The sequence below is a fragment of the Kineococcus sp. G2 genome (assembly GCF_037154035.1).
Taxonomy (GTDB): domain Bacteria; phylum Actinomycetota; class Actinomycetes; order Actinomycetales; family Kineococcaceae; genus Kineococcus.
Map to the genome: position 1 here is coordinate 57672 of NZ_JBBBEM010000093.1, position 42108 is coordinate 99779.

36 protein-coding genes, 5 tRNA genes and 1 other RNA gene (1 of these 42 cut by a window edge) are annotated in these 42108 nt (G+C 77.5%); 17 read left to right on the forward strand and 25 right to left on the reverse strand.

From position 1 onward, the window contains the following. The 7 genes from V9U69_RS13730 to V9U69_RS13760 form a co-directional block, all read left to right on the forward strand. Positions 1-793: the 3' portion of a zinc-dependent alcohol dehydrogenase gene (locus V9U69_RS13730; protein WP_337062389.1), read on the forward strand. It extends 221 nt beyond the left edge of the window; 793 of the gene's 1014 nt are visible here — the last part of the coding sequence; the start codon falls outside the window, past its left edge; its stop codon occupies positions 791-793. A 61-nt stretch (positions 794-854) separates the two neighbouring features. After that, positions 855-2201: a DUF2254 domain-containing protein gene (locus V9U69_RS13735; protein ID WP_337062390.1), complete on the forward strand. Its 1347-nt coding sequence runs from the start codon at positions 855-857 to the stop codon at positions 2199-2201. 185 nt (positions 2202-2386) lie between these two features. Continuing rightward, complete coding sequence (locus V9U69_RS13740; RefSeq protein ID WP_337062392.1) at positions 2387-5086, forward strand: putative bifunctional diguanylate cyclase/phosphodiesterase; 2700 nt, start codon at positions 2387-2389, stop codon at positions 5084-5086. 79 nt (positions 5087-5165) lie between these two features. Beyond that, entirely contained in the window at positions 5166-5606 is a 441-nt protein-coding gene (locus tag V9U69_RS13745) for a PGPGW domain-containing protein (protein WP_337062393.1), read from the forward strand. A gap of 82 nt (positions 5607-5688) precedes the next feature. Continuing rightward, positions 5689-6690 (forward strand): C-terminal binding protein, encoded by a 1002-nt coding sequence (locus V9U69_RS13750; RefSeq protein ID WP_337062394.1) that lies wholly within the window; start codon positions 5689-5691, stop codon positions 6688-6690. Between the two features lie 23 nt (positions 6691-6713). After that, positions 6714-7364 (forward strand): bifunctional 4-hydroxy-2-oxoglutarate aldolase/2-dehydro-3-deoxy-phosphogluconate aldolase, encoded by a 651-nt coding sequence (eda, locus tag V9U69_RS13755; protein WP_337062395.1) that lies wholly within the window; start codon positions 6714-6716, stop codon positions 7362-7364. A gap of 92 nt (positions 7365-7456) precedes the next feature. Next, complete coding sequence (locus tag V9U69_RS13760) at positions 7457-8506, forward strand: sugar kinase (RefSeq protein ID WP_442907774.1); 1050 nt, start codon at positions 7457-7459, stop codon at positions 8504-8506. A gap of 49 nt (positions 8507-8555) precedes the next feature. Here V9U69_RS13760 and V9U69_RS13765 read toward each other — a convergent pair whose 3' ends face one another. The 3 genes from V9U69_RS13765 to V9U69_RS13775 all read right to left on the reverse strand — a co-directional run bounded on the left by V9U69_RS13765 (position 8556) and on the right by V9U69_RS13775 (position 11051). Then, complete coding sequence (locus V9U69_RS13765) at positions 8556-9224, reverse strand: hypothetical protein (RefSeq protein ID WP_337062397.1); 669 nt, start codon at positions 9222-9224, stop codon at positions 8556-8558. A gap of 143 nt (positions 9225-9367) precedes the next feature. Continuing rightward, positions 9368-9441 (reverse strand) — tRNA-Thr (locus V9U69_RS13770). A gap of 29 nt (positions 9442-9470) precedes the next feature. Then, the gene (locus V9U69_RS13775; protein WP_337062398.1) at positions 9471-11051 is read right to left on the reverse strand and encodes an MFS transporter; all 1581 of its coding nucleotides are present in this window, start codon (positions 11049-11051) and stop codon (positions 9471-9473) included. A 23-nt stretch (positions 11052-11074) separates the two neighbouring features. On the opposite strand from V9U69_RS13775, the gene V9U69_RS13780 reads away from it, so the two are divergent. Continuing rightward, the gene (locus V9U69_RS13780) at positions 11075-11623 is read left to right on the forward strand and encodes a TetR/AcrR family transcriptional regulator (RefSeq protein ID WP_337062399.1); all 549 of its coding nucleotides are present in this window, start codon (positions 11075-11077) and stop codon (positions 11621-11623) included. A 25-nt stretch (positions 11624-11648) separates the two neighbouring features. On the opposite strand, the gene V9U69_RS13785 is transcribed toward V9U69_RS13780, so the two are convergent. From V9U69_RS13785 to V9U69_RS13820, 8 genes are all read right to left on the reverse strand, one after another. Then, a complete protein-coding gene (locus V9U69_RS13785; RefSeq protein ID WP_337062431.1) occupies positions 11649-13181 on the reverse strand; it encodes an alpha/beta hydrolase in 1533 nt (510 codons plus the stop codon). Between the two features lie 35 nt (positions 13182-13216). Continuing rightward, positions 13217-14395, reverse strand: coding sequence for a DNA polymerase III subunit delta' (locus V9U69_RS13790; protein WP_337062400.1), 1179 nt, complete (start codon positions 14393-14395; stop codon positions 13217-13219). Further along, a complete protein-coding gene (gene tmk, locus V9U69_RS13795; RefSeq protein ID WP_337062401.1) occupies positions 14392-16545 on the reverse strand; it encodes a dTMP kinase in 2154 nt (717 codons plus the stop codon). Before tmk ends, V9U69_RS13790 begins: the two co-directional genes overlap by 4 nt. A 91-nt stretch (positions 16546-16636) precedes the next feature. Then, positions 16637-19510, reverse strand: coding sequence for a type I DNA topoisomerase (topA, locus tag V9U69_RS13800; protein WP_337062403.1), 2874 nt, complete (start codon positions 19508-19510; stop codon positions 16637-16639). A gap of 178 nt (positions 19511-19688) precedes the next feature. Beyond that, the gene (locus tag V9U69_RS13805; RefSeq protein WP_337062404.1) at positions 19689-21200 is read right to left on the reverse strand and encodes a DUF7059 domain-containing protein; all 1512 of its coding nucleotides are present in this window, start codon (positions 21198-21200) and stop codon (positions 19689-19691) included. A 19-nt stretch (positions 21201-21219) separates the two neighbouring features. Continuing rightward, positions 21220-23556 (reverse strand): sodium-translocating pyrophosphatase, encoded by a 2337-nt coding sequence (locus tag V9U69_RS13810; protein WP_337062405.1) that lies wholly within the window; start codon positions 23554-23556, stop codon positions 21220-21222. A 92-nt stretch (positions 23557-23648) separates the two neighbouring features. Continuing rightward, positions 23649-24071 (reverse strand): ATP-binding protein, encoded by a 423-nt coding sequence (locus tag V9U69_RS13815; RefSeq protein WP_337062406.1) that lies wholly within the window; start codon positions 24069-24071, stop codon positions 23649-23651. A gap of 6 nt (positions 24072-24077) precedes the next feature. Continuing rightward, positions 24078-24446 carry an STAS domain-containing protein gene (locus V9U69_RS13820; RefSeq protein ID WP_242128081.1) on the reverse strand — a complete coding sequence of 123 codons (369 nt, stop codon included), beginning with the start codon at positions 24444-24446 and terminating at the stop codon, positions 24078-24080. A 140-nt stretch (positions 24447-24586) separates the two neighbouring features. On the opposite strand from V9U69_RS13820, the gene V9U69_RS13825 reads away from it, so the two are divergent. Beyond that, a complete protein-coding gene (locus V9U69_RS13825; protein WP_337062408.1) occupies positions 24587-26989 on the forward strand; it encodes a DEAD/DEAH box helicase in 2403 nt (800 codons plus the stop codon). Between the two features lie 32 nt (positions 26990-27021). Here the strand turns inward: V9U69_RS13825 and V9U69_RS13830 are convergent, their stop codons facing one another. From V9U69_RS13830 to V9U69_RS13865, 8 genes are all read right to left on the reverse strand, one after another. Further along, complete coding sequence (locus tag V9U69_RS13830) at positions 27022-27393, reverse strand: Rv3654c family TadE-like protein (protein ID WP_442907772.1); 372 nt, start codon at positions 27391-27393, stop codon at positions 27022-27024. A gap of 122 nt (positions 27394-27515) precedes the next feature. Beyond that, entirely contained in the window at positions 27516-27881 is a 366-nt protein-coding gene (locus tag V9U69_RS13835) for a TadE family type IV pilus minor pilin (protein ID WP_337062410.1), read from the reverse strand. Between the two features lie 35 nt (positions 27882-27916). Continuing rightward, entirely contained in the window at positions 27917-28189 is a 273-nt protein-coding gene (locus V9U69_RS13840) for a DUF4244 domain-containing protein (protein ID WP_337062411.1), read from the reverse strand. Positions 28190-28373: 184 nt separating this feature from the next. Next, positions 28374-29030, reverse strand: coding sequence for a type II secretion system F family protein (locus tag V9U69_RS13845; RefSeq protein ID WP_337062412.1), 657 nt, complete (start codon positions 29028-29030; stop codon positions 28374-28376). Further along, the gene (locus tag V9U69_RS13850; RefSeq protein ID WP_337062414.1) at positions 29027-29680 is read right to left on the reverse strand and encodes a hypothetical protein; all 654 of its coding nucleotides are present in this window, start codon (positions 29678-29680) and stop codon (positions 29027-29029) included. Before V9U69_RS13850 ends, V9U69_RS13845 begins: the two co-directional genes overlap by 4 nt. Next, positions 29677-30864 (reverse strand): TadA family conjugal transfer-associated ATPase, encoded by a 1188-nt coding sequence (locus V9U69_RS13855; RefSeq protein ID WP_337062415.1) that lies wholly within the window; start codon positions 30862-30864, stop codon positions 29677-29679. Before V9U69_RS13855 ends, V9U69_RS13850 begins: the two co-directional genes overlap by 4 nt. Beyond that, on the reverse strand, positions 30858-32009 hold the full coding sequence (gene ssd, locus V9U69_RS13860) for a septum site-determining protein Ssd (protein ID WP_337062416.1): 1152 nt from the start codon (positions 32007-32009) through the stop codon (positions 30858-30860). Before ssd ends, V9U69_RS13855 begins: the two co-directional genes overlap by 7 nt. A 350-nt stretch (positions 32010-32359) precedes the next feature. Further along, complete coding sequence (locus tag V9U69_RS13865) at positions 32360-34339, reverse strand: penicillin-binding transpeptidase domain-containing protein (protein WP_337062417.1); 1980 nt, start codon at positions 34337-34339, stop codon at positions 32360-32362. Positions 34340-34383: 44 nt separating this feature from the next. Between V9U69_RS13865 and V9U69_RS13870 the strand changes: the two genes are divergently transcribed. The 3 genes from V9U69_RS13870 (at position 34384) to V9U69_RS13880 (ending at position 36221) form a co-directional block, all read left to right on the forward strand. After that, a tRNA-Ser gene (locus V9U69_RS13870) sits at positions 34384-34474 on the forward strand. Between the two features lie 237 nt (positions 34475-34711). Continuing rightward, positions 34712-34787 (forward strand) — tRNA-Arg (locus V9U69_RS13875). Positions 34788-35609: 822 nt separating this feature from the next. After that, on the forward strand, positions 35610-36221 hold the full coding sequence (locus tag V9U69_RS13880; RefSeq protein WP_337062418.1) for an Lsr2 family DNA-binding protein: 612 nt from the start codon (positions 35610-35612) through the stop codon (positions 36219-36221). A gap of 82 nt (positions 36222-36303) precedes the next feature. Here V9U69_RS13880 and V9U69_RS13885 read toward each other — a convergent pair whose 3' ends face one another. The 3 genes from V9U69_RS13885 to upp all read right to left on the reverse strand — a co-directional run bounded on the left by V9U69_RS13885 (position 36304) and on the right by upp (position 37911). Further along, positions 36304-36963 carry a PH domain-containing protein gene (locus V9U69_RS13885; protein WP_337062419.1) on the reverse strand — a complete coding sequence of 220 codons (660 nt, stop codon included), beginning with the start codon at positions 36961-36963 and terminating at the stop codon, positions 36304-36306. Positions 36964-36980: 17 nt separating this feature from the next. Further along, positions 36981-37109, reverse strand: coding sequence for a hypothetical protein (locus V9U69_RS13890; RefSeq protein ID WP_337062420.1), 129 nt, complete (start codon positions 37107-37109; stop codon positions 36981-36983). 166 nt (positions 37110-37275) lie between these two features. Then, on the reverse strand, positions 37276-37911 hold the full coding sequence (upp, locus tag V9U69_RS13895) for a uracil phosphoribosyltransferase (protein WP_337062421.1): 636 nt from the start codon (positions 37909-37911) through the stop codon (positions 37276-37278). Positions 37912-37977: 66 nt separating this feature from the next. Between upp and V9U69_RS13900 the strand changes: the two genes are divergently transcribed. The 3 genes from V9U69_RS13900 (at position 37978) to V9U69_RS13910 (ending at position 39117) form a co-directional block, all read left to right on the forward strand. Next, on the forward strand, positions 37978-38502 hold the full coding sequence (locus tag V9U69_RS13900) for a tRNA adenosine deaminase-associated protein (RefSeq protein WP_337062422.1): 525 nt from the start codon (positions 37978-37980) through the stop codon (positions 38500-38502). Between the two features lie 35 nt (positions 38503-38537). After that, on the forward strand, positions 38538-38972 hold the full coding sequence (tadA, locus tag V9U69_RS13905; protein WP_337062424.1) for a tRNA adenosine(34) deaminase TadA: 435 nt from the start codon (positions 38538-38540) through the stop codon (positions 38970-38972). A 58-nt stretch (positions 38973-39030) separates the two neighbouring features. Beyond that, positions 39031-39117 (forward strand) — tRNA-Ser (locus V9U69_RS13910). Between the two features lie 64 nt (positions 39118-39181). On the opposite strand, the gene V9U69_RS13915 is transcribed toward V9U69_RS13910, so the two are convergent. The 3 genes from V9U69_RS13915 to V9U69_RS13925 all read right to left on the reverse strand — a co-directional run bounded on the left by V9U69_RS13915 (position 39182) and on the right by V9U69_RS13925 (position 40372). Then, positions 39182-39826, reverse strand: coding sequence for a LytR C-terminal domain-containing protein (locus V9U69_RS13915; RefSeq protein WP_337062425.1), 645 nt, complete (start codon positions 39824-39826; stop codon positions 39182-39184). Between the two features lie 58 nt (positions 39827-39884). Next, the gene (locus tag V9U69_RS13920) at positions 39885-40184 is read right to left on the reverse strand and encodes a type II toxin-antitoxin system VapB family antitoxin (protein ID WP_337062427.1); all 300 of its coding nucleotides are present in this window, start codon (positions 40182-40184) and stop codon (positions 39885-39887) included. A gap of 103 nt (positions 40185-40287) precedes the next feature. Next, positions 40288-40372 (reverse strand) — tRNA-Ser (locus tag V9U69_RS13925). Positions 40373-40470: 98 nt separating this feature from the next. Between V9U69_RS13925 and ffs the strand changes: the two genes are divergently transcribed. Both ffs and V9U69_RS13935 read left to right on the forward strand, forming a co-directional pair. Continuing rightward, positions 40471-40567: signal recognition particle sRNA small type (ffs, locus tag V9U69_RS13930), an RNA gene on the forward strand. Between the two features lie 41 nt (positions 40568-40608). Then, the coding region (locus V9U69_RS13935) for a DNA polymerase III subunit gamma and tau (protein ID WP_337062428.1) at positions 40609-42108 on the forward strand (1500 nt) is incomplete at its 3' end.

Sequence of the window (42108 nt, forward strand, 5' to 3'; positions counted from 1 at the left end):
CGCCGGCGTCCCCGAGGAGATCGTCGGGCGCGGTGTCGTCGGGCAGGGCATCCGCACCGCCGAGGGCACCCCCGCCTCCGTCGCCGGCGACACCGAGGGCTGGGAGCAGGAGTACGAGGAGACCGGCTTCACCCTGCCCGGCGGCTGGGCGCAGTACCTGACGATCCCCGCCCGCTACCTGCACCTGCTGCCCGAGGGCGCCGACCTGCGCGCCGCCGCCGGCATCGAGCCGGCCGCGTGCGTGGCCGAGGCCGTGCTGCTCGCGGACGTCTCGGCCGGCTCGAAGGTGGCCGTCGTCGGCGCCGGCACCCTGGGCCTGCTCGCCGTGCAGCTGCTGCGCGGCGCCGGCTGCGAGGTCACCGTCGTGCACCGCAACGACAGCCGCGAGGAGCTCTCCCGCCGCTGCGGGGCCGCGCACTACACGACCACCGAGGGCGCCGCGGCGCTGGAGGGCACCTTCGACGCCGTCGTCGAGGCCGCCGGCGCCCCCGGCGTGGCCCGCACCTCCGTGCGCCTGGCCCGCCGCGGCGGACGCGTCGTGCTCACCGGCATCCCCGCCGCCGACGCCGACGACCTCTCCTCCCTGGAGCTGGTCTCGCGCAACGTGCACGTGCTGACCGTCTTCGGCGCCCCCACCCGCGCCTGGGCGTACGCGGTGCGCGCCTTCGCCGCCGGCGTGCTGGACCCGACGGTCCTGATCACCCACGAGTTCGGCATCGAGGACGCCGCGAAGGCGCTGGACGTCCTCGGGGACCGCTCCTCCGGCGCGCTGAAGGTGCTGCTGCACCCCTGACCGGTGCGGCGGTGGCGGCCGCCGGCGAGCGCCGGCGGCCGCGAGCCGACAGGATCGCGCCGTGCGCACGTGGGTGGTGAACCGCTGGGAGGACGCCCGGTCGAGGCTGTGGTTCCTGCCGGGGGTGATCGTCCTGTTCGAGGCGCTGCTCGCCGAGGTGCTGGTGTGGGTCGACAGCACCTACGGCGACACCACCGGCGCCGCCGGCTCATGGCTCTTCAGCGGGTCCGCCGACGCCGCCCGAACTCTGCTGTCGGCCATCGCCGGCTCCCTGCTGACGGTCGTCTCGATCGCCTTCTCGCTGACGATGATCGCGCTGCAGCAGGCGTCCTCGCAGTTCTCCCCGCGCATCCTGCGCGGCTTCACCTCCAGCCTCACCAACCAGCTGGTCATCGGCGCCTACACCGGCACGTTCGTCTACGCGCTGCTGGTGCTGCGCACGGTGCGCAGCGGCGACCAGAGCACGGTGTTCGTGCCGGGCCTGGCCGTGACCACCGCGGTCCTGCTGGCCCTGACCTGCATGGGGCTGCTCGTCTTCTTCATCCACCAGGTGTCCCTCGCGCTGCAGGTCTCGGTGGTGATCTCCCGGCTGCGCGACGACCTGCTGGAGCAGCTCAGCGACGGCCACCCCGGCGAGGTCGGGCGGCCGGCCCCCGCGGCGGACGAGCGCCCGGAGCGGGCCGCGGCGCTGCGCCGGGAGGTGGCCGGGCGCCCGCACACCCTGGTGCGCGCCCAGCACGGCGGGTTCGTGCGCGGCATCGACGCGGACCGGCTGCTGAGCACCGGCGAGCGCGCCCACGCCGACGACCCGACGGTGGTGCACCTGCGTGCCAGGGTGGGCAGCTTCGTGGCCCGCGGGTCGGTGCTGGCGGCGGTGGCCCCGCCCCCGGAGCCGAAGATCGTGGACGACGTCCGCCGCTCCGTGCTGCTCGCCGACGAGCGCACCCCCGCGCACGACCCGCTGTTCGTGGTGCAGCAGCTGGTGGACGTGGGGCTGCGCGCGCTGTCGCCGTCGACGAACGACCCCACCACCGCCGAGCACGTCCTGCTGCACCTGGGGGACGCGCTGGGCACCGTCGCCGACCGGGACCTGGAGCCGCCGGTGCGCACCACCCGCGACGGCCGGCTGCTCCTGCTGGTGGAGCGCCCGGGCTGGGCCGACCACGTCGACGCCGCCTTCAGCCAGCTGCGCCGCGCCGGCGCGTCGCACGTCTCGGTGACCCTGCGCCTGCTGGAGGTGATCGCGTCCCTGGGGGAGCGCGTGCCGGCCGGGCGCGTGGAGCCGCTGCTGGACCAGGTGCGGGAGGTCCTGGAGGTGGTCGAGGACCAGCCGTGGACGGCCGCGGACCGCCGCCAGGTGCGCGAGCGGGCGGAGGCGCTGGCGCAGGAGCTGGCGGCCGCGCGCTGAACGGGCGGCGCGGATCCCCTCGAACCGCTTGACCGCTGGACCACCGTGGCCTTCCCTGGAGGGGTGTCCCCGAGCTCCCCGGCCGGGCCGTCGCGCTGGGCCGAGCGGGTGGCCGTGCGCGGCGTCCGGGTCGTCCCGGCACCGCGCCGCTCAACGGGCGCGGTCCCCGCGCCGACGTGCGCACCGTGATCCCCCCGACGGGTCGCCGCGGGCGCGGCGGCACGCTGCAGCAGCGGCTGCTCGCCCTCGTCCTCGTCCCCGTGCTGGGGGTGGCCCTGCTGGTGGGGGGGCTGGTGCGCGACCGCACCGCGCAGCTGCGCTCGGTGGAGGACGTCGTCGCCCAGGTCCGCGCGGCGGTCGCGCTGGACGCCGCGCGGGTCGCGGTGGTGCAGGAGGCCGTGCCGGCGCTGGTGCTGCGCGCCCACGGCAGCGCGGCCACCCCGCAGGAGCTGGCGGGGCTGGAGGCCGCCGACGTGCAGCGCCAGCTGGCGCTGGCGCGCGCCGGCGTGGACCGGGCGCTGGCCGAGGCCCGCGGCACCCTCGCGGCGCCCGAGGCGCGGCGGACGGCGGAGGCGCTGCGGGTGCTGCGGACGCGCACGGCCGACGACGGCACGGCCGAGGCGCTGTTCAGCGACTACGGCGCGCTGTCGAGCCGGCTGGGCGTGGACGTCGCCGCGCACGTGCGCCGCGCCCGCGCCCAGGGCCTGGACGGTGCGGGCACGGCGGCCGTCGGCGACCTGCTGCGCGTCTCGCACGCCACGACGCTGGCCAGTGCGGAGCTCCCCCTGCTGCTGACCGCGGCGCTGGCCGACGGCGCCCGCGCCGACGCGGCCCGCGGCCGCTTCGTGGAGGTGTGGGGCGGCTACCGGTACGCCGCCGCGGAGGTCGTGGCGAACTCCTCCCCGGACGTGGTGACGGCCTGGGCCGCGGCGGTCGCGGGCCGGGCGCGCGCCGTGGACGCCGCCGCCGCGGCGGCGGCCACGGCCGGTCAGGTGCCGTCGCAGGAGCGCCTGCCGGCGCTGCTGGAGGCCAACGCGCAGCGGGAGGCGGGGCTGCGGGCCACCTTCGACACGGCGGCGGCCCTGGCGGTGGAGGCGGCGACGGCCCAGTCGCGGCGCGTCCGCTCGCAGCTGAGGTCCCTGGTGGCCCTGGCGGCCGGGCTGCTCGCGGTCAGCCTGGTCGGCACGCTCGTGGTGCGCCTGTCCCTGACCCGGCCCCTGGACCGGCTGGCGGCGCAGGCCCGGGCCGTGGGCGCCGGTGAGCTGGTGGACGTGGAGGAGTCGGGCCCGGAGGAGGTGCGCACGGTCGCGCGCGGCCTGGCGGCCGCCGTGGAGGGCCTGCGCCGCCTGCGCGACCAGGCGCAGGCCGTCGCCGGCGGCGACCTGGACTCCGAGGCGGCCCGGCGGCCCCTGGAGGGGCCGCTGGGCGAGGTGGTGCACGCCTCGGTGTCCCAGCTGATCACGGCCATCCAGGAGCGCGAGCGGCTGCGCGCCGACCTGACGCACCAGGCGTCCCACGATGCGCTGACGCAGCTGCCGAACCGGGCGCGGGCGCAGGTGCTGCTGGAGCGGGCCCTGCGCGACGCCGAGCGCGGCGGGCACCGCACGGGCCTGATGTTCGTCGACCTGGACCGGTTCAAGCACGTCAACGACTCCCTCGGGCACGCCGCCGGCGACGAGCTGCTGCGCGTGGTCGCGGCCCGCATGGGCGCGACCGTGCGCGCCGGGGACGTGGTGTGCCGCCTCGGCGGGGACGAGTTCCTCGTCCTGGTGCCGGTCGTGGCGGCCCCGGACGCCGCCGCGGGCCTGGAGGGGCTGCGCGAGCCGGCGCAGCGGCTGGTGGAGGCCGTGAGCGAGCCGCTGCGGCTGCGCGGGCGGGAGGTGCGGGTGGGTGCCAGCGTGGGCGTGGCGCTGAGCGGGCCGGGCACCGGCCCGGAGCAGCTCCTGCACGACGCGGACGCGGCGGCGTACCGGGCCAAGGCCGCGGGCCGCGGTGTCGTGGAGGTCTTCGACGAGCGGATGCGCGCGGAGCTGGACGAGCGCAGCGCCACGGAGGAGGCGCTGCGCACCGCGCTGGTGCGCGGGGAGCTGGTGCTGCACTACCAGCCGGTCCTGGACCTGGCGTCCGGCCGCACCCGCAGCGCGGAGGCGCTGGTGCGCTGGTCGCGCCCCGGGCACGGTCTCGTGCGCCCGGACGCGTTCGTGCCGGTGGCCGAGCGCTCGGACCTGGTGTGCGACCTGGGGCGGTGGGCGCTGCGCGAGGCGACCGCGCAGCTGGGCCGCTGGGACGCCGAGGGCGGTGAGCGCACCGGGCTGGCGGTGGCGGTGAACGTCTCCGGGCGGCACCTGGCCTCGCCGCGGCTGCTGGACGACGTGCTGGAGGCGCTGGCCGCCGCCCGCCTGGACCCGGCCCGGCTCACGGTGGAGATCACCGAGACGGTGCTGGTGGACGAGCCGCTGGCCCTGGAGCACCTGCGGGCGCTGCGCGAGGCGGGGGTGCGCGTCGCCATCGACGACTTCGGCACCGGTTACACGTCGATCGGGCAGCTGTCCCGCCTGCCGGTGGACGTGCTGAAGATCGACCGCAGCCTGGTGGCGTCCATCGACGCCGGGCACGCGGCGCTGGTGCGCCTGGTGGTCAGCGCTGCGCACTCCTTCGGCCTGGGGGTGGTCGCCGAGGGCGTGGAGGAGCCGCACCAGCTGGCGCACCTGGTGGCGACGCGGTGCGACGCGGCGCAGGGTCACCTGTTCGGGCGGGCGGTGCCGCCGCAGGAGCTGGCGACGCCGCGGCTGCCGGCACCGGGTGCCGCCCTCGCGGGTGCCGCCGCCCCGCCGGCACCGCTGGCGGCACCGCTGTCCGCGCCGATGCCGGCACCGCGGGGCTGAGCTCCCGGGTGCGGGGCCCCCGCGCCTGGCCGAGCATCGGGGCGGACGCGAGGAGCCGACGACGCACCGGGAGGGTGCCGTGACGCGACCGGCGCACGCCGTGAAGAAGACCGTCGTCACCGTCGGCGGAGGGGCCCTGACGCTGGCCGGGGTGGCGCTGCTGGCGCTGCCCGGCCCCGGGTTCGTCCTCGTCGCCGCCGGCCTGTCGGTGCTGGCCACGCAGTACGCGTGGGCGCGCCGGCCGCTGCGCCGCGCCCAGCGGGAGGCGTGGCGGGGCGTGGAGGAGGTCGGCCGGCACCGCTCGCGGGCGGTGCTGTCGGTGGTGTGCGCGGTGGCGCTGACCGCGCTGGGGGTGCTGGGCCTGCTGGGGGTGCCGCTGCCGCTGCTGAGCCCGCTGACGGGGGCGTTCCTGGCGCTCAGCGGGGTGTTCCTGGGCGGGGTGGTCGCCTGGGCGCACAGCGGGCGGGGGCGGCGGGAGCGCGCCGGGCACCGGGCGCGCGACCGGCGGCGCCGGCGCTGAGAGGCTGCAGGACGTCGCGCGAGGCCGGTCCACGGTCCGCGGCAGATCTGCCCGCCCGTCACCCCGCGTCCCGGAGGACCCCGTGAGGATCGTCATCACCGAGTGCGACCACGACTCGTTCGAGCCCGAGCAGGAGGTCGCCGCCGCCGCCGGCGCCGACCTCGTCCTCACGCAGTCCCGCTCGCAGGCGGAGGTCGTCGAGAACGCCACCGGCGCCGACGGGATCCTCGTGCAGTACGCGCAGATCACCGCCGACGTCATGGACGCGCTGCCCCGGCTGCGCGCCGTCGGCCGCTACGGCGTGGGCGTGGACTCCGTCGACGTCGAGGCGGCCACCGCCCGCGGCATCGCCGTGTGCACCGTCCCCGACTACGGGGTCGACGCCGTCAGCGACCACGCGATCGCGCTCACCCTCGCCGCGGCGCGCGGGATCGTCCGGATGGACCGCTCGGTGCGGGCCGGGCGGCCGGACCTGGCCGCGGTGCGTCCCGTGCACGCCGTGCGCGGGCGGACGTTCGGCGTGGTCGGCACCGGCCGCATCGGCACCGCCACCGCCCGCAAGGCCGCGGCCCTGGGGTTCGAGGTGATCGGGCACGACCCCGGCGGCACCGCCTCCGACGACCTGCCCCTCGTGGGCCTCGACGAGCTGCTGGAACGCTCGCACGTCGTCTCGCTGCACGCGCCGCTGACCGACGCCACCCGCGGGCTGATCGGCCGCGAGCAGCTGGCCCGAGTGCGCCCCGACGCCGTCCTGGTCAACACCAGCCGCGGCGGGCTCGTCGACACCGCAGCGCTCGTCGAGGCGCTGCGCCGGGGCCGCCTCGCCGGCGCCGGCCTGGACGTCACCGACCCCGAACCGCTGCCGGCCGGGCACCCGCTGCTGGAGATGGACCAGGTGGTGCTCACCCCGCACTTCGCCTGGTACACCGAGGAGTCGTACGCGGAGCTGAAGCGGCGCACCGCCGCCAACGTCGCCGACGTCCTGCTCGGCCGCCGCCCCCGCGACGTGCTGAACCCGCAGGTCCTGGGCGCGCCCGGGCGCAACAGCGCCTTCCCCGCCGACGGCGGCCGGCCCGCCCGCTGACCCCACCCCAGGAGGAGCCCCCCGTGGACACCACCCCCGCCGCGGCCGGCGACCCGATCGCCGCCGCCACCGCCGCCCGCCTGGTGCCCGTCGTCGTCCTCGACGACGCCGCGCACGCCGCCCCGCTCGCCGACGCCCTCGCCGCCGGGGGGCTGCCCGTCGCCGAGGTCACCTTCCGCACCCCCGCCGCGGCCGACGCCGTGCGCGCGATGACCGACCGCGGCGGGGTCCTCGTCGGCGCCGGCACGGTGCTGAGCGCCCGGCAGGTCGACGAGGCCGTCGCGGCCGGCGCCCGCTTCGTCGTCTCCCCCGGCCTCAGCCGCGCCGTCGTCGAGCGCTGCCGCGAGCACGGTGTCGCCGTCCTGCCCGGGGCGGTGACGGCCACCGAGGTCCAGGCCGCCCTGGAGCTGGGGCTGGAGGTGCTGAAGTTCTTCCCCGCGGCCACCTCCGGCGGCCCGGCGGCGATCGCCGCGCTCGCGGCCCCGTTCGGGACGGTGCGCTTCGTGCCCACCGGCGGGATCGGGCCGGACGACCTGGGCCGCTACCTGGCGCTGCCCGCCGTGGCGGCCGTGGGCGGGTCCTGGATGGTGCCGCGCGAGCGGGTCGCCGCCGGCGACTTCGCCGGGATCACCAAGCTGACCGCGGACGCCGTCGCCCTCGCGGGGCGCGCGTGAGCGACGGGCCGGTCGCCGGGCCGGCGAGCGCGGGGCTGCGGCTGCGGGCGGCGGGCGGGTGCCGCTTCGACGCCGTCGCCCTCGGGGAGGTGATGCTGCGCCTGGACCCCGGTGAGGGCCGCATCCGCACCGCGCGCTCCTTCCGGGTGTGGGAGGGCGGCGGGGAGTACAACGTGGTGCGCGGGCTGCGCCGCACCTTCGGGCACCGCACGGCGATCGCGACGGCGCTGGTGGACAACGAGGTGGGCCGGCTCATCGAGGACCTCGTCCTCACCGGCGGGGTGGACACCTCCCTGGTGCGCTGGGTGCCCTTCGACGGCATCGGCCGCGAGGCGCGCAACGGGCTGAACTTCACCGAGCGCGGGTTCGGGCTGCGCGGCGCGGTCGGCGTCTCCGACCGCGGGCACACCGCCGTCTCGCAGCTGCGCCCGGGCGACGCGGACGTCGAGCACCTCTTCGGCGAGCTGGGGGTGCGCTGGCTGCACACCGGCGGCATCTTCGCAGCGCTCAGCGAGTCCGCGCGCGCCACCGCGCTGGAGTTCGTGCGCGCCGCCCGTCGGCACGGCACCGTCGTCAGCTACGACCTGAACTACCGGCCGAGCCTGTGGCGGGCGCTGCGCGAGCGCCCCGCCGAGCTGGAGGCGGCGTGGGCGGCGAACCGGGAGATCGTCCGCGAGGTGGACGTGCTGCTCGGCCACGAGGGGCACCTGGCCGCCGTGCTGGGCTTCGAGGCCGGTCCCGCCGGTGACGGCCCGCACGAGCTGGAGCCGGCGGAGCTGACCGGCAAGTTCGAGCGGTTGGCCGGTGAGTTCCCGCAGCTGGCGGTCGTGGCCACCACGCGCCGCACCGTGCGCAGCGCCACCCGCAACGACTGGGGCGGCGTGGCGTGGTCGCCCGCCACGGGGCTGCTGCGCTCGGTGTTCCGCGAGGACGTCGAGGTGCTCGACCGCATCGGCGGCGGCGACTCCTTCGCCTCCGGCCTCGTGCACGGCCTGCTGCGCGGGGAGGACCTGGCCACGGCGCTGGAGTACGGCGCCGCGCACGGCGCGCTGGCGATGACGACGCCCGGCGACGCGACGATGGCCACCGAGGCGGAGGTGCTGGCGCTGGCCGCCGGGGGACGTTCCGGCGTGGACCGCTGACCCCCCTCCCACCGTGATCATGCACGGTTGAGCGCTCACCCGTGCGAGATCACGGCGGGGGCGGGGGCGGGACCACGCGCGCCGGCGGGGTGAACCCGGTGACGTCGGCGGCCGGGGCGACCGGCACCTCGACGTCGCACCGCTCGGTGCGCTCCAGGCGCAACGTCATCCGTTGCGTCGTCTCCCCGAGCAGCACCAGGTCGACTTCGCGCACGATGCCGGCGCCCCCGTCGCCGACGAGGACGCTGCCGCGCAGACGGTCCACGGGTGGGTCGGCGAGGGCGTCCTCGCGCAGGCTGGCGGCCAGGTCGGGTCCGCTGTTCGCCGCCGCGGTGGCGACGTCGGCCTCCACGTCGTAGCGGCCGGGTTCGCCGGGGCGTTCCGCGGCGGAGGTGGTGCCGCGCAGCCACAGCAGCGGCACGAGGTCGGAGGCGGCCAGGCCGCGCACGGGCACCGGCTCCCACTCCGCACCGGGCAGCCGCATCCACAGGGTGCGGCCGTGCAGCACGAACGGCTGCGAGGTCGACGGCCCGGGCATCTCGCCGGGGTCGAACGTCACCTCCGAGCGCACCACCGGGACGGTGAGGTCGCAGCAGCCGGTGCCGCCGCCGCGGAAGCGCGGCGGACCGAGCACCTCGTACGTGGACTCGAAGGCGAGGACGGCGGCGTCGAGGGTGCGGTCCACGGCGGCACGCACGGCGCTGGGGGCATCGATCACGGGGGCTCCTGGTGGGGTGGTGCGTCGTGCTCCCCAGGCTGGTCCGCTCGCGCGGACGGCGCGTCCCCCGGTGGTCGCAGCGCGGTGCGACGCAGGTGGGACGCGAAGGGCCCCGCAGGTCGATGACCTGTGGGGCCCTGGTGAGCCGCCTCGGGGAATCGAACCCCGGACCTACGCATTACGAGTGCGTCGCTCTGGCCGACTGAGCTAAGGCGGCACGTGCCCGGCTGGGCACGGTCCAAGAGCTTACAGGACGTCACGACCCTGCTCGACCGCGCCGTCCGCTCCCCCGCCGTCGCGGGGCGGGACCGGCCGGCGGGCGACGACGGCCAGCGTCCAGACGACGTCGACGGCCAGCACGACCAGCCACACCCGCCCGGCCCCGTGGACCAGGGCGGCGGGGCCGTCCAGCTCGCGCCGGGCGCCGGTGAGGCGGTCGACCAGCCACGACAGGTCCACCAGCACCAGGACCACCTGCACGGTGACGACGAGCGCGACGTGCTGCGCCAGCTCCCGCAGCCGCTGCGCAGGGGGCTTCGCCGACCGCACCGGCGGCTGCGCCTCGACAGCGGGCGCGGGGCCGGGAGCGGCGAGGGCGGGCACCGGCCCGGGCACCGCGAGGGCGGTCTCCACCGGCACCGGGGCAGGTCGGTCGTCGACGCCGAGGACGCGCACCGCGTACGGCAGGAGCACCGCACCGGCGGCCAGGACCAGGGCCGCCACCAGGCACGCCGCGGCCCACGACGCGCCCTGGTAGAGCACGCCCGCGGCGGCCGCGCCCACCGCGCCGCCGAGCAGCACGGCCGCCTCGTACAGCCCCAGCCCGCGGCCGGTGCCCGCTCCGGAGGCCTCGGCGACGACGGCCTGCTGGACGGGCACGACCGCCGCGCACGCCGCGGCGCTGAGCACCCACAGCACGGCGAGCACCGGTGGCGAGGGGGCCACCGCCAGGCTCGCGGCGAACGCCGCACCGGCCAGCGATCCGCCCACGAGCACGCGGCGACGGCCGTGCCGCAGCACCAGCCGGCCCAGCGGCCCGGGCAGCGCGCCCATCACGACCGCGCCGGGCAGGAAGACCAGGGCCGCCTCGACGATCCCCAGCCCGAACCCGCGCTGCAGGTGCAGCAGCAGGAGCACGGACACGGCCGCCTCGGCGGTGGCGGTGGCGGCGACGGCCGCGAGCACCGGTCGCAGCCGGCGGGCCAGTGCGCGAGCCGCGGGACCGCGCTCCTCCCGCGGTGCACCGGAAGCGCGCCGGGGCGCGGTGAGCAGGACCCCGGCGGCGACGGCGCAGGCCGCGGCGCACCCGGCGAACAGGCCCCGTTCGCCGAGCGCCGGCAGCAGGGACAGGCCGGCGACGAACGCGACCCAGGAGCCGGTCTCCTCCCACGACACCAGCCGCGGGTAGACGCCGGGGTCCTGCTCGAGGCGCTCGGCGACCGCGGCGCGCACCGGCACCCAGAAGAGCGCACCGCCGGCGCCACCGAGGACGGCGGCGGCGAACGCGACGGGCAGCGTCGGCGCGAAGGCGTACCCGGCGCAGGAGAGCGCGTACAGCAGTGCGCCGGTGGCGGCGACGGTGCGACGCTCGCGGGTGTCGGCGAGGAGCCCGGTGACGGGGCGCAGCAGCACCGAGACGGCCAGCTCGAGGGCGACGAGGGCGCCGACGGCGGCGGGGCCGGCCCCGAGGGTGGCCCCGGCCCACAGCGGCAGCACGAAGTCGACCAGCTCGACGGGGCCGTTGAGCAGGGCCGCCGCCCACAGCAGCCGGGCCTCGCGCCGCTGCGCCCGTCCTGTCCCCGCACCGGGAGATACAGTCGTATCCACGCCGGCAAGATACAGTCGTATCCATGCCGGGACCAGGGGGCAGGGCGGACGAGTTCGCGGGCGCCGCGCTGCGGGTCGTCGCCCGCGGCGGCCTGCAGGCGGTCAGCGTGCGCACCGTCGCCGCCGAGGCGGGGTGGTCCGCCGGCGCGCTGCAGAAGGTCTTCCCCACCAAGGAGGACCTGCTGCGCGCCGCCGTCGACCTCATGGACCGGCGCGTGCGGGACCGGACGGGAGGCACCACCCCCACCGGCGACCCCGTCGAGGACCTCGCCGCGCTCGTCGAGGAGACGCTGCCGCTGGACGCGCACCGGCGCGAGGAGTCGCTGGTGTGGACGGCGTTCGCCCTCGAGGGCGCCCGCACCCCGTGGATCGCGGACGTGCTGCGCACGCAGGACGACACCGTCACCGCCGACCTGGCGCCCCTCGTCGGCGAGGACGTGGCACGGGCCGTCACCGCGCTCGCGGACGGCTTCGCCGTGCGCCTGCTCTACGACCCGGGCGCGGCCGACGCGGTGCGGGCGGCGCTGCGCACGGCCTTGACGGCCCTGCTCACCGGCACCACCCCGCCCTGACCGGCCGCCCCGCCCCGGAGACCGGTCAGCAGCGCGCCCCCTCCTCGGGCAGCTCGCCCGCCAGCAGGTACGCGTCCACCGCCTCGTCCACGCAGGCGCTGCCGGTGCGGTAGGCGGTGTGCCCGTCGCCGTCGTACGTCAGCAGCCGGCCGGAGTCGAGCTGCTCCGCCAGGCCCTGCGCCCACGCGTACGGGGTCGCCGGGTCGCGGGTGGTGCCCACCACCAGGATCGGGGCGGCCCCGGCGGCGTCCACGGGCTCGGCCGGGCCCACCGCGGGCACCGGCCACTCCGCGCACGCCAGCCCGCCCCACGCCAGGAACGCGCCGAACGTCGGGGAGGCCGCCTCGAACTCCGGCACCGAGGCGCGCACCTCCTCGGGCGTCTGCTCGTCGGCGCGGTCCAGGCAGTTCACGGCGTGGATGACGGTGCTGGAGTTGTTCGCGTAGCGGCCGTCGGCGCTGCGGGAGGCGTACGCGTCGGCCAGGGCCAGCAGCGCCGTGCCGTCCCCGCCGAACGCCGCCGTCAGCGCCTCCGTCAGCCGCGGCCACAGCGACGGCGCGTACAGCGGGTACGCCAGCGCGTAGTAGGCCAGGCCCTGCGTCAGCTCGCGGCCCGAGGACGTGGGCAGCGGCTCGGCGTCCAGGCTCGACAGCAGCGCGCGCACCTGCCCCAGCGCCGCCTCCACGTCCCCCGACAGCGGGCACTCCTCGCGCTCCAGGCAGTCCCGCACGTAGGAGCGCAGCGCCACCTCGAACCCGGCGGCCTGCCCGGCGTTGACCTCCTCGCTGCTCAGCGACGGGTCGATCGCCCCGTCCAGCACGAAGCGGCCCACCCGCTGCGGGAACTGCTCGGCGTACAGGGCGCCCAGGTACGTGCCGTACGACTTGCCCAGGTAGCTGAGCCTGTCGTCGCCCAGCGCGGCGCGCAGCACGTCCAGGTCCTTCGCGGCGGTGCGGGTGTCGACGTGGGCGGCGAGCTCGCCGGAGGCGACGCACCCCTCGCCCAGCTCGGCCGTCAGCCGCTGCAGGCGGCGCACCTCCGCGGCGTCGTCGGGGGTGGGGTCGGCCGCCAGGAACTCGTCGACCTCCTCGTCCGGCAGGCACCGCAGCGGGTCCGAGCCGCCGACGCCGCGCGGGTCGAAGCCGACGACGTCGAAGTGCTCGCGCACCTCCTCGGTGAGGACGTTCCGCGCCGCGCGCGCGTACTCCACGCCCGAGGCCCCGGGGCCCCCCGGGTTCAGCACGAGGGAACCGAGCCGGTCCTCACCCGTGGCGCTCGTGCGCGAGCGCACCACCGCCAGCGACGCGGTCGCCCCGGTGGGGTCGGCGTAGTCCACCGGCACCGTCAGGCGGGTGCACTCGAAACCGCCGCCGCAGTCGGCCCACTCCAGGTCCTGGTCGTAGAAGGCCGCCAGCGCCGGGTCCGCGGCCGCTTCGGAGACCACCGGTGAGGCGGTGCCGACCGGTTCGGCGTCCGGCTCCCCGCCGGCCACCAGGGAGCACCCGCCCAGCAGCAGCGCGGTCGCGGCGGTCACGAGGACGGGGGCGGGACGTCGCATGGTGCTCACAGCGTGCCACCACCGCGGCCCGGACCTCACCCCGTGGCGTCCGCGCGTCGCGGGCGCAGGTCCAGCGCCAGGGCCTCCACCGCCAGCAGCGGCGCCACGTTCTGCCCCAGGCGCCGGCGCGCCAGCGCCACCGCGTCGGTGCGCCGCAGCGTCTCCTCGGGCGTGGACGCGGCCGCCATCGCCCGCACCTCCGCGGCCAGGTCGGGGTTCACCGGCTCCACCGGCGCGCCCAGCTGCACGACGAGGACGTCGCGCAGCAGGCCCAGCAGGTCCACCAGCGCCCGGTCCAGCACGTCCGTCTGGTGGCGGCGGGCGCGCCGCTTCTGGTCCTCCTCCAGCTGGCGCACCTGCGCCCGCACCGCCGGCGGCAGCGCACCCGCGCTCTCGGCGCCCAGCGCCCGCAGCAGCTCCGCGCGCTCGGCGGCGTCGCGCTGCGCGGTCGAGGCACCGGCCTCCTCCGCGGCGGTCTCGACGAGGTCCCCGGCGGCCAGGACCGCGTCACCGACGCCGGCGATGCGCTGCGGCAGGCGCAGCACCTCCCGCCGGCGGGCGCGGGCGCCCTCGTCGCGGGCCAGGCGGCGGGCCAGGCCGACGTGGCTCTGCGCGGCGCGCGCCGCGAACGCCGCCATCGCCGGGTCGACGCCGTCGCGGCGCACCAGCAGCTCCGCGACCGCGTCGGCGGGCGGCACCCGCAGCGGCACGTGCCGGGTGCGGGAGCGGATCGTGGGCAGCACGTCGTCGACGGCGGGCGCGCACAGCAGCCACACCGTCGCCGGCGGCGGCTCCTCGATCGTCTTCAGCAGCGTGTTGCCGGAGGTGGGGTTCAGGCGGTCGGCGTCCTCGACGACGACCACCCGCCAGCGCGCCACCGACGGGCGGCGCTGCGCGGTCTGGATGAGCGGCTCGACGTCCTCGCGGCGGATCTGCATGTGCTCGGTGGCGAAGACCGTGACGTCGGCGTGCGAGCCGGCGGTGGCGGTGCGGCAGCCGGCGCAGCGCCCGCACCCCACCTCGGCGGGGTCCTCGCAGGCCAGGGCCGCGGCGAAGGCCCGCGCCGCCACCGAGCGGCCCGACCCGGGGGGGCCGGTCAGCAGCCAGGCGTGCGTCATGCCGGCGGCGCCCGGGCCGCCGCGCGCCGCGGCCGCGGCCCGGGCCAGCACCCGCACCGCCGGTCCCTGCCCGACGACCTCGTCCCAGACGCTCACGGTGCCGGCACCTGCGCGCCCGACGGCTCACCGACCCGTCCCCCGGAGGGCTGCCCCGACGGTTCGCCGGCCGGTGCGCGGACCGGTTCGGGCAGCCGCTGCGCCAGCGCCTCGCGCACCCGCTCCTGCAGCGCGTCGGGGACGGCGGTGGCGTCGAGCACGAGGTAGCGGCGCGGGTCCCGCGCGGCCAGCCGCAGGAACTGCTCGCGCACCCGCGCGTGGAACGCCTGCGACTCCGCCTCCACCCGGTCCTCGCCGGCGCGCTGCGGGTCGCGGCCGCGCCGGTGCGCCGCCGTGACCGGGTCGACGTCCAGCACGACGGTCAGGTCCGGCAGCAGCTCGCCGGTGGCCCACGCGGACAGCTGCTCCACCTCCCGCTGCGGCAGCTGCCGCCCGGCGCCCTGGTACGCCAGCGAGGAGTCCACGTAGCGGTCCGTGACGACGACGGCGCCGCGGCGCAACGCCGGCAGCACCACCTCGGCGACGTGCTGGGCGCGGTCCGCGGCGAACAGCAGCGCCTCCGCGCGCGGGTCCAGCGCGGCGCCTTCCCCGCGCGGGGTCAGCAGCACCTCGCGCAGCGCGGCGCCGGTCGAGGTGCCGCCCGGCTCGCGGGTGGTGACGACCTCGTGGCCCCGCTCGCGCAGCCACTGCGCCAGCAGCCGCGACTGGGTGGACTTGCCGGAGCCGTCGCCGCCCTCCAGCGCCACGAACAGCCCCGTCCCGGCCCGGCCGACGCGGGTGGCCACCGGCAGCGAGCTGCCGTCGGCGCCCTCGGCGCGGCGGCGCCACGCCTGCACGACGTCGTGGCGCAGGCTCACGCCGCGGCGGTCGTCCACCAGCCGGTAGGCGACCACGCCGGCGACGGTGGTGATCGCCCCGGCCGCCGCCAGGGCCAGCGCCGAACCGGTGACGGACTTGGACCAGGTGGGCGTGGCGACGATCGTGCGGTCCCCCAGCAGCTGCGCCACCCACGGCGCCACGAGCATCACCAGCACGATGACGACGCGGGTGCTGGCGCCGACGAAGGAGAACGTGCGCCCGCGCACGTCGTCGTCGACCTCCAGGCCCAGCAGCGTGTACGCCGACACGTACGCCAGCCCGGTGAAGAGCCCGAGGGCCACCACGAACAGGACGGCCAGCACGATGTTGCCGCTGAGGGCCACCAGCACCAGCGACACCCCGGCCGCCGTCAGCGCCAGCCCGAAGGTGCGCCGGCGCGACAGGCCGGACAGCCAGCGCGGGCCCTGCCACACGCCCAGGGCGACACCGGCGAAGACCGCCATGACGACCACCCCGAAGCCGGGGTCGCCGGCGCCCAGGCCGATGACGTAGGCGCGGGCCAGGCTGATGACGAACCCGCCGGCGGCGAACGCGACGAGCATCCCGCCGACCAGGCCGCGCAGCAGCGGCGAGCCGGCCACGAACCGCCAGCCGTCCACGACGTCGCGCCACAGCGTCGGCGCCAGGCCGCGGGTGCGCGGGGCCCGCTCGCGCGGCGGGATGTCCAGGCGCCAGATGACGGCCGCGGCCACCAGGAAGGTCAGGGCGTTGACGTACATCGCCAGCGACGACTGGGTGCCGGCCAGGAACGGCAGCACGTTGTCCAGCACGCCCGTCAGGAGGGTCAGCACGATGAACGCCACCCCGGCGACGGGGGCGCTGCCGTAGGTGGCGACCAGGCTCACCTGGTTGGCGGCCTCCAACTGCCGCGGCGGCACCAGGTTGGGCACGGTGGCGTCCTTCGCCGGGCCCCAGAAGAGCGTGACCAGCTCGATGAGCAGCGTCGCCACGTACAGCCACGTCAGGTCGCCCACGATCGGGATGGAGGCGAACAGCGCGAAGCGCAGCACGTCGCCCACGACCATCGTCAGGCGCCGGTCCAGGCGGTCGGCCAGCGCCCCCGCCAGCGGGCCCAGCAGCGCCGCCGGCGCCAGCTGCAGCACCAGCACCGTGGACACGGCCACGCTGGTCTGGGTGGCGGTGCTGCCCGCCATCTGCGACAGGCCCGCGGCCGTGCCCAGCTTGGCGAGCATGCCCAGCCAGTCGCCGAAGCTGGAGAGCATCAGCGACAGCCACATGCGGCGGAAGTCGGCGTTGCCGCGCAGCAGCGCCCGCACGTCGTGGTCGGGGGCCGCCGCGGTGTCGCTCACGCGGTCAGGGTAGATGCCGGTCCGGACGCCCCCCGCCCACCGGCCGGGGGTGTCCCCGGCCGGCCGGACGGGGCGCGGGGGGCGCGCGACGTCACTCGGCGGTGGCCGCCGACGCCTTCGCCGCGGTCTTCTTCGCGGCGGTCCGCTTGGTCGCCGTCTTCTTGGCGGCGGTCTTCTTCGCGGCCGCCTTCTTCTTCGGGGCCGGGCCCTTGGCGCGCTTCTCCGCCAGCAGCTCGGCGCCGCGCTCGGGCGTGATCGTCTCCGGGTCGTCGTCCTTGCGCAGGGTGGCGTTCGTCGTCCCGTCGGTGACGTACGGGCCGAAGCGGCCGTCCTTGACGACCATCGGCTGCCCGGACTCGGGGTCCGCGCCCAGCTCCTTCAGCGGCGGCTTGGCGGTCTGCCCGCGCCGCGTCTTCGGCTGCGCGTAGATCGCCAGCGCCTCCTCCAACGTGATCGTCAGCAGCTGGTCCTCGGACGCCAGCGAGCGCGAGTCGGTGCCCTTCTTCAGGTAGGGCCCGTACCGGCCGTTCTGCGCGGTGATCTCGTCGCCGCTCTCGGGGTCGGTGCCCACCACGCGCGGCAGGGACAGCAGCTCCAGCGCCTGCTCCAGCGTGACCGTCTCCACGGACATGTCCTTGAAGAGGGAGCTGGTGCGCGGCTTGGCCTTGGCGGTCTTCTTCGCGGCGCGCTTCTTCGGCGCGCCCTCCTCGGCCGGGGCGGGCGCGTCGTCCTCGATCAGCTCGGTGACGTAGGGCCCGTACCGGCCGGTGCGGGCCACGACCGTGCGGCCGGTGGCGGGGTCCTGCCCGAGCACGCGGTCGCCGTCGGACTGGGAGGTCAGCAGCTCGCGCGCCTTCTCCACCGTCATCTCGTCCGGGGCGACGTCGTCGGGCACCGACGCCTTGAGCAGCTCGCCGGTCTCGGCGTCCGGGCCCTCCAGGTAGGGGCCGTAGCGGCCCACGCGCAGCACGATGCCCTCGCCGATGGGGACGGTGGAGATCTCCCGGGCGTCGATCTTGCCGAGGTCGTCGGCCAGGCCCTTGATGCCCTCCATCGAGGGCACCGCCGAGCCGTCCGGGCCGGCCTCGCCGGTGGGGCCGGCGGAACCGTCGCCGTCCGGGGTGCCGCCCGCACGGGGAGCGCCCGCGGGGCCGCCGGCGCCGAAGTAGAAGCGCGTCAGCCAGTCCACGCGCTCGGCCTCGCCGCGGCTGATGGCGTCGAGGTCGTTCTCCATGGAGGCGGTGAAGTCGTAGTCGACGAGCTCGGGGAAGTGCTCCTCCAGCAGCCGGGTGACCGCGAACGCCAGCCACGTGGGCACCAGCGCCGAGCCCTTGTAGCGCACGTACCCGCGGTCGACGATCGTGGAGATGATCGAGGCGAACGTCGAGGGGCGCCCGATCCCCTTCTCCTCCAGCGTCTTCACCAGGCTGGCCTCGGTGTAGCGCGGCGGCGGGGACGTCACGTGCGCGTCGGCGGCCAGAGCGGAGGCGGTCAGCGGCTGCCCCGCGGCGACGGGCGGCAGGCGGCGGTCGGTGGCGTCGGCGGACTCCGCCTCGCGGGTCTCGTCGCGGCCCTCCTCGTAGGCGGCGAGGAACCCGCGGAACGTGATGATCGTGCCGGAGGCGGAGAACTCGGCGTCGCGGCCGTCCGCCGCGGTGGCGCCCAGGCGGACGGTGGCGGTGGTGCCGCGCGCGTCGTGCATCTGCGAGGCGACCGTGCGCTTCCAGATGAGGTCGTACAGGCGGTACTCGTCCCCGCGCAGCTCGCCCGCCACCTGCGCGGGGGTGCGGAAGACCTCGCCGGCGGGGCGGATCGCCTCGTGGCCCTCCTGCGCGTTCTTCGACTTCGAGGCGTACGCGCGCGGGGCGTCCGGCACGTACTCCGGCCCGTACAGCTCGCGCGCCTGCGAGCGCGCCGCCGACAGCGCCTGCGCCGAGAGCTGGATGGAGTCGGTGCGCATGTAGGTGATGTAGCCGCGCTCGTACAGGCCCTGCGCCACGCGCATCGCCTGCCGGGCGTTCAGCCGCAGCTTGCGGGAGGCCTCCTGCTGCAGCGTGGAGGTGATGAACGGCGCGGCCGGGCGGCGGCTGTACGGCTTCTCCTCCACCGAGCGCACCGCGAACGACGCGTCCCGCAGGGCGTCCACGAGCTGCTCGGCGGCGGCCACGTCCAGGTGCGCGACGCCGTCGCGCACCGCGGCCGGCTTCAGCTGCCCGGAGTCGTCGAAGTCGCGGCCGACGGCGACGCGGCGGCCGTCCACCGCGACCAGGCGGGCGCCGAACGCGCTCTCGTCGGCGGGGGCGAAGTCGCCGGTGACGTCGGCGTAGCCGGCGGCGCGGAACGCCATGCGCTCGCGCTCGCGCTGCACGCACAGGCGGGTCGCCACCGACTGCACGCGCCCGGCGGACAGCCCGGCGCGCACCTTGCGCCACAGCACCGGGGACAGCTCGTAGCCGTAGAGGCGGTCCAGGATGCGGCGGGTCTCCTGCGCGTCGACGAGCCGGTCGTCGATGTCGCGCAGCTCCTGCGCGGCCTGCTGGATGGCCTCGCGGGTGATCTCGCCGAAGACCATCCGCCGGTACGGCACGCGCGGCTCCAGGGCCTGCACCAGGTGCCAGGCGATGGCCTCGCCCTCGCGGTCGCGGTCGGTGGCGAGGATGAGCTCGTCCGCGTCCTTCAGGGCGCGCTTGAGCTCGCTGACCTTCTTCTTCTTGTCCGCGTCGACGACGTAGTACGGCTCGAAGCCGTGCTCGACGTCGACGGCGAACTTGCCGAAGGGGCCCTTCTTCATCTCGTCGGGCAGCTGCGAGGGCTGCGGGAGGTCGCGGATGTGGCCGACGCTCGCCTCGACCTGGTAGCCGGGCCCGAGGTAGCTGGCGATGTTGGCGACCTTGTTGGGCGACTCGACGATCACCAGACGGCGCAGCCCGTCGCCCGTCCCCGCCGCCTTCGACTTGCCCGCCACTGGTCCTGCCTCTCCACGTCGATCGCGTCGCGGTCGGTGACCGCCCGGGCGCGTCCACCCGGCTCCCGGCCGGTGCGCACCCGCCCCGCACTGTCGCACGCGGGGCGCCTTCAATGTGTCACGGTCGGCGCAGCGGTGTGCAACCGGCGCTGCGTCGCCCCTGTGGACCCCCGGCCGGTCAGGGCAGCAGGAGCAGGCCGTCCTCCACGAGCCGGCGCACCCGCGGCAGCAGGCGGGCGCGCAGCGCGGCGGCGTCCTCCTCCAGCAGCACCGCCAGCCCCGCGGTGATCTGCCCCACCGTCAGCTCCCCGTCGCACGCGCCCACCAGTCCCGCCAGGTCCCCGTCGGCCTGCACCGCGCGGCGCAGTCCGCCGCCCTGCCGCAGCAGCACCACGCGCGGGTCCGGGTCCCCGGGGGCGTGGTACCGCTCGTCGGTGACGTCGGGAGCCACCCGCAGCGCCCGGTCCGCCAGCGCGTCGTCGTCCAGCTCCGCGAGGCGGTCGTGCGCGGCCAGGCCGGCGGCGAGCACCCCGCCCAGCGGGTCGGACAGGGTGGACAGCACCTCCTCGAAGCGGCGCAGCGGCGCCCCCTCGCGGGACGGGCGGCGCAGCGTCACCACGCCGAAGCCCACCCCGGTGACCCCGCGGGCGGCGAAGTCGTCCAGCCACGCCGCGTACAGCTCGTCGAAGACCGGTCCGGGCTTCTGCCCGCCGTCGCGGATCCACGTCTCCGCGTACAGGGCCGGGTCGGCCACCTCCCGCTGCACCACCCACGCGTCCAGGCCGGTGCCGGCCAGCCACCCCTCCAGCCGCTGCGACCAGTGCTCGCCGTCGCGCAGCTCCCAGTTGCCCAGCAGCTGCGCCACCCCGTCCGGCGCCAGGACGGGGCCGACCTCGCGCACCAGCCGCGCCACCAGCGAGTCGCCCGGCATGCCGCCGTCGCGGTACTCGTACTGCGGCACCCCCGGCCGGCGCGGGGTGATGACGAACGGCGGGTTGGAGACCACCAGGTCGAAGCGCTCCCCCTCGGCGACAGGCTCCAGCAGCGAGCCGTGCCGCAGGTCCAGGCGCACGCCGTTCAGGGCCGCGTTCACGGCCGCCAGGTCCAGCGCCCGCTCGGAGGTGTCGGTGGCCACCACCCGGCGCGCGTGCCGGGAGGCGTGCAGGGCCTGGATCCCGCAGCCGGTGCCGACGTCCAGCACCCGCTCCACGGGGGTGCGCACCGTCGCCGACGCCAGCGTCAGCGACGCCCCGCCCACCCCGAGGACGTGGTCGGAGCGCAGCGCCTCGCCGGTGGCGAGCTCCCCCAGGTCGCTGACCAGCCACCACGACGCCGCGCCGGCCGCGTCGTCCACCTCGTACGGGCGCAGGTCCACCAGGGGGCGCACCTCGTCGCCCGGCGCCTGCCCGGCCGCCGCCACCAGGCCCAGGGCCACCGCACCGTCGGTGCCGGTGCGCGGCAGCGCCGCGTCCAGCTCCGCGCGGGTGACGGCGCGCCCCAGCGTGCAGCAGCGCAGCAGCACCGCCGCGGGCTCGCGCGAGCCCTCCGTGGCGCGCAGCGCCGGCAGCGGCTGCTCGCGGTCCAGGGCCGCCGAGGCGACGTCCCCGACGAGCTCGCCCACGCCGTCGACGGTGTAGCCGGCGCCGGCGAGGTCCTCGCGCAGGCCGGACAGCAGTTCGAGGGGGTTCACGCCCCGATCGTGCCAGCGCTCAGGACTTCTCCAGGTCCAGGCCCCGCTCGTCGCGCACGCCCGCGTCGCCGGTGGGGGCGGCGGCGTCGACGCGGCGGTTCCGGCTGGCCACCACCGCCACCACGATGACCACGGTGGCCACCGCGGCGATGCCGTAGCGCAGCCACGGGTTCGCCCCCTCCCCCAGGCTGAGGGAGACCACGGCCGGCGCCACCAGCAGCGCCACCAGGTTCATCACCTTGATGAGCGGGTTGATCGCCGGGCCGGCGGTGTCCTTGAACGGGTCGCCCACGGTGTCGCCGATGACCGTGGCGGCGTGCGCCTCGGACCCCTTGCCGCCGTGCAGGCCGTCCTCGACGAGCTTCTTCGCGTTGTCCCACGAGCCGCCGGAGTTCGACAGGAACACCGCCATCAGCACGCCGGCCGCGATGGCGCCGCCGAGGAAACCGGCCAGCGGCGCCACGCCCAGGCCGAACCCCACGGCGATCGGCGCGAACGCCGCCAGCAGGCCCGGGGTGGCCAGCTCCCGCAGCGCGTCGCGGGTGCACAGGTCCACCACCCGGCCGTGGTCGGGCTCCTCGGTGCCCTCCATGATCCCGGGGTGCTCGGCGAACTGCCGGCGCACCTCCAGCACCACCGCCCCGGCGGAGCGGCCCACCGCGTCCACCGCCAGGCCGGAGAACAGGAACACCACCGCGGCGCCCAGCAGCACCCCCACCAGCGTCGTCGGCGTGGAGACGGAGAAGTCCCCGAGGGTGCGCTGCAGGTACTGCGAGGGCGTGTCGAGACCGGTCACCACCTCCGCCAGCCGCGAGCTGACCGCCTCCTGGTACGAGCCGAACAGGGCGGTCGCCGCCAGCACGGCCGTGGCGATCGCGATGCCCTTGGTGACGGCCTTGGTGGTGTTGCCCACCGCGTCCAGCTCGGTGAGGACCGCGGCACCGGCCTCGTCGACGTCGCCGCTCATCTCCGCGATGCCCTGCGCGTTGTCGCTGACGGGGCCGAAGGTGTCCATCGCGACGATGACGCCGACCGTGGTCAGCAGCCCGCACCCGGCCAGCGCGATGAGGAACATCGCCAGCTGCAGGATGCCGCCGGCCAGCAGGAACGCGAAGTACACCGCCCCGGCGATGACGAGCGTCGTGTACACGGCCGACTGCAGGCCCAGGCCGATGCCGCTGAGCACCACCGTCGCCGGGCCGGTCAGCGCCGAAGCGGCCACGTCGCGGGTGGGCCGGGCGTCGGTGCCGGTGAAGTGGCCGGTGATCCACAGGATGAGCACCGCCAGCAGGATCCCCAGGAACACCGCGCTCAGGGCCACCAGGCGCGGATCGCCCTCCAGCACCGCCACCTGCTCCGCGGCACCGGTGAACCCGGCGAACGAGGACGGCAGGTACGCGAAGCAGGCGATCGCCGTGCCGACCAGCGCCACGGCCGCCGAGAGGTAGAAGCCGTTCTGGATGCTCGTCAGGCCGGGAGTGCCCGCCTTCGCGCGCACCAGCACCACGCCCAGCGCGGCGGTGATCGCCCCGATGGCGGGCACCAGCAGCGGCAGCACCAGCCCCTGCTCGCCGATCGCGGCGCTGCCGAGGATGACGGCGGCCACGATCGTCACCGCGTACGACTCGAACAGGTCCGCCGCCATGCCGGCGCAGTCGCCCACGTTGTCGCCGACGTTGTCGGCGATCGTGGCGGGGTTGCGCGGGTCGTCCTCGGGGATGCCCTGCTCGATCTTGCCGACGAGGTCGGCACCGACGTCGGCGGCCTTGGTGAAGATGCCGCCGCCGACGCGCATGAACATCGCCAGCAGGGCCGCGCCGAAGCCGAAGCCCTCCAGCACCGTGGGGGCGTCCTCGCCGTACAGCAGGACCGCGGCGGAGGCGCCCAGCAGGCCCAGGCCGACGGTCGTCATGCCGACCACGCCGCCCGTGCGGAACGCCAGGCGCATCCCGCGCTCGCGGCCGCCGACGCCGTCGCGGGCCGCCGCCGCCACGCGCACGTTCGCGCGCACCGCCAGGGACATCCCGAGGTAGCCGATCGCGGCGGAGAACACCGCCCCGACGAGGAAGGCGACGCTGCGCGCGGCCCGCAGGTCCCACCCGTCGGCGGGCAGCGCCAGCAGCAGCAGCACCACGGCGACGGCGAACCAGGCCAGGGTGCGGAACTGCCGGCGCAGGTAGGCCCCAGCCCCGGTCTGCACTGCGGCGGCGATCGAGCGCATCCGCTCGGTGCCCTCGCCGGCGGCGAGCACCTGCCTGCGGAAGACCCAGGCGGCGACGAGCGCGGCCACGGAGACGACCGCGACGGCGGCGGCGACGCCCTGCGCTGTGCTGGTCAGACCCTCGGACGTGCCCATGCGTCCTCCTCGACGTGCGGTGATCTGCACGCAGCGTAGGACGGGGAGCACCGGGCGTGCCACGTGATCGCACGGGGGCCGCCCGCCGGGGCTCAGACCTGCTGGTCCACCCCGGCGGCGGCCGTCTCGCGCACCCAGGTCAGGCGGACCCCGCCCGGCGCCGTGGCGGGAGAGCTGCTGCCCGCGGCGCCCGTCATGAGGGCCAGCGACAGCGGGTCCTCCGTGGTCGCCGTCGGCGGTGTCTCCGCCAGCGGCGCACCGTCCTCGTCGCAGCGCAGGACCGTCACGTCGAGGCGGTCCTCGTCGTCGCTCAGGCGCATGTCGACGAGGCCGGCGCGCCCCGTGGCGGCCTCGGTGGCGCTGACCGCGCGGGCGCACGCCTCACCGATGGCGATGCGGATCTCGTCCAGCTGCTCCTCGCCGAACCCCGCCCGCCGGGCCACCGACACCGCCACCAGCCGGGCGGTGCGGACGTGCTCGGGCAGGGGGGTGAAGCGCAGGTCGACGGTGGGCACGACTTGTCAGGACGTCGCGTTGGCCTCGTCGGCCGCGGCCGACGCGGCGATGGCCTCCGCGACGGTGTCGTGGATCGGGAAGACCTTCGTCAGGCCCGTGATGCGGAAGACCTTCAGGATCTTCTCGCGCTGGCAGACCAGGTGCAGGGAGCCGTCGTGCGAGCGGACCCGCTTCAGGCCGCCGACCAGGACACCGAGACCGGTGGAGTCCAGGAACTCCACGCCCTCCATGTCCACCACCAGGTGGTGGTGGCCGGCGCCGACGAGCTCGTTGAGGCGCTCGCGCAGGGTCGGTGCGGTGTAGACGTCGATCTCACCGGACACCTCGACGACGGTCCGGCCGCTCTCCTCACGGCTGGTCACCGACAGGTCCACAGGACCCCTCCTCGCTGCTGCTGGCGTCGAACGTGCCGGGCGACACGCCCTGAAGCATTGAACCATCGCGCTGCGTGAGGAGCGCGCCCAGCGGGTCTCCCGCGGCGTCCGGGGCACCCCGGCGGGGCGACACTGGTGCGGTGCGGGGGGCGGCGGCGCGGGGCGACGAGCAGCGGGCGAGCCCCCGGGAGCAGGCGCCCGCGGCGTGGGCGGAACTGCTGGCGGACGGCGAGCGCACGGGCCGCCTGCGGCACGTGGAGGTGCTGCCGGCGCGGGCGGGCGAGCGGGCGGACTGGCCGGCGTGGGCGGACCCGGAGGTGGTCGCGGCGCTGGAGCGCGGCACCGGGGCGCTGCCGTGGCGGCACCAGGTGCGCACGGCGGAGGCGGTGCGCGCGGGCCGCTCCACGGTCCTCGCGGCGGGGACCGCCTCGGGCAAGTCGCTGGCCTTCCAGCTGCCGCTGCTGACGGAGCTGCGCCGGCCGGCCGACGACGGCTCGCCGCGCGGCGCCACCGCCCTGTACCTGTCGCCGACGAAGGCGCTGGCCGCCGACCAGGAGGCGCGCCTGCGCGCCCTGGGGCTGGACCGCCCCGTCAGCGCCACCTACGACGGCGACACCCCGCCGGAGGTGCGCCGGTGGGTGCGCCGCAACGCCTCCCTGGTGCTGACGAACGTCGACACCCTGCACGCGTCGGTGCTGCCCGGCCACGAGCACTGGGCGCCGTTCCTGCGCCGGCTGCGCTACGTCGTGGTCGACGAGTGCCACACCTACCGGGGGGTGTTCGGCTCGCACGCGGCGGCGGTGCTGCGCCGGCTGCGGCGGCTGGCCGCCCGCTACGGGGCCGAGCCGGTGTTCGTGCTGGCCTCGGCGACCGTCGCCGAACCGGCCACGACGGCGCGGCGCCTGACGGGCGTGGACGTGGAGGCCGTCGTCGAGGACACCTCGGCGCGCCCGGCGGTGTCGGTGGCGCTGTGGGAGCCGCCCCTGCGCGAGGGCGCCGAGCAGGCCGCCGGGGGCGAGCGCCGCGCCGCCACCGCGGAGACCGCCGACCTGCTGGCGGCCCTGGTGGCGCGGGGCGTGCGGACCCTGGCGTTCGTGCGCAGCCGCGCCGGCGCGGAGTCCGTGGCGGCGGGAGCGCGCCGGCGCCTGCTGCAGGACGCCCCGCCGCTGGCGGCGTCGGTGCTGGCGTACCGCGGCGGCTACCTGCCGGAGGAGCGCCGCGAGCTGGAGGAGGGGCTGCGCTCGGGGCGGGTGCTGGGCCTGGCGAGCACCCGCGCGCTGGAGCTGGGCGTGGACGTGGCGGGCCTGGACGCGGTGCTCATCGCCGGCTGGCCCGGCACCCGCGCCTCGTTCCGCCAGCAGCTGGGCCGCGCGGGGCGGCGCGACCGGCCGGCCCTGGGGGTGTTCGTGGCCCGCGACGACCCGCTGGACACCTACCTGGTGCACCACCCGCAGGCCCTGTTCGGCGCGGACGTGGAGGCCACCGTGCTGGACCCCTCCAACGCGTACGTGCTGGCCCCGCACCTGGTGGCCGCGGCGCAGGAGCTGCCGCTGACCGAGGCGGACCTGGAGCTGTTCGGCCCGGCGGCCGGCGGGGTGCTGGAGCTGCTGGTGGCGCGCGGGCTGCTGCGGCGGCGCGCGCGGGGCTGGTTCCCGGCGCGCCCGCACCGCGCGAGCGAGCTGACGGACCTGCGCGGCGCCGGCGGCACCGTGCGGATCGTGGAGGCCGCCACGGGGCGCGTGCTGGGCACGGTCGAGGCGTCGGCGGCGGACTCCTCCGTGCACGGCGGGGCCGTGCACGTGCACCAGGGCCGCACGTACGTCGTCGACGAGCTGGACCTGGACGAACAGGTCGCGCTCGTGCACGCGGCCACCCCCGACCACACCACGCACGCCCGCAGCCGCGGCGACGTGCGGGTGCTGGCGGTGGAGGAGAGCGCCGAGCACGGGCCGCTGGGGACGGCCCGCGGCGTCGTGGAGGTCACCGGCCGGGTCACGGGGTTCCTGCGCCGCCGCGCCGGCACCGGTCAGGTGCTCGGGGAGGAACCGCTGGACCTGCCCGAGCGGCGGCTGCGCACCCGCGCGGTGTGGTGGTCGCTGGACGCGGACGCCGCCGTGGACGCCGTCGGTGCCGCGCAGCGGCTGCCGGGCGCCCTGCACGCCGCCGAGCACGCCGCGATCGGGATGCTGCCGCTGCTGGCGACGTGCGACCGCTGGGACCTGGGCGGGCTGTCCACGGCGCTGCACCCGGACACCGGCCGCCCCACCGTGTTCGTGCACGACGCGGTGCCCGGCGGCGCCGGGTTCAGCGACCGCGGGCACCTGCTGCTGCGGCGCTGGCTGACCGCCACCCGCGACGCCGTGCGCGCCTGCCGCTGCACGGCCGGGTGCCCCGCGTGCGTGCAGTCGCCCAAGTGCGGCAACGGCAACGAGCCGCTGGACAAGGCGGGGGCCGTCGCCCTGCTGGACGTGGTGGTGGCCGCGCTGGACGAGCCCGGCTCCACCGCCGCGGGAGCCGCCACGGGGCCCGCCGCGGTGGGGTGACCGGGCGGCCGACCGGTCCACCGCCGCGCGGCTCACGGCGGACCGCCCACCGCGGCACCCGGTGCGCCGCCGCGGAGGGCGGCGTCCCCGGCGCGGGCCGCGGCCCGCGCCGGGGTGCCGGCCAGCACCCGTGCCAGCGGGCCGGTGACCGGCACGCCGGCGTCGACGCGCACCGAGCCGTCCGCGACCACGGCGCACCCGCCGGCGGCGCCGTGCGCGCGCAGCACGCGCGCCGCCCGTTCGCAGGCGTCCCCCGGTGCGCGGCCGAGGACGACGTCCGCGCCCGCGAGCGCCGCCAGGTCGGCGGCCGACTGCGCCCGGTGCCGGGCCGCGACGGCCGCGCCCAGGCCCGCGACGGCCACCGCGAGCGCCAGGACCACGGCGACGACGCCGAGCAGCAGCACGCCACCGCTTCCGGCGTCCCGCCCACCGTGCCGCCCACCGGCACGCCCACCGGAGCGCCCACCGGCGTGCCCACCGGCGTGCCCACCGGTGTGCTCCCGGCCGCCCCCGACCCGGGGCGGGGTCACCGGGCGTCCGCGGTGCGTGCGACCGCGGAACCCTCGACGGCGGAGTCCTCGACGGCTGCGGTGGCCGTCGAGCGCACCAGCACCTCGCCGCCGAGCGGCCCGGCCAGGCGCTGCACCGAGCGCACCTCGACCGCGACCGTCCCGTCGCCGCCCGCGAGCACCGCGACCGCGGCCCGCGCCGGCGCCGCGGCCGCCGCGGTCGCCCGCACGACGCCCGCGTCCTCGCCGCGGGCGGCTGCGCGCGCCCCCGCCCGGGCGGCGTCCACGCAGGCCACCTGGGCCAGGACCACCCGCGCCGCCCCCAGCACGAGGGCGAGGACGAGGACGACGGCCGGCAGGGCGACGGCGAGCTCGGCGACCACGGCCCCCTCCTCCCGCCGCGCGCGCCGCCCGGGCCTCACCCCAGCGCCAGGGCCTGGCGCACGATCCCGAGCAGCAGGCCACGCACCTCGTCGCTGCGCAGGACGGCGATGAGCAGCCCGGCGAACCCGCACGCCGCGAGCGTCGCCATCGCGTACTCGGCCGTGGCCATCCCGGCGTCACGACCGGGCACGCGACCGGGCACGCGACCGGGGGGCGACTCCTCCCCCGGCGCCCGCGCGCCCGTCCCGCCGCCCGCGGCCCCGTCCCGCACCCGCTCGTCCACCCGCTCGTCCACCCGCTCGTCCACCACGTCCTCCTCCCGCCGGCGCTCCGGCCGGCCGCTGCGGACCGGCTCCCCGCCGGCCCGGGACCACCCTGCGGCGCCGGCTCCCGGTGGCGGTCGGGCCGCCGGGGCGGTTGTGGAGGGGGCCGAGGGGGCGGGGTTGTGGAACGCGCGCAGGTGGCGTGCGGCCCTGCGCCCCCGCGGGGCGTCACCCCGTCAGGACGTCGCGCGCCAGGGTCAGCACGACGGGGACCACGCCCAGCAGCAGGAACGACGGCAGCGTGCACAGCCCCAGCGGCAGCACGAGCTGGGAGCCCAGCCGGGCGGCCGCCTCCGCCGCGGCGCGGCGACGTTCCGCCCGCTGCTGCGCGGCCTCCGACACCAGCAGGGAGGCGGCGGAGGCGCCGGTGCGCGCCGACAGCAGCAGCGGTTCGGCCAGGGGGTCCCACCGCTGGTGCGCGCCCTCCCAGGCGCGTTCCGGGTCGGTGCCCGCGGCGAGCTGGGCGCACACCCGCGCCAGGTCGGCCGGGACGGGCCCGGGGAGGGCCTCCACGGCCTGGTGCAGCGCACGGCCGGGCGGGAGCCCGGCGGTGACTGCGGCAGCGGTCAGCTCGAGCAGCAGGGGCAGGTCGGGGGCGGGTGGGGCCGGCGGCCGCCGGCGCAGGAGCGTCCGGACCCCGCGCGCCGTCGGCACCGCGCGCCCCCGCGGCGCACCCGCCGCTCCAGCTCCCGGCGCTCCCGGGGCTCCCGGCGCTCCCGGACCGCCGCCGCGTCCCGCTCCCCCGCGCGGTGCCGGGACGGTCGCGGCCAGCAGCGCGGCCGCCAGCAGCAGGGCCACGGCGAGGCCCGCGCCCGGCGGGGTCACGGGCCGTCCACCGCCCCCGCGGAGCGCACCAGGCGCGCGCTCCACCACCGGCCGGCCAGCAGCAGGGCGGTGCCGGCGAGCGCGCAGACCCGGCCGGCGGCGGTGCCCAGCAGCGCCTCCCACGGCGGGGCCCCCAGGGCGGCACCCAGCGCCAGCCCGACCAGCGGCAGCAGCGAGACGGTCCGGGCGCTGACCCGCGCCCCCGCGGTGGCGGCGCGCACCGCGGCTCGCGCGTCGGCCTCCGCCCGCATCCCGGCGGCGCACTGCTCCAGGGCCTCGGCGGCCGGGGCACCGGTGCGCTCCACGAGCCGCCACACCGCCCGAACGCCCTCGGGCGCGTCGGGCGCGGGACCCACCCGCCCCCGGTCGCCGTCCACGTCCGCGGTGCTGCCGGGCGCCGCGTGCCGCCACGCCTGCGCGGGCGTCAGGCCGGCGCGCAGCAGGGCCGCGACGCGCTCGGCCAGTCGGGCCCCCTCCAGCAGGTCCGCGTCGGGCGGCGGGCGACGCCGGCCGCGCGGCCTGCCCGGCCACCGGGCCCGCCGGTCCGCGGGCCGTCGCGCCGGGGGCACCCGCGCACGCCCGCCCCGGAGCAGGACGGCACCGCCCAGCAGGGCGGCCACGGCGAGCGCAGGTCCGGTGGCGGAGCTCACGGCGCACCCGCCGGCAGGCCCAGCCGCTCGGCCAGCTCGGGCCACACCGGCCCGCGCCGGGCCGTGCCGTCGTCCTCCACCCGAAGGGCGGGCACCACGACGGCGCGCCCGTCCGGCGCGGACCGCACCAGCGCCACCTCGGACAGCCCCCGCCGCCCGGCGCGGCGGCTGACGTGCAGCACCACGTCCACCCCCGCCAGCAGCTGCGCGTCGACCGCCGCCGGTGCCGCCCCGGCGGCGGACGCCAGGGCGTGCAGGCGGGGCACGACGTCGGCGGCGGTGTTGGCGTGCACGGTCCCGGCACCGCCGGCGTGGCCGGTGTTCAGCGCGGCCAGCAGGTCGCGCACCTCGGCGCCGCGGCACTCGCCGACGACGAGCCGGTCCGGTCGCATCCGCAGCGCCTGCCGCACCAGCACGTCCAGGCCCACGCCGCCGCGCCCCTCGACGTTCTCCCGGCGCGCCTCCAGCCGGACCACGTGCGGGTGGTCGGGGCGCAGCTCGCCGGAGTCCTCCACGAGCACGATCCGCTCGGCGGGGTCGACCTCGGCGAGCAGCGCCTGCAGCAGCGTCGTCTTGCCCGCCCCGGTGCCGCCGCTGACCAGGACGGACAGGCGGGCGGCGACGACGGCGCGCAGCACCTCCAGCCACCCCTCGGGCACCGACCCGACGGCGGAGAGCTGGGCGAGGCGCCACCGGCGCAGGGCGGGCACCCGCAGGCTGATGCAGGTGCCGTCCGGGGCCAGCGGCGGCAGGACCGCGTGCAGGCGCGTGCCGTCGGCCAGGCGTGCGTCGACGAACGGGCTCGCCTCGTCGAGGCGGCGGCCCGCGCCGGCGGCCAGCCGCACCGCCAGGGCGCGCACCCGCTCCTCCCCACCGACCTCGACGGCGGCGGGCCGCAGCCCGCCGCCGTCGTCGACCCACACCGCTCCGCCGCCGTTGACGAGGACGTCGGTGACGCCCTCCAGCGCGAGCAGCGGCTGCAGCGGGCCGGCGCCGGTCACCCGGGCGCGCACGTCGTCGACCAGGCGCAGCAGGGCGGCCGCACCCAGCACGACGCCCTCGGCGCGGGCCGCCCGCGCCACCGCGGCCGGCTCGACCTCGCCGCTCAGGCGGGCGCGCACGCGGTCGGCCAGGTCCGCGCCGGGGGTCACCGCGCCGGGGGTCACCTCGCCGGGGGTCACCACGCCGGGACCGCGGCGCGCGCCCAGCGGGCGGCGAAGACCCGCAGGGGGCTGCGCCTGCTCACCGGCAGGCCCTCCCCGCGCTCCAGGGGTGCCTCGAGGTCCCGCTCGGCGCGCAGGGTCGCGGCCAGCGGCGCGCCGACGACGTCGGCGAGGACGTCCGCGTCGGCACCGGCTCCGACGTCGCGCAGCACCAGGCGCACCTCCGGGTCCGCGCCCGCGGCGAGGCGGCGCACCTCGTCGACGGTGCAGCACGCGGCCGCGGCGGCCCGGGTGGTGGCGGGGGCGACGACGAGCACCTCGGCGCAGGCACCGAGCACGTCGGCTCCCAGCTCCCCCAGCCGGCCGCGCGGCAGGTCCACCACGGTGGTGGCGAAGGCGCCGCGCGCCGCCCGCAGGACCGCGCCGAGCGCCTCCCGGGTGGGACCGGCACCGGTGCGCCGGTCACCGGCGAGGAGGTGGAGGCCGCCGTCGAGGCGGACGGTGGAGCGCAGCACGTCCGGCCGCAGGCGGCCGGAGACGCCCGCGAGGTCCCCCCAGCGCAGCCCCGGCAGCTGGTCGGCCCCCACCAGCAGGTCCAGGCCGCCGGCGGCGGGGTCGGCGTCCAGGAGCAGCACCTCGCCGTCCTCGGCGGCGGCCGCGGCCAGCGCGGCGGCGAGGACGCTGGCGCCTCCCCCGCCGCACCCGCCCACCACCCCGACGACGCGTCCCTGCGGCCGGGGCCCGCCGGCGGCGTCGAGCAGGTGGTCCAGCAGCCACGGCTCGGCCTCGGGCAGCAGCGCGGCGTGGTCGGCGTCGACCTCCGCGGCGTGCCGCCACCACTCGGGCCCGACGGGGGCGGTGCCCACGAGGACCACCTCTCCGGCACCCCGGGCACGGACCTCGGCCACCGCGGCGGCGGGGGTGCCGGCTCCCGCGAGCAGCAGCGGCGGCACGGCGCCGGTGGCGGGCACCTCCCGCAGGACGGCGCACCCCGCGACGTCGGCGAGGCGCAGCACCGCCGCGGTCAGCGCGTCGTCGGCGCTGAGCAGCAGCGCTCCCGGTGCGGAGCCGTCGGGCCCCGGACCGCCGGGGCGGGCGTGCTCGGCGGGCCGCTGCGGGCGGTGGTGCGGGTGCGCACGGTGGTGCGGGCTCTCGTCGGTGGGCACGGGGTCTCCTCGCGGGTCGCGGTGGTCGCCCGTCACCGTCGCGCTCCCGGGCACCGGTCCCCGGCACGGCCGGGGAGCCCTGTGGAGGGACTGGCCACCGCCGATCCTGTGGACGCCGCGCTGCGACCGGAGGAGGGTGGGGAGAAAAGACGACGGCCCCCGCTGGGGGGGAGCGGGGGCCGTCCACGGTCCGGCTCGGGGGGGATGAGCCGGGCCCGCGATGTCGCCCGGAGGCGTACCTCTACATTTGACCCCATCGGAGCCGTGCTGGCAATTCCTCCACGCGGTCCGTTCGACGGAAACCCTCCCGGCCGGCGGGGGGCGTTCCCCGCCGGGTCCGCCGGCGGCCCTCAGCCGCGCACGGCCGCCGCGCGGGTGAGGAAGTCGGCCGCCAGCGGAGCCGCCACCGAACCGCCGCTCGCCCCGTCGGAGACGAAGACGGCGAAGGCGAGCGGGCCCTGGTAGCCGATCGTCCAGGCGTGCGTGGGCAGCGGGTCCCCCGTGCCGTGCTCCGCCGTGCCGGTCTTGGCGTGCACGGGTTCGCCGGGCACACCGCCCAGCACGGTGGCGGTGCCGGAGACGACGACCTCGCGCATGAGGTCGCCCACGGCCTCCAGGACCTGCGGGTCGGCCGCCGAGGTCGGGGCGGCCGGGGCGGCGGGTGCCGGGTCCAGCACCACCGCCGGACGGCGCAGCTCGCGGGCCGCGACGGACGCCGCGGCCACCGCCATCGCGAGCGGGCTGACGAGGGTGCGCCCCTGCCCGAAGCTCGCGGCGGCCAGGTCGACGGCGGAGTCGTTGACGGGCACGTCGCCGGCGAAGGCGTCCACCCCGCTCGCCCACTCGGCCCCCACACCCAGCTGCGCGGCGGTGGTGCGCAGCTCGTCGTCCGCCAGCCGCCCGCTCAGGCTCGCGAAGGCCGTGTTGCACGACTGCGCGAAGTCCGTGCGGAAGGGCACGTCCCCGAACGCCTCGCCCTCGAAGTTGCGGAAGGAGCGCCCGTCCACGGTGAAGGTCGGCGCGCACGCCACCGTCTCGGCCGGGTCCAGGCCCTGTGCCAGCAGCGCGGTGGTGGTGACGACCTTGAACGTGGAGCCGGGCGGGAAGCGCCCCGTCAGCGCGAGGTCACCCCGGTCGGCCGGGGAGCTCGCCACGGCGAGCACCTCCCCCGTGGCCGTGTCCACCGCCACGAGCGCCGACGGCGAGGTGGTCGTGGCCAGCACGTCGTCGGCCTCCTGCTGCAGCGCGGCGTCCAGGCTCGTGCGCACCGGCTCACCGGGCACGGGTTCCACGACGAGCAGGTCCTGCGGCTGCCCTTCGCCGCCGGCGGTGCGCACCGCGACGCCGACGCGGCCGGCGAGGCGCTCGTCGTACCGCTCCTGCAGGCCGGACAGGCCGGCGACGTCCCCGGCGGCGTAGCGGCCGCCGGACTCCTCGACCTTCTCCGCGGTGACCTGCCCGACGGTGCCGAGCAGGGCGCGGGCGAACTCCCGGGTCGGCGCCAGCGGCAGGGTGGCCTCGCGGAAGACCGCGCCGGGAACCGGCTGCAGCGCGTCCCGCTGGGCGTCGTAGTCGTCGCGGCGCAGCGTGATGACGTCGACGAAGGCGTCGGGGTCCGCCTGCCGGACGCGTTCGGCGAGGGCGTCCGCGTCCACGCCGAGGACCTCGCCGAGCGCGGCGGCGGTCGCGGCGGGGTCGGTGGTGCGCGAGGGCTGGACACCGACCCGCACCACGGGCGTCTCGGTGACGACGGCGGTGCCGTCGCGCCCCAGGACGTCGGCGCGCGGCGGCTGGGTGCGCTCCAGGACGAGGGTCGCGGTACCGCCCGCGAGCGCGGGGTGCACCAGGGCGGGCTCCCACACCGCCCACCACTCCTCGTCGTCCCCGCGCCGCATCCGCAGGGCGGTGGTGTAGGCGAACGCGGTGCCCTCGGGCGCTCCGTGCGCCGCGGCGAGGTCGAAGGAGACGTCGAGGCGGGCCTCGGCGCTGCCGTCGCCGGCGGCCTCGGTGTCGACCGACACCACGGTGACGGTGGGCGGGGCGTCCGCCAGCCCACCGGCCAGTCGCGCGTACTCGGCGGCCGGGTCCGCCGGCGGCTGCCCGGCGGCGGTCGTGAACAGTCCGGCGCGCCAGGTGCCGGCGGACCAGTCGCCGGCGACGTCGTCCGCGAGGCGCCGGGCGGCGGCCGCGCCGTCGTCGCGCGAGCGCGCCCAGGCAGCAGCACCGGCGGCGGCCGCGGCGAGCGCGGCGGCTCCGCCGGCGACGACGGCGCGGCGGCGGGGGCGCCGGGTGGTCCCCGGACCGGGGCGGGGCGGCAGGTCGGTGCTCATCGCTTTCGATGCTCGCACGCGCGACTGCTAACCTCTTGGTCGTTGGAGGTGTCGCCTAGTCCGGTCTATGGCGCCCGCCTGCTAAGCGGGTTGGGGGCTACAACCCCCTCGCGGGTTCAAATCCCGCCACCTCCGCCGGGTCGAAGGCCCCGTCCGCACCGCGGACGGGGCCTTCGTCGTCCCGCTCGCCCTCGCTCGCACCGGGCGACCCCCGCCGGGTGGCCGCCCGGTGGCCCCACCCCGGGACCACCGACGGGCCGGATCGGGTCGGCGACGACAGGGGCTGCCAGAACCGTTGCGCTGCAGCCGATTGGGCATCTGGCGTCGAGACCGCTAGACTCGTCCACGGCTGCTGCGGGAACGCGGCGACCGGCGCCCGTAGCTCAACGGATAGAGCATCTGACTACGGATCAGAAGGTTAGGGGTTCGAGTCCCTTCGGGCGCACCACGGCCGGCAGGTCGTACGGGGCGGGTCCTCCACGGAGGACCCGCCTTTCGTCGTCCCACCCACGGAGGACCCGCCTTTCGTCGTCCCACCCACGGCGACCGCCCGGCGGGTGACGGGGGCCACACCTCCGCCGGGCGCACGACCCGAGCGCGCGACCGGCAGAGGTCGCCTCCCCTCCCCCTCGCGCCCACCCCCGCTCCACCACCGCCCCGCCCCCGCCACCGCCACCGCCACCGCGGTCACGCCCTCCACCCCTCGCCTGACCACGACCACCCGCGGCAGCTCACCCGCGACGGCCGGCACCGGGCGGCGGCCGAGGCGCCCGGTGCACCACCCGCGGCCGGGCACCTCACGGCACCCGGGGGCCACCCCGCTGCGCACCCGGTACCGGAACCGGAACCGGAACCGCGGTGAACCACCGCCGAGTCGCCGCCGAACCCCGGGAACCCGATTCCCGCGCCCTTTCCGGCCCGGGCGGACGACCCCGGCGGAACGCTTCACGGAACAGCACCGCACGGACCCCGGAACTCGTGCCGGGGACGTTCACCGGCAGGCCGCCCCACCGGCGGCGGGACCGGTGGATCGACCAGCGGATCGACCGGTGGATCGACCGGCGGGGCCGGCGGATCAGGGGGTCCGTGCGGCATTCCCGTTCACAGCTCCGGCAGTTCGCCGGCACACCGGAGGAACAGTCGGGTGGAACCACCCGAGAACCCCACCCGTTCGGCGAAGGAATGGTCCTCTCGATGCGCGAACCCCGAGAGAACTGTGGTTTCATGGTGTTCAGCATCAATCAACCCCCTTCGTTCCCGGGAGCCCAGCATGGCAAGCCACGACGTCGCACTGAAGGTGGCCACCGAACTGCCGGTCGGTGCCGTCGACCTCGAGATCCCCGTCAAGCGGAACGGCCGCAAGATCGGCACGTTCACCGTGAACGCGAACGGCGTCTCCTGGAACCCCTCGACCTCCAAGGCCCCGACCTCGGTGTCGTGGGAGGAGCTGCCGGCGGCGCTGTCGAGCACCGCCACCGCCGCTGACGCCGCCCCGGCGAAGAAGTCCGCTCCCGCCGCGAAGAAGACGACGGCGAAGAAGAGCACCGCCAAGAAGGCGGCGGCCGCCCCGGCGCCCGCCGAGGCCGTCGAGGAGCCGCAGGCACCGGCCGAAACCGCTCCCGAGGCCGTCGAGGCGCCGGCGCCCGCCAAGCGGGCCTCGGGCCGCAAGTCGGCCGAGAAGTCCGCCCCGGCGTCGAAGAAGTCCGCTCCCGCCGCGAAGAAGTCCGCGCCGGCTGCGAAGAAGTCCGCGCCGGCCTCCTCCTCCGCCGCGGTGGACGCGCGCGCGGTGCGCCAGTGGGCCGCGGAGAACGGCATCACGGTCGCCCCGCGCGGCCCGATCTCCTCGAGCATCATCGACCAGTTCCGCGCCGCCACCGCCTGAGCGGCGCACGACGCAGCAGGGGGCGGGATCCTTCGGGATCCCGCCCCCTGCTGCGTTCCCGGCACCCGCCGGGGAACACCCCTCAGCGCCCGGTGGTACGGCGGGTCAACCCCGCCAGGACGCGCCCCGCGGCACGACCGCGGCGGCGCGGCGCCTGTGCCGCTGCGACCGAGGGCGCGGCGGGGCGGCCGAAGATGACCTCGCACAGGTCCCGGTACTTCTCGTCCGGGTCCGGGACCCAGTCGATGCGGCGCATCGCCTGGTCCTGCCCGGCGGACTCCAGGACGAACTGCCCGTACCCGAGCAGCCGGCCGGGCACCGACTGGTTGTAGCTCATGTCGGTCACCTTGCTCAGCGGCATCATGGCCGTGCGGCGGTTGACCACGCCGCGCGTGAGCAGCAGGCGCTTGTCGGTGGCGATGAACCAGCCGTTGCGCCACGTCAGCAGCCGCCAGACCGCCCGCAGCAGGAGCACCACCCAGCCCAGGAACAGCGCGTCGCGCAGCAGCGGCGGCTCGGGCGGCAGGTGGAACCCCAACCACAGGACGGCGACGAAGCCCACCACGACGCCGGCGACGGTGCCCACCAGTTGCGCCCAGTGCCGCTGGGCGGTGACGTGGGTGCGCTCACCGGCGAGGAGCCGGCGCTTCACCCAGCGCGGCAGGACCGCGCGGCCGGGATCGATCTCGTCCGCGGCGGCGAGCTCGGCGGGCGAGGAGCCCGTCGTGGACCTCCCACGCACCCGTGCGCCCCGCCCGCTCAGGCCAGCAGGCCGTCGAAGAACGACGCGACGCTGCTGACGAGGGTGCCCAGCGCTTCACCGACGCCGCGCACGAACCCCGCGGCGGACTCGGGTGAGCGGTAGACCGCGTAGAGCGCGAACGCCACCAGGATCCATCCCAGAACTCGGCGCCACTTCATGCCCAGCCCCTCCCCGCGTTCCTCGAACGCCGCTCACCGTCACCACACGTCAGGAAATGACCACGATCGGGCGCCATCCTGCCGGAAACGGCGCACGAGTTCGATCACCCCGCGCCAGGCGGCCGGGAAGACCTCAGACGACGCCGTAGAGGCGATCGCCGGCGTCACCCAGACCGGGCACGATGTAGCCGTTCTCGTCGAGCCGCTCGTCGACGGCGGCGGTGACCACGGTGACGTGGGCGTGCTCGTCGAACGCCGAGCGCACGACCTCGATGCCCTCGGGAGCGGCGAGCAGGCAGATGGCGGTGACGTCCACGGCGCCGCGTTCCAGCAGGTACTCGACGGCCGCGACGAGGGTGCCGCCGGTCGCCAGCATCGGGTCCAGCACGTACACCTGCCGGCCGGAGAGGTCGTCGGGCAACCGGTTGGCGTAGGTGGTCGCCTGCAACGTGGTCTCGTCGCGGATCATCCCGAGGAAACCGACCTCGGCGGTGGGCAGCAGCCGCACCATGCCGTCGAGCATGCCGAGGCCGGCGCGCAGGATCGGCACGACGATCGGCTTGGGGGAGGTCAGGCGCACCCCCGTGGTGGGCGCGACGGGGGTGGTCACGGGGTGGGGTTCGACCCGCACCTCCCGGGTGGCCTCGTAGGCCAGCAGCGTGACGAGTTCGTCCGCCAGCCGGCGGAAGGTGGGCGAGTCGGTGGTCGCGTCCCGCAGGGCGGTGAGCTTGTGGGCGACCAGGGGGTGCTCGATGACGGAGAGGCGCACGGGGGCCCAACCTAGCCGCCCCGGCCGTGCTGGCGGCATCCGCGAACGTCCTGCCACCATGGTCACGTGGCGTACTTCACCGCTGTGCTGACCCCTGACGGCGACGGCTGGCGTTCCGTCGACGTCGACCTGGAAGCCGGTTCCCCCGAGGAGCTGGGAGACGTGCTGCGCGGCGCCGTGGGCGACGACGCCGTGGTGCTGGCGGTCCTGGAGCGCGAGGACGAGTGGTTCGCGTTCGTCCGCACCGACGGCGACGACACGCGCGTGTTCGTCTCCGACGCGGTCGCGGCCGCCGACAGCTCCTACGCGGAGCTGTTCGCCGAACTGCCGCCGGCGACCGAGGTGCCGCCGCCCGGGGGCGGCGCGGCGGACGACGAGGACGACGAGGACGGGCCCGGCGCCCCGGGCACCGCGGCGGTGCCGGGCGCCGGCGAGGCGGTGTGGGCGGGCGACCCGGACCTGCTGGCGGACCTGGGGTGCCCGGCGACCACGATCACCCGTCTGGCGGTCTCCGGGCCGGACCCCTCGGCGGCGACCGTGGAGGTCGGCGAGGTGCTCGGGTTCGCCGAGGTGCTGGAGTCGCTGCGCTGAGCGGGCTCGCCCACCCGCCCGCCTGGCCGGCGTGGATGCGCCTGGCCCTCGACGAGGCGCGCGCCTGCGAGGTGTCCGGCGACGTCCCGGTGGGCGCGGTCGTCGTGGACGCGGACGGCGTCGTGCTGGGCGCGGGGCGCAACGAGCGGGAGGCCGCGCAGGACCCGACGGCGCACGCGGAGGTGCTGGCGCTGCGGGCGGCTGCCCGTGCGCGCGGGCAGTGGCGCCTGTCGGGCTGCACGCTCGTGGTGACGCTGGAGCCGTGCGTGATGTGCGCGGGCGCCCTGGTGCTCGCCCGCGTGGACCGGCTGGTGCTGGGGGCGTGGGACCCGCGGTTCGGTGCGGCGGGCTCGCTGCGGGACGTGGTGCGCGACCGCCGGCTGAACCACGTGGTCGAGGTGGCGGGCGGGGTGCTGCAGGAGGAGTGCTCGGCGCTGCTGGACGGCTTCTTCGCCGGTCGCCGCGCCTGATCGCCCGACGGCGCCGGAGCGTCCGGGTCACCTGGCGGCACCGTGTATCGTTGCCGACGGTGGTGTGTCCGAGCGGCCTAAGGAGCACGCCTCGAAAGCGTGTGAGGGGGCAACTCCTCCGTGGGTTCAAATCCCACCGCCACCGCTCGCAGGGCGAAGGCCCCCGGCTCCGTGGAGCCGGGGGCCTTCGTCGTCCCCGGAGGGGCTGTTCAGCAGGCCGGCGGGGCGCCCTCGGGCGCCTGCGGTGCGGGTGGGACCAGGGCGTCCTCGGGCAGCAGCTGCTGGTGGGCGTCGCCGAGGGTGAGCTCGACGCCGGTGACCGCGGGGTCCACCAGGAGCTGCGCCTCGGGGAAGCGGGCGGCGACGGCGCGGGCCGGGTCCAGCAGGTCCGGGGGGTGGCGCACCACGGCGGTGACCGGCCCGGCGGGCACGGGGGCGTTGCCGATGTCGGGGACGGTGAAGCCGCGCCCGCGCAGCTGCTCGGCGACCCCGGCGGCCAGCCCGGTGCGGTCCGTGCCGTTGAGGACCTCCACGGAGACCTCCGCGGGGGCGGGCAGCGGCCGCTCGGCCGCGGGGGCGCAGGTGGGCGACGCCGGCGCGGCGACGGGGTCGGTGCCCGGTTGCCAGCGCCCCGTCCACACCAGCGCGGCCGCGCCACCGACCGCGAGGACGAGCACGACCAGCACCGCGAACACGGCGCGCTGCCGCCGGCGGAGGCGCACGCGGCGGCGGTGCAACCGCTCGTAGGACGCCTCGTCGAGGTCGTCGGGGTCGTCGTCGAGGGCGCCGGCGGCCAGGACGCCGTCGTCGTCCCGCACGTCGTCGGGTTGCGCGCCGTCGCGCTCGTCGTCCACGGGGCCCCTCCTCGTCCGTCGGCGCGGGCTGGTCCGTCGGCGCGGGCCAGCCCGCCGGCTAGTCCGTCAGCGTGAGCACGCGCGCGTGCAGCACCTGGCGCTGGTGCAGCGCGGCGCGCACCGCCCGGTGCAGGCCGTCCTCCAGGTACAGGCGCCCGCGCCAGTCGACGACGTGGGCGAACAGGTCGCCGAAGAAGGTGGAGTCGTCGGCCAGCAGGGCGTCCAGGTCGAGCACGCGCCGGGTGGTCGTCAGCTCGGCCAGGCGGACCTGGCGGGGCGGGACGGCGGACCACTGGCCGGTCGTGTCGTACCCGTGGTGCGGGTACGGACGCCCGTCGCCGACGGCCTGGAAGATCACAGTGAGTGAGTCTAGGTGCGGCTCAGCCGGCGCGGGGGCGGACGCGCGGGCGGGGGACGACGAGGGGCCCGCACCCGGTGACGGGTGCGGGCCCCTCGGCCTGCGGAGGATGCGGGATTTGAACCCGCGAGGGCGTTAACCCAACACGCTTTCCAAGCGTGCGCCATAGGCCACTAGGCGAATCCTCCAGTGCGCCCAGCGTAGCGCGCCCGGAGGGGTGCCCTCGACCGGAGGGGGTACCCGGTGGGCGGTTGGACCGCACCCCGGCCCGCCCCGTACAGTGGCGTCAGACCCCTCGCGTGGCGTCATCCCGCTGAACCCCCCCAGGGCCGGAAGGCAGCAAGGGTAGGTGGGCTCTGGCGGGTGCGCGGGGGGTCCCTTCGTCCCGGACGGGCTGTCGGCGGGGCGGGTTAGCCTCGGGGTCGTGACGAGCGCCCTGTACCGCCGCTACCGGCCCGAGAGCTTCGCGGAGGTCATCGGGCAGGAGCACGTCACCGTGCCGCTGTCCCAGGCGATCGCCAAGGGGCGCGTCACGCACGCGTACCTCTTCTCCGGCCCGCGCGGCTGCGGCAAGACGACCAGCGCCCGCATCCTGGCCCGCTGCCTGAACTGCGCGGCCGGCCCGACGCCCACCCCGTGCGGCACGTGCGACTCGTGCCGGGACCTGGCCAACGGCGGCGGCGGCAGCGTGGACGTGGTGGAGATCGACGCGGCCAGCCACGGCGGCGTGGACGACGCCCGCGACCTGCGCGAGCGCGTCTCGTTCGCCCCGGCGCGCGACCGCTTCAAGGTCTACATCCTCGACGAGGCGCACATGGTCACCCAGCAGGGCTTCAACGCCCTGCTGAAGACGGTGGAGGAGCCGCCGCCGCACGTGAAGTTCGTCTTCGCCACGACGGAGCCGGACAAGGTCCTCACCACGATCCGCTCGCGCACCCACCACTACCCGTTCCGGCTGGTGCCGCCGGCGCGGCTGACGTCCTACCTCGCCGAGCTCGCCGAGCGAGAGGGCGTGGGGATCGGCAAGGGCGTGCTGCCGCTGGTGGTGCGGGCCGGGGGCGGCTCGGTGCGCGACTCCCTGTCGGTGCTGGACCAGCTCATCGCCGGCGCCGGGGACGAGGGCGTCACCTACGACGTGGCGGTCTCGCTGCTGGGGTACACGCACGCCTCGCTGCTGGACGACGTGGTCGAGGCGATCGCGGCCGGTGACGGCGCGACGGTCTTCCGCGCGGTCGAGCGGGTGGTGGAGTCGGGGCAGGAGCCGCGCCGCTTCGCCGACGACCTGCTGCAGCGGCTGCGCGACCTCGTCGTGGTCGCCGCCGTGGGCGAGGGCGCCGCGGACGCGCTGGCGGTGCCGGAGGACGCGCTGGACCGGCTGCGCGCGCAGGCGGCGCACCTGGGACGCGCCGAGCTGTCGCGGGCCGCGGACGTGGTGGCCGCCGGCCTGGAGCAGATGACGGGGGCCACCTCGCCGCGGCTGCAGCTGGAGCTGCTGTGCGCGCGCCTGCTGCTGCCGGGCGCCGACGCCGACGGCGGGCTCGGGCCGCGCCTGGAACGGCTGGAGCGGCGCCTGGCCGCCGGCCTGCCGGCAGCACCCGCGGTCCGCTCCGTCCCGCCGGCCACGGACCCGCCGGCCCCGGTCGCCCCGCCGACCGCGCCGGCCGTGGAGCTCCCCGCACCGGCGCCCGCGGCGGCGCCGGCTCCCGCCCCCGCCGCCGCACCGGTCCCCGCACCGGTCCCCGCGCCGGCCGCGGACCACGCCGCCGCCGCTGCGTCGGCCACCACCGCACCCGGTGGGCCGACCGCGCCGCAGCGGCCCGCACCGGTCGCGGACGCACCGGTCGCGGACGACGGCTGGCCGGCGGCCCGCACGCCCGGCTCGCCGCCACCCGCCCCGCCCGGTGCCGCTCCCGCGGGCCCGGCG

What these genes read in the sequence shown, in the direction of transcription:
- V9U69_RS13865 (WP_337062417.1), bottom strand. Translation starts at nt 34,339, where the DNA reads ATGAGCACCGACCTGCCGCCCCGCCCCGGTCCGGGGACCACCCGGCGC.
- tadA (WP_337062424.1), top strand. Translation starts at nt 38,538, where the DNA reads ATGCGCCTGGCCCTCGACGAGGCGCGCGCCTGCGAGGTGTCCGGCGAC.
- V9U69_RS13780 (WP_337062399.1), top strand. Translation starts at nt 11,075, where the DNA reads ATGCCGGGACCAGGGGGCAGGGCGGACGAGTTCGCGGGCGCCGCGCTG.
- V9U69_RS13810 (WP_337062405.1), bottom strand. Translation starts at nt 23,556, where the DNA reads ATGGGCACGTCCGAGGGTCTGACCAGCACAGCGCAGGGCGTCGCCGCC.
- V9U69_RS13880 (WP_337062418.1), top strand. Translation starts at nt 35,610, where the DNA reads ATGGCAAGCCACGACGTCGCACTGAAGGTGGCCACCGAACTGCCGGTC.
- V9U69_RS13785 (WP_337062431.1), bottom strand. Translation starts at nt 13,181, where the DNA reads ATGCGACGTCCCGCCCCCGTCCTCGTGACCGCCGCGACCGCGCTGCTG.
- V9U69_RS13760 (WP_442907774.1), top strand. Translation starts at nt 7,457, where the DNA reads ATGCTGCGCCTGGACCCCGGTGAGGGCCGCATCCGCACCGCGCGCTCC.